The organism is Pseudoalteromonas sp. SG43-5, from assembly GCF_014164345.1.
Taxonomy (GTDB): domain Bacteria; phylum Pseudomonadota; class Gammaproteobacteria; order Enterobacterales; family Alteromonadaceae; genus Pseudoalteromonas; species Pseudoalteromonas distincta.
Genome location: NZ_JACJFA010000003.1, coordinates 57,672 through 115,342, shown reverse-complemented (window position 1 = coordinate 115,342; position 57,671 = coordinate 57,672). Strand labels below are relative to the sequence as shown.

The window sequence follows — 57,671 nt, the reverse complement described above, 5'->3', positions numbered from 1 at the left end:
TGAAGCAGGTAAAATCGAGCTTGAAGAAATTAACTTTAATGGACGTGATTTAATTGGTGAAGTTGCTGCCGCACAAGCATTTACAGCTCAAGACAAAGGTATTGAAATTATTTTGGATCTGGTAGCGCTAGAGCCTTCGCAGTTATGTGGCGATCCTGGGCGCATTCGCCAAGTTATTACTAATTTATTAAGCAACGCCGTTAAGTTTACGAGTCAAGGCGAGGTTGTTGTAAGCGCGAAAATTAATAAAGTAGCTCAAGGTTTAGAGTTTGTTGTAAGTATAAAGGACTCAGGCATAGGAATAAGTTTAGAAAAACAAGAGCAATTATTTACCCCTTTCTCTCAAGTCGATGCATCAACAACGCGTGAATATGGAGGCAGTGGCTTAGGGCTGGCTATTTGTAAGCAGCTTTGTGAACTAATGGGGGGGGCTATCTCTCTCACTAGCGAAGCCGGTAAAGGGAGTACTTTTACTGCCACTATAATGCTGACTCCGGGAGATCAAAAAGAACGTTATATTCCTAATATTAATATGGAAGAGCTAACCGTTTTGGTTGTTGATGATAACGAGACAAATCGAATTGTAATTTCACAGCAGCTTGAGCACTGGGGAGCTAAGGTTGCGCTTGCATGTGACGCACGCGAAGCTCTTGATATGTGCGCGCAGCAGTATAAAAGTAACAATTGCATGTATGACATTGCAGTGCTTGATATGCAAATGCCAGGAATGGATGGTATAGAGCTGTGTAAAGCACTAAAAGCACATGAACATTATAAATCAATGCCACTTGTAATGATGACCAGTATTGCTGGTATGGAAGGTGCGCAGCGCTATTCTAATGCAGGCTTTCAGGCATATTTCCCCAAACCTGTAACCACTGCCGATTTAATTTCTGCACTGTCAGTCATAACAAGTAATGATTCAGATGAGACACTCCCACTTGTTACTTCAGGCTATATTTCCTCTCTTAAAAAAGAAAAGGTGCAGGAACCTACCCAAATATTACTTGTAGAAGATAATCCAATTAATCGACAAGTGGCTACATTAATGCTCAAAAAGCTTAATTGTGACGTTACAATTGCCGAAAATGGTCAATTAGCGATAGATATATTAGAGTCTCACGATTCTGGTTTCTTTAAGCTCGTTCTTATGGATTGCCAGATGCCTGTTATGGATGGCTTTGCTACAACTGCAGCTATCCGTAAAGGTATGGCGGGTATACAACACAAAAACATTAGGATCATTGCTATTACGGCTAACGCAATGGACTCTGATAAAGAGCGTTGTATAACCGCTGGAATGGATGACTACTTGAGCAAACCGATTCAATTAGATATTTTAAAAGATAAATTAGAGCAGTATATTTAAGGTAAAAATACAATGAGCCAACCCGTTATAATACGTGATGCAAAACCAAGTGATGCGAAAACAATTTTGCACTTTATTACCGAACTTGCCATATATGAAAAAGAACCGGATGCAGTTAAAACAGACGAACAGGCTATTTTAGATACGCTGTTTAGCGACGGTGCTACTGCGCACAGCATAATTTGTTTAGAAGGTGATGAGCCAATTGGTTTTGCGGTCTATTTTTATAATTACTCTACATGGTTAGGTAAAAATGGCCTATACCTTGAAGATTTATACGTAAGCCCAGATAGCCGTGGCAATGGTGCAGGTAAAGCCATTATGAAGCACTTAGCTAATAAGGCGATTAGTAATGACTGTGGTCGTTTTGAATGGGTAGTGCTTGATTGGAATAAACCCGCTATCGATTTTTACAATAGCATTGGTGCAAAGCCGCAAAACGAATGGATTATATATCGCTTAACAGGGCAGGAATTACTAGACTTTGCTAAATAGTTAATGAAAATCATTTGCATTTAGGTTTATGGGTGTGTAAGTTAACTACACGCCCATAAATAAACGTGCAGATGATTATATGATCTCAAATCAAAAACAATCCCACTCAGATTTACTTTGTCTTGATCAAGCATTAAGCCCTTGGCAGTCGAATATAATGCAAGGTAATTATGCATTTGAACAAGGTGCACTTCTCGAAGCCCGCGATAAATACTTATTAGCTAAAACACTTGCAGATCATCTTCTTCAGCAGTTTTTATATGCTCAGATTAATAACAATGTCATCCATGCTATTGAGCATTGCATACCTGCACTTGTTGTTGCGTCGCATAATTTAGCTGATACCTATATAGCTATGCAACAGCCTGAAAATGCATGCAAATGGCTATGCGAAGTACACTTAACACTCTGTTCGCTAATTAAGCATACTCATTACGATATACAAAAAGTGAGTAAGCATCATTACACTAAAACGTCCTCTGAACTTGTATTATTTGCAAGACGCTATCATTTTTTACCTGAGCTAATAGAGCAAGTGAATTTTTGCTTATGCTCAGAGAGCACTACAAACAATCAACTGCACTAATTTAAAAGAAAAAGGAGTATTTATGGCTTTTACTTTGCCTGCACTTAACTATGAGTACGATGCGCTTGAGCCTCATATTGATGGTAAAACAATGCATATTCACCACACATTGCATCATCAAACGTATATCAATAAAGCCAATGCTGCTTTAGCAGATACTGTTTATGCAACCGCAAATGCTGAAAAATTACTTAAGGGAATAAACAGCCTGCCTAGTAATTTACAAAAAGCAGTACAAGAGCATGTAGGAGGGCATTTTAATCACAGCTTATTTTGGCAAGTAATGAGCCCTCAAGGAGGAGGTGAACCTGAAGGTAGTGTAGCTCAGGCAATAAATGAACAGTTTGGCAGTTTTGATAAGTTTAAAGACCAATTTACTGCTGCTGCAATTAGTCAATTTGGCAGTGGTTGGGCGTGGCTATGTGTGACCCCAGATAAAAAGTTGATTGTAGAAAATAGTGCTAATCAAGATTGCCCTTTAATGCAGGGAAATACCCCTATTTTGGGACTTGATGTATGGGAGCATGCCTATTATTTGAAGTATCAAAATAAGCGTCCTGACTATATTGCTGCTTTTTATAATGTAATTAATTGGACTGAAGTTGAAAAACGCTACCTAGCCGCAGTAAGTTGAGTGCCGAATATGGCTAGTAATGTGAGTTTTTTTGTATAAGCTAGGCTCTATCAGGTTAATTTATAGAGCCGTTTATGGACACTTCACATTGGCAAAAAGCACGTCAGAGTCGCGATCCTCGTTTTGACGGGCTTTTTTACGTAGCGGTAAAAAGTACCGGTATTTATTGCAGACCAATTTGCCCTGCACCAACGGCTCACGAAAAAAACGTTGCTTATTATCAGTTTGCCCATAACGCGGCGCAAGATGGTTTTAGGCCCTGTATTCGTTGCAGGCCCGATAGTGCCCCAGGCAGCGCAGCATGGCAGGGTACAAAAACGACGGCACTTAGAGCAAAACAGTTAATAGATCAAAATGACGAGCACGACTGCGAAAAATTAGCAGCTCGTTTAGGCGTAAGTAGTCGTTATTTAAGGCAGTTGTTTAAGCAGTATTTTGGCGTGTCGATTACGCAATATCGATTATTTAACCAATGCCACTTTGCTAAAAAACTGATTCAAGAAACACATTTACCCCTTACCGAAATAGCGTTTTCCGCAGGCTTTAAAAGCATTAGGCGCTTTAATGATGCATTTTTACAGCAGTTAAATATAGCTCCCTCGAAGCTGCGCAGTGGCGATAAAAAGCCAACGTCAACACTCATTTTAACCCTGCCATTTAGGCCGCCTTATAATTGGCCTGCTTTGCAGGGCTTTTTACAAAGGCGCTTGATAAAACCAATGGAGTGGATAACACAAACGAGCTACGGGCGTACTTTTGCAAGTGAGAAATATAAAGGAAGCTTTACTGCAGAATTTATAGCGAGTAAAAACCACTTTAGTGTATCTATCAATATAGACAATACGGCGTACTTACAACCTGTTATAAATAATATACGCCGTGTGCTTGATTTAGATGCCGATATTAATTTAATTGGAACGCATCTAAGCGCCAATATAAACAATGCGTTTACAGTGTGTGAAGGGCTCAGACTTCCGGGGATTTGGTCAAGTTTTGAAGCCGGTATAAGAGCGGTACTTGGGCAACAAGTGAGTGTTACTGCAGCGCATAATTTAGTAACAAAGTTAGTTGATGAATTAGGCGAAAAAGAGGGCGATGCCGTTTATTTTCCTACGGCTAAAATTGTTGCTAATAGTGATTTTGCATTTTTTAAAATGCCACAAGCACGCAAAAATGCGCTACACAACTTAGCCCAGTTTTGTGCACTAAATCCTGAAAATGACGATTTAGACGAATGGCTTAGCTTAAAGGGAATTGGTCCTTGGACAGTAAATTATGCAAAGCTGCGAGGACAAAGCCAACCCGATATATTACTTGATGGCGACTTAGGTGTTAAAAAAGCTCAAGCGGCGGCAAACCCTTTTGAGCCTGCTAATTGCGCTCCTTTTCGCTCTTACTTAACGTTTCAACTTTGGCAGCAATTATAATGATCATTCAAACATCAATTTCGAGCCCTATAGACGACATAATTATTCAAGCGACTGATAAAGGTGTGAGTTACGTTGGGTTTTATCCACCAGTTGAATACTCTTATACGCCATTTGAGCAACTTACTAACAAGGCGGTGCTTATTTGCGCTGCGCAGTTAAATGAGTACTTTGCAAAAAAACGCACTATGTTTGATGTACCACTTGATACAACCGGTACAGTATTTCAGCAAAGTGTATGGCAAGCACTATTAACGGTGCCTTTTGGACAATCGCAAACATACGGCTATATTGCTAACCAACTCAATAACCCAAAAGCAGTGAGGGCAGTAGGCGCTGCTAATGGTAAAAATCCGATTAGTATTATTGTACCGTGCCATCGAATTATTGGCGCAAATGCAAAGTTAACGGGCTATGCTGGTGGGCTTGATAGGAAACTGTGGTTGCTGAAGCACGAAGGATTAATGTAAATTAATTGATAAAATATAGCCAGTCTGCTTAACTCAACCTATAATTTAAATAATCAACTAATAAAAATTATTATGCGTATTAATAGCTTAGTTTACTTTTTTATTGCCAGTTTAATGTTTACCGCTACTGCGTTTAGCAAGCCGCAAAGTCTCGTGTTTTGTTACGAAGACAAAAATATAGCACCCATGTTTTTAGGTGATGGCCAAAATATACCAACAGATAAACCTGGTGCATCAATCGAAATACTTCAACAACTTGATTTAGCATTGCCCAATGTAGCAATATCATTTGTTAGAAAGCCATGGCGTAGATGCTTAAACGATTTAGAATTTAATCGGGTTAATGCTGTTATTGCAAGTTACCGCAAAGGGCGAGAAAACGTTGCTGTTTACCCTGTTGATGAGCAAGGTAAGTTACAAGATAACTACGCAGTAAGTGAATTTGGCAGCTGCCTTATAGGGCGTTATAAATTTCATAAGGAATGGGAGACTCGTGAAGTATTTCAAAATAAAGCATTTACGATAGCTATTCCTAATGGTTATGGGCTAAATAGCGCGTTAAAAGAAGAACCATTTTTTATTCATAATACGTTTTCTAATAGCAAAGCTTTTGAGTTGCTAGATAAGGGGGTAGTGCAGGCGAGCGTTGATCTATGCCAAGTAGACGGCTTAAAAGTGTCGAGTTATCCGTATGAGGGTAATAATGTTAAACCTATTTATCCCCCTTACGAAACCAGCCATGGTTACCTTGTTTTTTCAAAAAAATTCTATGAAGAAAATAATGCTCTAAGCTTGCAAATGTGGCAGTGGTTATCAAAATTTGAAAGTGAACCTGTGTATATTAAATACTTACAAACACTCAAATAAACAGGCCCGACAAAATAAAATTCGCGTTTGTAAATTGGTATTAATTTAATATTAAGGTAGCATAAGCGCACTTTTTATAAAATGGCACCGCAATGGCTCAATTATACTTTTACTACTCTGCAATGAATGCAGGTAAATCAACCACGTTATTACAATCTGCATTTAATTATAAAGAACGTGGCATGGAACCTGTGATCCTAACTGCTGCCATTGATGATAGACAAGGCGTGGGTAAAGTATCGTCTCGTATTGGTTTGCAAGCTGATGCGCATGTATTTGATGCTAGTAAAGATGTTTTTGATCTTATTCAATCACTCAATAATGATAAAAAGCGCCATTGTGTGTTAGTTGACGAGTGCCAATTTTTATCAAAAGAACAAGTAATGCAATTAACAGATGTGGTTGATGAACTCGGTATACCGGTATTGTGTTATGGCCTGCGTAACGACTTTAGAGGCGAGCTATTTATAGGGTCGCAATACTTGCTTGCGTGGGCTGATAAGTTAGTTGAGCTTAAAACTGTTTGCCACTGTGGACGTAAAGCAAACCATGTACTGCGTACCGATGAAAATGGCGAAGCAATAGCCGATGGTAACCAAGTAGAAATTGGCGGCAATGACCGATATGTTTCGGTATGCCGCAAACATTATAAAGCCGCGTTAAATATGGGCCGACAAAGCATTTAAAAATGTATCAATATCTTCGCGGGTTATATCTAAATGCGTAACTAGCCTAAGCTGCTTGCTTGGGCTAAATAATATGCCTTGTTGTTTAAGCGCTTCAGCAATATCTTCAATATTTATACTGCTACTGTATGTTGCGTAAACCATATTAGTGGTGTTAGTCATATCGACAGTAAAGCCACTGATTTCACTTAATTGTTGAGCCAAATAACGTGCATTTGCATGATCGTCTTTTAAGCGCTCTACATTGTGCTCAAGTGCAAACTGCCCGGCAGCTGCAAGCATTCCGGCTTGGCGCATACCGCCACCAAGTACTTTTCTCCATCGTCTTGCTTTATTAATAAGTGCTGGTGGGCCTAATAATAAAGAGCCTACGGGCGCCCCCAAACCTTTGGATAAACAAATAGAAACTGAATCAAAGTGTTTTGTAATTTCAGTGATATCAACATTTAGCTCAACAGCGGCATTAAAAGCACGTGCGCCGTCTAAGTGCAGCGCTAAATTATGCGTGTTAACAAAGTCACGAGCTTGGGCTAAGTACTCAAGCGGGAGTACTTTTCCGCCTATAGTATTTTCTAAGCTAAGTAATCGCGTTTTTGCAAAATGACAATCGTCTGGTTTTATTGCTGCAGCTATTTTACTAAAAGGTATACTGCCATCAGCATCGTTTTCAATAGGCTGTGGTTGCACAGACCCTAAAACAGCTGCTCCGCCGCCCTCAAACTTATAGTTGTGAGCATTTTGGCCACAAATGTATTCGTCACCTCGTTCACAATGCGCCATTATTGCAAGTAAATTGGCTTGTGTACCTGAGCTACAATAAAGAGCAGCTTCAAAGTTAAAACGCTTACACGCATAAGCTTCTAGCTGGTTAACGCTTTCATCATCGCCATATACATCGTCACCAACCGGTGCGTTGTACATAATATCGCGCATTTCTTTTGTTGGTTTTGTAACTGTATCAGAGCGAAAATCTATCATGATTGCCTTATCCTTTTTATTATTTTTAATAAAATTGGTATTAATCAAGCTCGCTACAAATTTGCTCACGAGTGTCTTTATCAAAGTAGGTCCAAGCAATAAAGCGGCTAATTTTTTGACCTTGTGCCATATCAACAATTTTATACTGTGCTATTGGGTGAGCTTTTAATACTTCTTCAAGGGCTGCAATATTATCCTTTTTAGAGACTAACGATGTAAACCAGAGTACTTGCTCTGCAAAGTCTTCGCTTTCTTTAATCATATTAGAGATAAACTGTACTTCACCGCCTTCACACCACAATTCATTATTATGACCACCAAAATTAAGCGTGCTACTGGGTGTTTTTCCTAAATTTTTCCATTTACGTTCACTGCCTTTACTTGCCTCTTCTTCACTTGCATGAAACGGAGGGTTACAGAGCGTTAAATGGTATAGATCTTTTTGATTTATAACGCCTTTAAAAATATGTGATGCGTTTTTTTGATGTTTTAGGGTGATTTTTAAACGATTAAACTGAGCAATTTGCTTTGCTATTTTCACCGAGGCTGTATCAATATCAGTCCCAGTAAAATGCCATTTATATTCACTTGTACCAGTAAGCGGATAAACTAAGTTAGCGCCAGTGCCAATATCAAGCACTTTAATTTGCTTACCTAAAGGTATTTGTTGTTGATTATCATCACTTAATAGGTCGGCCAAGTAGTGAATGTAGTCAACACGCCCAGGTATAGGTGGGCATAAGTTGTGCTCGGGAATATCCCAAAAATCAATATTATAATGTGCTTTTAAAAGAGCTTGATTGAGTGTTTTAACAGCCTTGTTGTCACTAAAATCAATGCTTTTAGTCCCTGCAGGTGTGGTTATAACAAAGGGCAGTAGAGCAGGATGCTCTGTTGTTAATAAATCGAAGTCGTACCCATTTTTATGTAGGTTACGAGGGTGTAATTTTGAACGTGCTTTATTTTCTTTCATGGCTTCATTTTAACAACAGATATGATGTGGTGATTGTAACAAATGCTGATGAGTAAAGTGCAGACATTTCCTTTGGTATATTTAATATTACTGGTAGGATGAGTTGAAAATAATAAAAAGGAATAACTGTGGCAATTTCTCAGCAATCAATAATTATTAATGTAGCTGATCAGCAAACACTTCATTTACGCCGTATTAGCGATGAAGATCAGCAAGGGCCTATCGTATTTTTTATGCATGGAGCAATAGAAAACGGTAAGATTTTTTACACGCACTCTAATAAAGGACTTGCCCCTTTTTTAGCTGAGCATGGGTATAGATGTTATGTGGCTGATTTACGTGGCCGAGGTGATAGCAAGCCAATCATTTCGAGCGAGTCCGAATATGGACAAACTGAGTCTATCCTAGAAGACATCCCTGCGTTTATTAAGCAAATAGAGTTGATTGAAGGCAAAAAGCCAGACTACTGGGTTGCTCACTCTTGGGGCGGGGTATTGATGAACAGCGCGTTTGCACGTTTTCCAGAATATATTAACGACGTTAAAGCATGTGTGTATTTTGGCTCTAAGCGTTCTTTATTTAATAATCATCCTCAAAAATTATTACAAGCCAATTTAATTTGGTATTTTATGGCACCTTTACTTGCTAAAAAACATGGCTATTTAAATGCTAAAGGTTATAAGTGGGGAAGCGATAACGAAACTCAAAAGTCGCATTATCAAAGTATGCAATGGGCTAAAAAGAAGCCATGGATAGATTCTGATGATAATTTTGATTATGCAAAAGCGCTAAACAACCTGCATTTACCGCCAACGCTTCATATTGCTGCGGTAAAAGATAAAGCATTAGCGCAACCAATCGATATTCAAAAATTTATGGACGAATCGGGGCTAGGCATTCAACAAATGCAAATTTACGGTCGTAAACACGGGCATAATTTTGATTACGATCATATTAATATGCTTACCCACCCAAGTGCGCGTGATGATCAATTTAAAGATTTACTTAATTGGTTTAAAGCACATCCGATTAATTAATTCTCATCAAGTAACTTTAAAAGAGGTGTTTTGTAACGCTCCCACTTAGCGATTGCGGCATTATTAATAGGTTGGCGAATAGCATGTTTACTCAAGGTCGTTACCGGTGTTTTTTGTTTATAAAATGCTAAGCAGCGCTCTTCAAAACTACAGTTTAAAAAACCAAGTAACTGCGTTAGCTGCTCTTTTGGGTTACTCACTAAATCTTCGTAACTGACATCATAAATTGGCATCTCTTTAAAAGAGTGCCAATGGCTCATCAATTTTTCATACAACTTATGATAAAGCTTAAACTCAGGTAGTGAGCAAAAGTAAGGCTCGTTTTCAGCAAAGTAATTAGTGAAGATAGAAAATGCGGTGGCATTAAAATCACGACTTAAATTTATAAATTTAGCATTTGGAAATAGAATATATATAAGTCCGAGCGACTGATAATTACTCGGCAGTTTATTTATTATAAAAGGTCTGATGGGCGATGCTGTTTTTAATGTTGTGATATACAGCTCGCGGGCTTTTTTGATTAAATCCGGCGTTAAATGTGCTAAACATTGCGGGTAAGTCACTCCCGTTTTTTGTTCGATAAAAGCAACTGCGTTATTACTAATACTCGTGCTCTCTCCTAGGCTCGAAAACTGACTATGGCTTGCCAACATTTGCTCCACAAGGGTAGAGCCACTACGAGGCATGCCAATAATAAATACAGGCGTGATATTACCCGTAAATTTTTTATCGGCAGAGGCTATAAACTCCTCGGTGTTGTATTTTATTATTTCATCGTAAAAAGGGATTAAATCTCTAGTGTTAAATTCACTTAATTTTTTTTGTAATTTATTCGCCAATATAAAATAATTAAATGCTTGCTCGGTATCCTCAAGTGCATCGTAACTGTTTGCTAATGCGTAGTAACACACCATTTTTAAACGTAAATTACTAGTTTGAGTTAATAAGTGGTGCAAATTACTTACATAATTATGTTCTTTATCAAAGCGACCTAATTGTACAAGTTCAAATAAAATATAGGCTGTTACAGGGTATACACCAATGCTGAGTGCATGAGCAAAAGTTGTATGAGCTTTATCTAACTCGCCATGTGTTAAATAGTGCTGTGCTAAGTAATAATGAGGTTCTGGATTATGACTTGCTAATTTTTTTGCGTATTCAAGCACCGTTAGCGCATCGTTTGGCGAATGAACACCGTTAAAAGCATCAGCAAGGGCATGTAATGGTTCAAGCATATGAGGCAAGCGCTCACAGGCTTTTTGGAGTAGGTATACAGCAGCGTCGTAACGTTCTAGTCGTAAGGCAATTCTGCCTAAGCCAAATAAAGCCTCACCATTTTCAGGGTTACTATTTAAAATTGCTTTAAAATGGAACTCGGCTTCTTTGAGTTTATTTTGTTGCAGTAGTTGGTTGGCTTTTTCAAGTAGCATAGTTATACCAATTTTATTAAAAAATAATCATTCTATCGCATTAAATAGCGTACTCACTGCGTTAAAAATTATTCATATAGAGCAACTATATATCATAGTTTTCGCCTTGTTATTACGCTATTTTCTGAGCGCTATAATAGAACACTTATTCAATGCAATTGGTATTGTTCATTATTATTTTTATTAACTATAAAATTAAAAAGGCGAAATGTATTTAACATTTCGCCTTTGGTTCTTCATGAAAATAGTTTAAAAAGTATATGTTGCTTTAGCGTAGTAAAAGCCACCGTTAATACCAAACGGAGATGTTTCGTAGAACTGACCACCCCAGTTGTTATTAGGGATGCCCGTTGCATCTGCAAAATCAAGTTTTTCAGCATCTTGGTCGAATAAGTTTTGAGCACCTACAGAGAAGCTAACTGATTCATTTAAGAAGTAAGTTACTTCAGCATCAATAGTGACTGCAGCATCTGCTGTTTTAGCTGTTGCATCATAATCAACGTGAACACCTTGGTATTCGCCGTAGTAGTTTGCACGAGCAAATGCAGAAACTGATTCCCATTGTTGAGACAATGTGAACGTTGCACGATGATTAGGTAAATCTTCTTCTAAACGCTTAACTTTAAACGCACCTGTAATTTCACTAAATTTAGTTACTTCAGTATCATTCCAGTTATATGCAAGGCTAAATGTAGAGCTACCGCCCATTAATTCAGCTGTATAGTTTGCAACTAAATCGATACCTTGTGTTGTTGTGTCAAAGTCGTTTGTAAAAAAGCTTACTTGAGCAAGACCTTGTACATTAGGTACTCCTGCTGCTGCAAGGGTATCTTTGTCTGCTTGGCTTAAGTTGATTTTATCTGATTGGCTAATACGGTCATCTACTTGGATGTTGTAGTAATCAAGCGTTAAAAATAATTCGCCAATTGTGTATACAGCACCAAGCGTATAACTTTGCGATTCTTCCGGCTCAAGCTCTGTACCACCTAATTGCACTGCAATTGGGTTTGTTGGTGGAAGAAGCGCTGAATCTTGTAATACACCGCCATCTAAACTTGTTTGTACATTACTTACGTTAGCTTGACCAACCGTTGGTGCACGGAAACCACTGCTTACAGAACCACGCACGTTTAAGTCTTCAGTTAAATGGTATTGAGCCATTACTTTGTAGTTAGTGGTAGTGCCAAAGCTGTCGTAGTCTTCAAATCGAAGTGCTACGCCCATTAAGAAGTCTTCAGTAAACGGTGCTTCAACATCAACATATGCTGCATAGTTACGGCGAGAAAATTCACCTGCTTGTGATGGTTTAAAACCAGGGAAACCATTAGAGCCAATACCAAAGCCTTGTTCTGTTAAAGGGCCTGCTGTGTAAGATGCTTCATCACCAGAGACGATAGTAAATGTTTCTTCATGCCACTCAAAACCACCGGCAATGTTTACATCATAAGCTAAACCAAAGTCGATACCTTTTGATAAATCAAAGTTAAAGTTCTTCTCTAGCTGTTCGTATTTACCCGGGCTGAAGTCTCGTGGTGTATCTGCACCTAAAGAGGCATTAACCGTGTCGTAAATAAAGTAACGTGATTCATTTAAGCCAACAGTACCGCTTAAGTCATAGTAAGTATCTTTTAAGAAGCCACCAGTGAATCGACCTTTAGTACCAATAGTTAAAGAAGTATCAGTAATGTTGCCGCCAAAGTTAGGTGTAAAGCCACCTGGAAGCATCTCATTAAAGGCAAAACAATCTGGGTTGTTTGCTACACCATTTATGTAAGCAGGATCATCTAGTACATTGCCGTCTGTTATTGTGATAGTTGGACAGTTAGCACTCATATCAGGTGTTGTGTCGGCAACAAGTAATGTTTCGCCACCATCATTTGAGTAAACACCAGAACGAGTTTGCGGATTACGGTAATAAAAACCGCCACGTACATCACGTTCAGAGTAGTTACCAAACATGTAAAATTCAGAGTCGTTTGTTAGCTCTAAACCCACATTACCAAAAATAGTAATATCGTCATCTACTTCTGGTGCACCCCATACTTGTGCAAGAGAAGATACATCAGGCACACCGGCAGCTGAAAGTGCTGCAGCATCGGCACGTTGAACTGAACGGCTTGTTGCATCAGCTGTTTTATATTGAAAGCTTAAATTAGCAAAACCATTGTCGGTAAACGGTAAACCTACGTTACCCGACACTTGTGTTGTATCGCCATCACCTTCATAAAATTGACCATGGCGGATTTCTAATTTACCACCTTCTGAAGCGTCTTTTAGTTGGAAATTCATTACACCGGCGATTGCATCAGAACCATACTGCGCAGCCGCACCATCGCGAAGTACTTCTACTTGTTTAATCGCAATGCTTGGAATAACTGAAATATCTGCGCCTTGCGCGCCATCGTTAATACCACCGCCTAAAAATGCGATTACAGAAGCACGGTGACGACGTTTGCCGTTTAAAAGAACCAATGTGCTGTCTGACGGTAAACCACGTAAGTTAGCTGGACGAACAAGAGAAGCCGCATCACTGATAGGGTTTTGGTGTACGTTAAACGATGGTACTGCACCTTTTAAAAGTTCAAGCATGTCAGTGTTACCTGACTTTTCAAGCTCTTCGCCGCCAATAATGTCGATTGGAACCGGTGAGTCACCTATTGAACGAGGAGCTGAACGCGTACCTACTACGGCAATTTTCTCAACGTTTTTATTTACTTTAGTTTGTTCCTGCTCGTCTGCCGCAATAGCAGATCCAGAAATAAATAACCCTGCAGTGGTTGTAGCTAAAGCAAATTTGATTGCTTGGTTTAGCGCATTACTTTTTAATTTCATTCTAATTTTCCCCAGTTAGAATAATTCTTATTTTTGATGTGAATTTCACATCATTTGTTTTTAACTTAATTTTTTGTTTCACATAAGTTTGAGGTTTTAGCTCAAAAGCCTAATCAATTAAGCTTACTTTTTGTGAAGTCCTATCTACAGACTATAGATAAAAAACAGGAAGGGCAATTACTAATTAACCGTTTGATAACAAAAAGATTCAATTTAAGAAAAAATGCAACAGTGGTGCAAAGTAAAACTAAAATGAACTAAATAAGTGCAAATAAGGCTATTGAGGGGAATATTAATGCGCTAACTGCATTTAAATGTTATTTATTTGTATCTTTTTTTGTGGGGTTTTCAATGTTTTGTGCGTACCGCCAAGCTGCTAATTTTTCTTTGTATTCATCCCATACGCAGGGACAGCAACTGCCACCACCGCAACATTCATCCGATTTTGGTTTTTCAGGTTTTTGCGGTAATTGATTTGTTATATTCTGCATTGTTGTATGTATTTAATACTAATTTGGTGCAAAGGGTAAGTTAAAGGGTGTTGAAAGTAAATTATTCTTTGTGAACCTGTGCTGCTGTGTGAAAATAAAAGTTATGCGATTATATAAAGTTATTCACCGTGCACCTTGGCGGGTAGTTAAAATTAGTAAAAAACGCCAACAGCTGCGCTTTCGCCGTGCTATGGTGGCGCTTAAAATCGCACTCGCCCAAGAAAAACAAGAAACTAAAGAAATGCTCTCTATTTATAGGCGTTACACTCAAGGCCATACAAGTAAAGAAGAGTTAAAACGCGCAAATGAGCAATTTGTTGATATTTTAAAAGGGTTAGGGCTCGGTGTATTTGCTGTATTACCTTTTGCTCCGCTTACAATTCCTTTAGTTGTTAAATTAGGGAGTTTGGTGGGAGTTGATGTACTGCCAAGTTCGTTTAATATGAACAAATCTATTAAAGAACTAGATGCTAAAATAGATCAAGAAAATCAAAAGCAAGAATCTAAAAATAGCTTAAAAAAGTAGCTAAAATCCCTTCAAATTAGCGATACCTTTTAGGTGCGCTTATTGATATGCTCTTAAGTACCATTTTTATATTATATGAGCTTTTTAATGAGTGCATTACTACGTCATACATCTTCTGGTATTCCTTTATCTTTTATTCTTAAAAACGAATTATCTGACTGGCAAGCACAGCAGCCTGCATTTATACAAAATTGGTTAACTAATACAGGTTTTGAAAAGCAAGGTGTTGCTTTAATTCCTGATGCTAAAACGGGCGAGTTAAGCCAGGTATTTTGTTTAATGCAAAGCAGCGATGATTTTTGGGCTGCGGGTAATTTAGCAAATACACTTCCTACAGGTACTTATCAAATTCAAGGCGACAGCGCTTTTGTAGAGCAGGTTGCTTTAGGGTTTGTACTTGGTGGTTACGAATTTAGTGAATATAAAGAAAAGCCAACGGCAAAGGCGCAATTAGCCATTAGCGATAAAGCGTTATATGAGCGCATTAGCCAACAAGCTGATGCCATTACACTTGCACGTGATTTAGTTAATACTCCAGCGGTAGATATGATGCCGCAACATTTATCGCAAGTTATGGAAGATTTAGCTGCAACTTACAATGGCGAATTTTCACAGTGGGTTGGCGATGAGTTACTAGAGCAAAACTACCCGACTATTCATATGGTGGGTCGTGCAAGCGAAAATAAACCGCGTTTACTTGATTTAAAATGGGGCGCGACAGATGCTCCATTAATTACGCTAGTCGGTAAGGGCGTATGTTTTGACTCAGGCGGACTTGATTTAAAACCAAGCTCTGGCATGCGTAACATGAAAAAAGATATGGGCGGCGCGGCGCACGTAATTGCACTAGCGCAGCTTATTATGGCAGCTAACTTACCAATTAGATTACGTGTACTTGTACCAGCGGTTGAAAATGCAGTATCGCGCAATGCATTTCGCCCAGGCGATGTTATTAAAACGCGCAAAGGTATTATGGTCGAAATTGATAATACCGACGCTGAAGGTCGCTTAGTATTATGTGATGCATTAAGCGAAGCGCAAAACGATAATCCTGAGCTAATTATTGATTTTGCTACTCTCACGGGTGCATGCCGTGTTGCACTGGGCACGGAGCTTCCGGGCTTTTTCTCAACAGAGTGCGATGTAGCAAATGGCATTATTGACGCCGGTTTAAGTGTACATGACCCTGTTTGGCAACTTCCGTTGTTTGAGCAATACAAAAGCTTACTAAAAAGTGATGTAGCCGATATGGCAAATTGCGCAAGCACACCGTTTGGTGGTGCTATTACCGCAGCGCTTTACTTAAAAGAATTTGTTGAACCAACAACACCGTGGGTACACTTTGATGTAATGGCATGGAACTTACGTGCATTACCAGGTCGTCCAACGGGTGGTGAAGCATTAGGTATTCGTGCGGTGTTTAATTACCTACAAAATCGTTTTAATAAGTAAGTTTTTGATTCAATAGTAAAAACTTGAGCTTTATGAGCTTTAAACCTCATAAAGCTCAAGTGGCAAGTTATCTGGATCGGCAAAAAAGGTAAACTTTTTGCCGGTTATTTCATCCACTCTAATATCCTCAACTTTTACGTCGCACGATTCTAAATACGTTTTTGCAATCTGTACATCCGCTACCTTAAAAGCTAAATGTCTTAAGCCTTGTGCTTCGGGATAGCTGGGTCTTTCGGGCGAACCATCAAACGAAAATAGCTCTATTTGGCTACCATCGGGCATGGCTAAATCTAATTTATATGAATTACGATCAGTTCTAAAGTGCTCATTAATAACGTTAAGTTTAAGTACATTGCTATAAAAGTGTTTAGAACGTGCATAGTCACTACAAATTATAGCAGCGTGATGAATACCTAAAAGTTTCAAATTTAATTCCTTAAAAAGCAAAAACGCACTTAAATAAGTGCATTTTATATGTGGCTTACTACATGTTGTGTTAGCTAGGCTCGGCTTCTTTACATGCTTTAACGGCCGGTGCTACAAGCTCTAAACCAGTTTTATCACATGGTGGTAAAGCAGCATCGCTTTCACTAATAGGCGTTACACGTTCGCCCCATTTTATGTAACTTGCAGCCCACGTAAGGCCTGCACCAAATGCTGCAGACATAATGTTTGAATGCGGTTTAATTAACCCTTGCTCAACCGCTTCACATAACGCAATAGCAATAGTCGCAGCAGAGGTATTACCATAGTCACCAATGTTAACCATTACTTTTTCGTCAGGTACTTTTAAGCGATGCTGAATAGCCTGAATAATACGTAAGTTAGCTTGGTGTGGAACGAGTACATTAATGTCGTCAAGGCTTAAGTTGGCCTGTTGCAGTACGTCGTCGCAGGCTTCACTCATACCTTTTACAGCACGTTTAAAAATTTCACGACCTTCAAATAATAAATCAGAAGGACCAATTGGCTCATACTTATTTAAATCGCTACCAAAGTTGGTGATGTGTAAAATATCGCGGTCTTCGCTGTCACAACCGGTTTTGGTACCAAGTAAACCCGCTGGCGTATCGGCAGCTTCAAGTATTACTGCACCTGCGCCATCGCCAAATAAAACAGCGCTGTCGCGACGTGCCCAGTTTACGTACCAGGTCATACGTTCAGAGGCAATAACGACTGCTTTTTTAATCATACCCGCTTGAATTTGTGCTGTAGCAGCTTGCAACGCATATAAAAAGCCCGAACATGCCGCGTTTGTATCCATTGCGGCAGCGCCTGTTGCACCAATATTTTTTTGCACTTGTGAGGCGGTATTTGCCACAACAGTAGAAGGTGTACAGGTTGCTAATATCACTAAATCAATATCTTTAGGATCAATGCCTGCGCACGCAATAGCATGCTTAGCTGCAACGGTTGCCAGCTCAGCGGTACTTACATGACTCACTCGGCGAGATTTAATGCCAGTACGCGTGGTTATCCACTCGTCGGTGGTATCAACTATTTCACTAATTTCATCGTTGCTAATGCTTGCTGGTGGAATGCATTTACCCCAACCAGTGATATGTGCGTAAGGCATAGTATGTTCTCTTAAGGTGGTCTGACATGTGTTACTAATGGGGGAGTTATACCAAAAAACGGCTTTCAAGACTAGTTTATAGCATGTTTTGTATCGTAAATATTCGCAATTACAGGTTATTTAAGGTAATGCTAGTATAAAAAAGGAGCAAGTATGAAAACAACACTAATAACAACATTCACTTCAATAACGCTGGCATTAATAACAAATGGGGCTTTTGCTCAGCAGCATAAAATTATTTATGCGGGCAGTTTACTTGCATCCGAAGATCAAAAAGTAAAAACAGAGCAAACGTTAGTCATAACAGATAATACAATAACAGCCATTAAAAACGGCTACCTCACAAAAGCAGAACTTAACCTACCTGATGCCGATATTATCAATCTTAAAAATCAATTTGTAATGCCTGGTCTTATTGATATGCATGTTCACGTTACGTTTGAGCGAGATTCAAAAGCAAACCCTCACCGCTGGGCTACAGAATATGATGCCGATTATGCTTTGCGCTCAATTAAATATTTACAACGTACGCTCGATGCGGGTTTTACATCAGTGCGTGATTTAGGTAGCGATCACAAAGTAATATTTCCGCTAAAGCGCGCTATTGAGCGAAATGATATTAACGGCCCTCGCATTTTTGCAGCGGGTAATACAATATCGCCTACCGGCGGACACGCAGATATGCACGGATATCGAAAAGATATTACAGATGCGGTTACAGGCGGGATTGGTATATGTAATGGCGCGGATGATTGTAGCCGTGCGGTACGCGAGGTAATTAAAAGTGGCGCTGATGTAATTAAAGTTACTGCCACGGGTGGAGTACTAAGTAATACCGCTGCTGGTGTTAACCAACAACTTACAGATGCAGAGCTGATTGCAATTGTTGATACGGCCCACCACTTAGGGCGTAAAGTTGCAGCCCATGCACACGGTACACAAGGTATAAAAGCGGCCTTAAAAGCCGGTGTAGATTCTATTGAGCATGGCTCTTATTTAGATAAAGAGGCAATAAAGTTATTTAAAAAAACGGGGGCTTATTTAGTACCGACGCTTTTAGCGGGGGCAACGGTAAGTGAAGAGGTGCTTACAAACCCAAATATGCCACCGGCAATAGCCGACAAAGTGCGTGAAGTGACTCCAAAAATGCAGGCTTCGTTTAAACTTGCATTGAAAAACAAGGTTAATATAGCTTTTGGAGCAGACTCTGGAGTGTCGCGTCATGGGCTTAATGCTAACGAATTTAGTTTAATGGTAAACAATGGTATGAGCGAAGCCCAAGCTATTAAATCAGCAACCATACATGCAGCTAAACTGCTGGGGCAAAGCGCACTCATTGGCGACTTGAGTGTTGGTAAACAAGCAGATATTATCAGTGTGAATGGCTCACCGCTTAAAAATATCGACGTACTTAAAAACGTGCAATTTGTTATGAAAGCTTGGCAAGTTTATAAACAATAGGGAAGGTTATGAGCAGCAAAATAAAAGTGTCGTTGTTTAATCATTTGATTGACGCTGAGCGCCAGTTACTAGACCCAGAAGTTCGCCAATCTGAGCGCGCATTAGATGCTTTACTCGATGATGAATTTATCGAAATTGCTGCCAATGGCACTACATTTAATAAATACCAAGTACTTACCCGCTTACCTACCGAGGTTGTGCCACAGTTTTATAATCAGCATTTTAAGGGCCGAATGCTGAGCGATGATGTAGTGCAACTTAGTTACCAAGCTGCTTTTAGGCGCTCTGCTCGCGCTGAGTTTAATTATTCATTGCGTATGTCGCTTTGGCGTAAAAGTAATGAACAATGGAAAATGGTGTTTCACCAAGGAACGCCTTGTGCGCCGTTTTCAATTTCGATGGATGATGATTAAAAATCATATAACCGTTAAAATAACCTTATTAAACATTTGATTGGGCAATAACCTGTTGTTAATGCGTACCGACCCCACCATTAGTCGATTATTAATGCTGCGAAGCGGCGCTATTGCCGTGCAATTAATTGCGGTACTTAGCGTTTATTTTTTACTAGAACATCAAATTGCATTACTGCCTTTACTTATTGTTATTGCCGTTGAGGCTGTGTTTCAGCTTATTAGCCTATTTGCTTATCGAAATGTAAGCCGTGCTAAACCTTTGGGTATGTTGATGCAGCTAACTGCAGACGTATTATTTTTAACGGTTTTACTATCGCTAAGCGGCGGTGCAACTAATGCATTTGTTTCGCTGTTATTGCTCCCGATAATGATAGCTGCTGTTACGCTGCGAGAAAAAGGATTAGCTTATATTGCGGTATTAGCCATTGCCGCATACAGTTTGCTACTTATAAAGATGCCCGATCACAGTATGCATCAAATGAATATGAGTGGTCATTTTATTGGCATGTGGGTTAATTTTGTTTTAAGTGCCAGCGTAATTGCACTTGTTATTGGCGCAATGAGCAGGGCATTTAAAGAGCGAGAGCGAATTATTGCAAACGTGCGTGAAAAACAATTGCGTAATGAACAGCTAGTTACCCTTGATGGGGCTGCTGCACAAATCACCCATCAACTAGCGACCCCAATTGCAAACTTACAGTTACTGTTTGAAGAGTTATTAGAAGAGCAACCAAACAACCCAATTGTTAAGCACATGCAAGCGCCGCTTACTCAGTGTAGTACGCAGCTTAACGACTTTAGAAAACTCTCAGAGCAATTACGCCTTAAAAATTCACAAGAGCATACCACCGTAAAGCAACTGCAAACGCAAATTACAGATACGCTTTTACTGCAATACCCTGATCAGTACATTAAATGGATTACGCCACCTATTGCGGCAACGCTATTGAGTGATGCGATGTTATTGCCTGCTATTTTAAATTTATTGCAAAACGCCGCGCTTGCTAATCAAAAACAAGGTAAAACTCAATTAGAGCTGAGTTGGCAGCAAGATAACTTACATAGCGAATGCGTTTATTTGTTAATTCGTGATTTTGGCCGTGGCTTTTCATCATCGCAATTAGTAGAGCTTGGCGGGCAACTTATGCCAAGCGATCAGGGAATGGGGCTTGCTGTGCTTTTATCAAATGTTACTTTTGAGCGTTTAAATGGCTCACTTATCTTGTTTAACCATGCAGATGGCGGCGCTGTCGCCAAAGTTAAACTCGCTATTGTAAACATTGAGAATAACGCCTCATGAAGTTACTTATAATTGAAGACGACATTAATTTAGCCAGCACACTGGCAAGGCGCTTAACTAAACAAAGCTTTGCCTGCGAGGTGGCGCATAACCAAAGTGATGCGTTACTTGCTGCGCGTAAATTATTGCCCGACTTTGTTTTATTAGACATGAAACTAGGCGACGATAACGGACTTACACTCATAAAGCCGCTGCGTAGTTTGCTCCCCCAAGCTCATATTGTTTTACTAACCGGGTTTGCAAGTATAGCAACCGCAGTAGAGGCAATGCGTTTAGGCGCAAACGATTACCTTACTAAGCCGGTTGATATGGCAACATTATTAAAAGCGCTTAACACCGATCCTGTGTCATCGGCATCGAATGTTATTGATGATGCGGTTATGTCGCCGGAGCGCTTAGAGTGGGAACATATTCAACAAGTATTACACAGTAATAATGGCAATGTGTCGGTTACCGCGCGGCAACTTAATATGCATAGACGTACTTTGCAGCGCAAGTTACAAAAAAAGCCGGTGCAGCAGTAATTTATTACTTAATTTAAGGAAAGTGTTATGAGCGATGATGCAGCTATATTAATGCAAAACCAAAAAATTATTTTATTTGATGCGCAATGTAAGCTTTGCAGCGCGTGGTGTAACTTTATTATTGCTCACGATAAAACTACTATTTTTAAATTATGCAGCGTGCAATCTCCAAAAGGAGAACTGTTGTTAACACACTTTGGTTTTTCAACCAGTGAATACGCTTCAATGGTGCTTGTTGAAAATGGTAAAGCATTTACACAAAGCCATGCTTTTTTTAATGTTGTTAAGCAGCTAGGTTACCCATACAAACTAGCAAACGTATTTAGTATTTTGCCAAATAGGTTTAATAATTGGTTATACGATAGGGTTGCTTTAAATAGGTATTCGTTATTTGGAAAATATCAGTATTGCAGAGTACCCAACCCAGAGGATGCTAAACATTATTTATAAATTAGGCGTTAATACACTGCAGTATAAGTAGATGATAGGTTTATGAGGTTGTGCTAAAATCGCCGCGTTTAATTTTAGCTAACGGTATAAAAGGCTTTTTTCATGGCAAACACAGCACATGCACTTCACATTTTGGTTAAGCACAAAGAAATTGCAGAAGATATTATTAAGCAATTAGGTAAAGGTGCAAAGTTTCAGACCTTAGCTAAAAAGTATTCGTCATGCCCATCGGGTAAAAAAGGCGGTGACTTAGGTGAATTTAGACGCGGACAAATGGTTCCACAGTTTGACAAAATTGCATTTAAAGGCGCAATTTTAGAGCCACATTTAGTTAAAACCAAATTTGGCTGGCATGTAATTAAAGTGCTTTATCGTACTTAATAAGCTCGCTGACAAATACTAAAAAGGCTGCACACTGCAGCCTTTAAGATATAATCTTACCCGATTATTAATTATCCAAATTAAACTCAATTGTCATTTCTAAGTTTTTATCAGGTACAGCAACACCATTAACAACTTTAGGTGAGTATTGCCATTTAGATAGGGCACGTTTGGCTTCGCTATTAAACACTTGTTCAGGTTTAGCGTTAATAACTTTAATATTATTTGGGCGCCCATAACTATCTACATCATAAGACATGGTAACAAAACCTTCTGTTTTGTTACGTACCTCTGCAACAGGGTATTTAGGGGGAACTGTTGATTTTACTGTTGCGGTAGGACTGTCTTGAAGTGGAGTTGTAGTACAGCCAGTAATGATTAGAGCGGCAATTATAGACAGTAAGTATTTCATTATAATTCCTTTTATTATTTAGTTAGTACCCTTTTTTACACTAAAAGACCAGTCATGTAAAATAATCCGCTTAGTTATCAAGCCCATTATTTAACCTGAATTAAGGTTATTTAATAAACATCCAGATACCCGCCGCAATCATAAACAGGTTTTCGGTTAGAGAGACAAACCCCAGCGGTACATTACTATCTCCGCCAACACAGGCACATTTAAGCTCTCGTTTGTCTATGTAAACAGCCTTAATCACCGACACGGCGCCAACCCCCCCAATAAATAAAGAAATTGGTGCAACAATATAAGCTGAAAGCCCTGCAATCATGCCAATACTTACAAATGCTTCTAAAAATGGATACACATAAGCATATCTCACTACTTTCATCGCAAATAAATCATATGTTATAAAAGAATTACTAAAGCTGTATAAGTCGCGTAATTTTTGAATTGCCAGTACGCCCATTGTTAACGCGACAAACAGCATAACTGTATGCATTGAAAAAAGTGCAAAGCCAGTCGAGTAGCTAAATGCAAAGGCAAGCAATAAGGTAACAGCAAAAATGGCCGTTACGGGAGTGTAAGTAGTGCCCTGTTGGCCAGGCTCCGATTTATTAAAGTAAGTGCGCAGGTCGTCATACCCGCCAATGCGTTCGTTATCGATAAATGTTTGTGGTGTGGTATCAACATTGTGCTTTTGTTGAAATGCATCGGTTTCTTCGCGCGAAGTCAGCGGCTTATCATCTACCTTATAGCCCTTTCGCTTAAGTAAATCTTTTGATTTGAGTCCAAACGGACATATATGTTCATCGGTTGCCATTCTATATAATGTTGCTGACTTAGCCATGTGTACTCCTTACTTTAAATAGTTAATTTATTTGTGCAGACAGTACAAATGTAGGTTTCAACATTGTTGGTCGCTTTGAAAAAAGGGTCTAAATAAATGTAATTTTTACCTATCATTCGCACAAAATTATCTCACAGAGCATGTAATAATTTTCTTTGCTAATAATGCACTTATAATGCCAGTGTAAAAATCTATTCGTGTAATGTTAATTGTGGCAAAGGAACAAATAGTAGATATGTTCCTATATTAGAAATTAACCATAAGCAATATCAACTACCTATTATTATGAAAAATACAGTCACGTTAATAAAATCTAAAGGTGTAGGGATAGGAGCTATCGCTATATTATCAGGGTTCGTTTTAGCGTTAGGGGAGCTTACTAGTCTATTCACTCATTTACCAACATACGAAGGTGGCTTTAACAAAGTAGCAGGGGAGATGATACTGCCATTTAGCTGCTTAGCCAGTTTGTATATAGTTTATAAATATTTTCGATTGGCTAGGGTTATTAAAATAAACTTAATAACAGAGCAGGTAACAATAAATAATAAATCCCTCATAGGCTTTTTAGAAATATCGATTAAGACTTTCGAAAATACGCATCGCTGCGCGTTAATAATTAAAAATACTGAGGAGGAAATACTCAAGTCAGGGGCGCTCTATTACTGCGCTAGTAAGGATTGCTTAATCAACTACAGCGGCGAATATGTGCATATTACAGTTGAGAACCAATAGGGCTAAAATGTGCAGTCTTATTTAGTTTTAAACTTGTCTTGTCCTGAAATGTGTAAACAGATTTCAGGACAAGACACTTTGAAAGAGATTGGTGACTATTTTCAATTGCACTATTCTCGTGTAAGTAAAATAGTGTCAAAAAAATGCAGAGAAAGGGCTTGAGGGCGTGCCTATTATGCGCTTTGGCCTAGATTTATTACATGCGCACTATAATTTAGTGTCAAACCCCGGGCAGCGCCATATTTTTACCTTAAAAGAGCACGTGTTTCGCTTAGAGGGTCGTGCTGAGCATCGCTCTATAATGGTTGATAATTGGTTATTGCAATTGAGTTTAGCGCTTTGCTTAAGAGATGCTGATGCGGTTGAGTTAATCTGCCGGTGCGAAGAAGATTGGCTTGAGTACCCTGATGCCTTTGACTTCGCACTCCTCAAGTTTATGCGAAATATATTTGTACAAGACGCAGACCAAACAGTGTTATTACGCGAGGTAATGGAAAAATCAGGCCCTGAGCATGTTGATGAATTTAGAGCGCCTTACGTGAACCAGCTATTCTTACCTTATTTGGATGTGTGGGTAGCGGTGTTATCAAACGATGCCGCTCATTACCAACAGGCAATCCATAAAGCTATTGAATTACATTATACATTCTACAATGACCCACCTGAGGGCGCAGTTACGTGGACAGGCGATGTAGCTCTGCTAATAAGCGCAGTGGCTAGCCTTGCCTATGATAAACATGGTTGGCAAGTGCCCGACACCCCTTACCTGCCAAAGTGGCTAATTTATAAAGAGTTTGAAAATGCTTAAATTAGCATTGTTTGGCTACGAGGCTGCATATTGCAGCCTTTAATTTTGCTAGCTAACTAAGCGTCTTGCTTAGCCTCTTCTTCACTAATTTGTTTTAGTGCCTGAATAAACGAGTCGCTTGGTTGTCCGCCACTGATTGCATATTTATCGTTGATAATAAATGTAGGGACTGAGGTAATACCGAGTTGCTTAAAGCGGTCTTGCTCTTGTCGTACTGTTTGAACGTATTTATCTGAGTGTAAAATACTGCGGGCCTGTTCTTTATCAAGGCCAACACTTTCTACTACATCAAGCAGTGCCTCTTCTTGATTTAAGTATTTTAAATCGGTGAAGTGTGCTTCAAACATGGCAAGCTTTAATTCGGTTTGCTTATCTTCTTCACGCGCCCAAGTAAGTAGGCGGTGTAAATCAAAGCTGTTGATCATGATGCGCTCACCATCAAAATTAAAGGTAAACCCGGCACGCTGACCTGCTTCGAACATGTTTTTACGATTTTCATCGCCTTGCTCTTCGCTTAGGTTGTACTTTTGCATTAAGTGTTCGTTTAAGTCTTGACCTTCAATTGGCATATCTGGGTTTAGTTCAAAAGGATGCCACGTAATATCTGCGCTCATTTCGTCTTTGAGTTGCTCTAGTGCAGTTTCTAGATTTTTATAACCCACTACACACCAAGGGCACATTACGTCTGAAACGATATCAATTTTAAAGTTTTTCATATTTATCCTTTTGAGGATTGCTTTGGTATAACAGGGGATATTGGGATGAACTGCACTTTATCAATACCAAACTAAAAAGAGCAGCTAAGCAGCTGCTCTTGAAGGTATTCAGTTTTAAGCGTTAAGGCCAAATGGGTCGTCAATACTATAACTTGGTTGTGTAAACCAATGAGGGCCGTTGTCGGTCATGTAAAAATGATCCTCTAAACGCACGCCAAATTCATCGGGTATAACTAACATTGGCTCGTTACTAAAGCACATGCCTGGGGCAAGTGGGGTTTTATCACCGCCAACTAAGTATGGCCATTCGTGAATATCTAGCCCAATGCCGTGGCCCGTTCGATGCGGGCAACCCGGTGTTTGGTACTGCGGACCTAGGCCTTGCGCCGATAAATAGTTACGGGCGCCCGCGTCTACGTCTTCGCAGCTGGCACCGATTTTAGCTGCATTAAATGCCGCCATTTGCGCTGCTTTTTCATGATCCCAAAACATCCGTTGGCGCATTGTAGGTTCGCCAAATACATAGGTACGGGTTATATCTGATAAGTAATCGTGTACTTTACAGCCAGTATCAATTAGTACCATATCGCCTTTTTTAAGTATTTGGGCATCTTTAACACCGTGCGGGAAAGACGTTGCAACACCAAATAAAACAATACAAAAATAGTTACCTGGTGCACCTACTTTTTGGTGTGCTTGCTTAATAAAAGCTTCTACTTCGGTGGTGGTTATTCCCTCATAAAGCATGCTTGCTGTGGCTTGATGTACGGCTAAGGTCATGTCCATCGCGCGTTGCATTAAGCTAAGCTCATGAACTGACTTATGCATACGGCAATGCGCCGTTACAGGTTGGGCGTTTATGAGGTTTAAACCCGTTTGTGCTTTATTAATGCCGTCGAATATAAAAAATTGTGCGCTTTCATCAATGCCAATAGTTGCGTTTTCATTAATGTTTAACTTTTTTAATACTTCGACAAAAAGTGTATAAGGATTTTCGTGCTCTTGCCACCCATGAATAGGTCCCTCTATTACTTTAAACCCGTTTAGTGAACCAATTTCGAAATAAGGCGCAATGTATTGTACTTCACCAAGGGCGGGTAATATCGCGCCAACCATACGTTCGCTCGCGTACCATTTCATGCCTGTAAAGTAGGTAAGGTTGGTGCCAGCGTTTAAATAAATTGCATCTATGTTGTTTGCTAGCATATACGCTTGAGCCTTGGCTATGCGCTCTAAATGTTCGTCAGCTGCGATAGGGGTCAGCGTTTGCGTCATGTTACTTAGGCTTGCCAGCGCTTGCTCGCTTGATTGTGTACCAATACCGATGGTGGTCATATTTTTCTCCTTGGATTTTTAGCTAGTGTGATTAATACCAAGGTAAAATTCAATGTTATGCGATAAGAGGCTATTAGTTTATAGCCTCTTAAAATGGCATATTATTTTTTAGCGTAAGGTAAACGCGTGAGTTTATTACTTGTGTGGTAGCTATCAAGCCCGGTTACTGCCACCGTTTCAACAGCCTGTAAATCTAAAAAGCCATCACTTTGAAGTGCTACTTCATCTAAATACACATCAGTGATTTCACCTATTACAAGCTCTGTGCCATTGATGGCTAAATGTTGGTTTTCTACAAATTTAACCGAGTACTTTAAGCGGCTTTCTTTAACAAAAGGCGCTGCAAAGTCATTTAAATATTCGGGCGTTAAACCTGTCGCCGCAAATTCCGACTCGCCTTTGTCGTAGCGGGCTGATGTTTGATGAGCTTGCTTATAAATAGCTTTATTAACCTGGTTAATGGTGTAACTACCGGTTTCGATTATGTTTTCGAACGTATGTCGAGGCACGCTATTTGGGCGCATTATCATGCCAACTAGCGGCGGGTGAGCCCCTAAATGAATAACAGAGCTAACAATGGCGAGATTAGTATTGCCTTGTGGGTCTTGCGTGCCAATTAAGTTGGCGCTTTTAAAACCCGAAAGCGAATTAATTAAATGAGTACGAGTGTGTTTTTCAAGTGCGTTTATGCGCTCTTTAGTAAAATGCATTAAAGGTCCTTACCACGGTATGGTTTCGCCTTGCCAATCTAAGTAGGCAGGCTCACCATTGAGTTCTAAATGAGGGTTATTAAAAGTAAGTGTAAAAAGCTGCTTAGCTACAAATTCAGCTGTAAAGAGTTTTCCAGTGGGTACGTTTTTTTGAAATGGCTTTGAAAGCGCAGTATCAGTAGTCCCTGGGTGAAATAAAACGAGCTTGGTATTTTTAGCTCGGCGTGAAAGCTCAATCGCTGCGGTTTTAAATAGCATGTTAAGAGCAGCCTTAGAGGCGCGATACGTATACCAACCGCCTAATTTATTGTCGTTAATGCTGCCCACACGCGCACTGAGTGCTGTAATAGTACAGTGCGTTTTATGTGTTAAGAGCGGCAAAATACTCTGCAAGCAAAGTAGGGGAGTTAGGGTGTTTGAATTGAGAAGTTGGCTAAAATACTCAGCGTCTAAATCCTCCAGCTTTTTTTCGGGCATATGGGTTTCGTTGTGCAGTGTACCATTGAATATAATAACTTGTTGTATATCGGCACTTTGCTCTTTTAGGTAATTAGTAACGCGCGCTAAACTTTGTTTTGTGTAGTCAGTATGCAGGTGGACAACACTTGAGTCAGATTCAATACTTTTTGAACTAATACAAACTATCTGATGAGTAGGCGTGTTTATTTGTAGATGTTCTATATATGCATTTGCTATGGCACTGCTTGCGCCGAATAAAACAATGGTTTTCATTTATCACCTTTTGCTTTTAGTCCACATTCGCCGTTACTGCACTGAGTATTTGGCATTAAAAAGCGACTGATGGGGTGCCTATACTTAGCAAATAACAGGTATCCGCAGTCAGCGAAAAAGCGGATTATTGGCAAGCGAAAAATTTTCAACCAGCTATGTTTACCCACTATTTTCCATGCTTCGTACGTTACATCAAGCCCGTAAATCATTTCACCTGATTGCTTTTGGGCTTGCAGGTAGTTCATTGCTTTGTCTTTATCAATATACGGGTAGCGTTCACTAAAGTCGCTCGCGTTAAGATCTTCAAGCGTAATTAGATTTTTAGAGTCTGCGTGTTTTAGTTGCTGCATTTCGGTGCTGCAAAGAGGGCAGTTTCCATCGTAAAAAATGATCATGTAATCGCTTTGTGATTATTTTATATATACTTTTTTACGACAAGACATTGCAAATGGATCTATTAAATTTCTCTTCATGATGATATTAATAGTGTCCTACGAAACAAAGGAGAATGAGAAATGAGTGAACAATATGCCGCCTTGCGAGGTAATGTAAATTTACTTGGGCAATTACTAGGACAAACTATTAAGGATGCTCAAGGCCAAGCTATTTTAGATAAAGTAGAAGAAATTCGGGCTTTATCTAAATCATCTCGCAGTGGTAATGAAGACGACAGACAAGCGCTAATAGATGTTTTACATGCGCTTAGTGATGAAGAGCTTTTGCCGGTTGCCCGTTCATTTAATCATTTTTTAAACCTTGCTAATGTAGCAGAACAATTTCATACCGTTTCGCGTTTTAATGACGTTGGCCTTGGTCAACAAAACCCTCTCACTCAAACATTAAAAACGTTAGTTACAAAAGCAGAACAAGGCCAGCTAGATAGTAATCATTTGGCCGAAACACTCTCAAAACTCCACATAAACTTAGTATTAACCGCCCACCCAACCGAGGTGACGCGCCGTACTATTATTAACAAACATGTTGAACTAAGTGATTGCTTAGCGTCATTAGAGCGAAAAGATAACTTACCACTAGAACGAGACGCTATTTTAAATCGTATTGAACAGCTTATTAGCCAGGCTTGGCATACCGACGACATTCGTCGCTCTCGCCCAACGCCAGTTGATGAAGCTAAATGGGGTTATGCGGTAATCGAAAACAGTCTTTGGCACGCTGTTCCGCGCTTTTTACGTGAATTTTCAGCCAATGTTAAAGAGCAATTAAGTTTAGAGCTACCAAAAGATTACAGCCCGATTGAGTTCACATCTTGGATGGGTGGAGACCGTGATGGAAATCCATTTGTAACATCGCAGGTTACAGCAGAGGTGCTTGACCACGGTCGTTGGATGGCGCTTAACTTATATATTCAAGATTTAAAAACGTTATGCGCTGAACTCTCTATGTCAGATGCCAGTGATGAGCTTATTGAGTTGGCAGGTCAAGACTTTGAACCATACAGAGCGGTGATCAAAAAGCTTAAAAACCAAGTTGCAGAGACCGTGGCTCACCTGGGCGCTAAAATTAAAAATAAGCGTAGCGATTCACAAGATTTAATTACCGATATTAATCAGCTTAAGCACCCTGTAGAGGTCTGCTACCGCTCGTTATTAAAGTGTAATATGAAAGTAGTTGCTGATGGATTATTGCTTGATTTACTGTACCGTATTAATAGCTTTGGCTTGCGTTTAGCTAAACTCGATGTGCGCCAAGACTCGTCTCGTCACAGCGATGTTTTTTCTGAGCTGACTCGTTATTTAGGTTTAGGCGACTACAACCAATGGCAAGAGCAAGATAAACAAGCTTTTTTACTTACTGAACTTAACTCTCGCAGACCGCTTATTCCAAAACATTGGCAACCAAGCCCTGATGTTCAAGAAGTGCTAGACACCTTTGACGTTATTGCTAAGCAAGACGAACAAACATTTGGCTTGTATATTATTTCGATGGCGCGAACAGCATCAGACATTTTAGCAGTACAATTATTGCTAAAAGAAAGCGGCTGTAGCTTTGATTTACCAGTAGCACCCTTGTTTGAAACACTCGACGATTTAAACGCAGGCAGTGATGTAATTACTACATTACTTGATAATGTTTGGTATCGCGGGCACATTAAAAACACCCAAAATGTAATGATTGGTTACTCTGATTCTGCTAAAGATGCCGGCATGATGGCAGCAGGTTGGGCGCAGTACGAAGCTATGGATAAACTAGTACAACTTGCTGATGAGCGTGGTATTGAACTTATTTTATTCCATGGACGTGGTGGCACAGTAGGGCGTGGTGGGGCACCTGCTGCACAAGCTCTGCATTCACAACCGCCAGGTTCGTTAAAAGGTGGTTTGCGTGTAACCGAGCAAGGCGAGATGATCCGCTTTAAATTTGGTTTACCCGATGTAGCACTGCAAAGCTTAAATATTTACGCAGGTGCAGTACTACAAAGTAACTTATTACCGCCGCCGGAACCAAAACCGCAGTGGCGCGAAGTAATGAAGCTAATAAGTGAGGAGTCGTGTGAACACTACCGTAATGTAGTTCGCCACGATGAAAACTTTGTACCTTACTTTAGAATGGCAACGCCTGAGCTTGAGTTGTCTAAGTTGCCGCTTGGCTCGCGTCCTGCAAAACGTAATCCTAATGGTGGCGTTGAAAGCCTGCGTGCTATTCCATGGATTTTTGCGTGGAGCCAAAACCGTTTAATGCTTCCTGCATGGTTAGGTGCGTTAACTGGCTTAAAAGCTGCGCTTAATAAGTACGGCGCAGAAACACTCAACGAAATGAGCTTACAGTGGCCGTTCTTTAGATCGCGCCTAGAAATGCTAGAAATGGTATTTAGTAAAGCCGATTGCTGGTTGAGTGAGCATTACGATAATGCGCTGGTGGAAGATATGTACAAACCATTGGGTGTAACACTTCGTAAAGAGCTTCAAGAAGCCATTAGCTTGGTGCAATCACTTAGCCCACAAAAAAGCCTACTCGCCGAACAACCTTGGATTAAGGAGTCGATTAGTTTACGTAATCCGTACACCGATCCACTTAACCTATTACAGGTTGAGCTTTTACGCCGTGCTCGCTCAGAGGAAAAACGAAACGAAGGTGACATTGATAATGCGTTAATGATCACGATGACAGGTATAGCTGCAGGTATGCGTAATACCGGCTAACACTTTATTTTGTTAGGTATACCTATTGGTATTAAAAGGGAGCACGCGATGTGCTCCCTTTTTTTGCGTTAAATAGGCTGGTATTTAACATCCTAACCTTTTAAACTACTTAGCCATTGAATAATTAAAAAATATTATGGCTTCAGCAACTTTTACTGTACAGCAAGATACAGCACTTACAAATTCGCACTTCACATTAAGCGTAGCGCAAACAGCGTCATTACGTAGTCAATTAAAATCACAACGTGGCATATTAAATTCTAATAATATTAAAACGTTATGCGCGCAACTCAATGTGTCTGATGATGTATTACTACAAGGTTTAGTGCCTTTAGCTTCTGAGTATGCCGTTGCGCCAGTGTCAGATTTTCATGTAGGCGCAATTGTTAAAGCGCTTGATAAAAAGGGTGAGGTAAACTTTTACTTTGGTGCGAATGTAGAGTTTGATCATCAAGCATTGAGTTTAGTGGTTCATGCAGAGCAATCGGCTATAAATAACGCATGGTTAAACGGCGCTAAAAAAATAGTTAAAATTGCGATTAGCGATGCGCCTTGTGGGTATTGTCGCCAGTTTATGAACGAACTAGCTGATGCGAAAGAGTTTGATATTTTACTTCCTGATCAGCAATTTAAACTTGCTGAATTACTGCCGCATTCATTTGGACCTACCGATTTAGGTAACGAATTTAGCTTGTTTAACCCAAAACCACAGCAAGGTAATTTTAGCTTTGATGGCCTTGATGAAACCCTTGCGCGTTTTGCACTTAATGCGTACGTGCCTTACAGCCAAAACTTTAGCGCCGTAAAAATAAGTACATTTAGTGATGGTGATTTTTACGGAAGTTACGCCGAAAATGCAGCTTACAGTCCAAGTTTATCGCCACTACAAAGTGCACTAAGTCAGTTCTTTTTAGCTGGGCTTAGCTTTAACGAAAGTACGGTGAAGGGAATAACATTGCTCGAAACAGCGAGTCGTGAAAACCAGTCGCAAGTGGCAAAAGCTGTACTTGCCAGTTTTACGCATTTACCAGCACTTAAAGTAATTAGCGCACCACTTAAATAGTGGCTTGCATACAATAAAGCACAGCCGGAGCTGTGCTTTATTAAAGCGAGCCATTCTATCGAATTAACTCACTCACTGACTGACTGCTATAACCTGTATTAATCAAGTAATACTTTAGCTGCTTCTAATACTACTGCTACAGATTTACGCTCAATTTCACCGTGGTCTACATTTGGTATTTCTTGGCGAGTACGGTTAACAAGTACGCCTGCTACACATGCTGCTTGTAATCCAAGGGCTGCACACATAGTAAATAATGTTGCCGATTCCATTTCGTAGTTCATCACGCCCAATTTTTGCCACTCTTCGCAGCTACCTTGTAGTGATTTAGGAACGTAACCAGAGTGCGTATCGTAACGCTCTTGCCCTGGGTAGAATGTATCGCTTGATGCAGTAATACCAATATGAAAATCGATATTTAGGTTTTTACATGCTTGTACCATAGCTTGTGTTGCATAAAAGTCAGATACAGCAGGGTAGCTAAGAGGAGCAAAATGCTGACTTGCACCGTCTAAACGTACAGACGCTTGGCTAATTAAAATTTCGCCTTCGTTAATGTGTGGCTGAATTGCACCGGTTGTACCAATACGTAAAAATTTACGCACGCCAAGTTGTGCTAATTCTTCTACTGCAATCGACGTAGATGGACCACCAATACCTGTAGAACATATAACCACAGAGTGGCCGTTTAATTGACCTAAATAAACATGAAACTCGCGAGTTTGAGCAAGGCAGGTTGGGTTGTCTAGGAATTGTGAAATACGTGCTGCACGATCTGGATCGCCCGGTACAATCGCAAGTTTTGCACCTTTAAGATCGTCAATACATAGTCCTAAGTGAAATACCTTTTCCATAGCTAAGCCTTTTATAATAATTTGTTGTCAATCTAGCATGATTGCTAGAAACGTTTATCAAGTACAGGACGATTGTCCGTTTTATCTTAACTCTTCCAATAAAGCCTTAATAATTTTAAGGGCTAATTTGATTTATTCACCAACTATGAATATTCACTCAAGTACTTATATACGTAGCCTTGTTGCGCTGTTGACATGTTCAAGCAGACATAATAAGTATCACTCAAGCGCGTAACTACGATTAAATGAATGATTACAAATTTTCATTAATATCAAATAAATTCAATGACTTAAATTTGTAGTGAACACGTAAAAACTAACGTGTTTACTTATATTAAGCACTGACTTATTTAGCAAAGTGGCATTTATTTGAAGTTTAGGCATTTTTAGTGATTTTGCATAACTACTCAAAAGTAATTAGCTACGTACAGAATAAAAACCGAAGGAGTTTATTATGAGCACACAATTTGAAGCATTTAAAAACAAAGTTGAGCACTGTTTGTGCGCACCGGGCGATGGCGTATACACAGTAAATACTGCAAAAGAGCGCAAAGCCGCACTGCGTAATAAACTTTACGGACAAACTGAAAACGTTGATAACTTGTGGCGCGAGTCTTTAAACGAATTACCAAACTCACCACATAAAGCCGTTATGTTAGGTATTAGTTCAGACTGTGGCGGTGGGATATTACGCGGAGCAAACTGGGGGCCACTGTTTGTGCGCTCAGCTTTAATTGATCAGCAACCTCAGTGTCATTCGTTTGATTTAGGTGATGTACGTGTAATCCCACATTTACTTCATGACAAATACCTAAATGATGCAACCATTTCTAATTGCCAAAAAGCCTTATATGGTGATGAAGATAACGATTATTACGTAAGCCCGTTATCAATCACTGAAGATGTGTGCGACAGTTTTTACGCAACGTTTAAAGATAAAGGATTATTTGGTATTGGTGGCGATCACTCAATTAGTTACCCACTTACTAAAGCGTACTTAAAAGCAAAACGTGAGCAAGGTAAGCGCACGGCTATTATTCACTTTGACGCGCATACCGATTTACTTGTGGAGCGCTTAGGTATTGATTTATGTTTTGGCTCGTGGTGTACACATATACTAGAGTTTTTACCGGCGCCGCATCATTTAATACAATTTGGTATTCGCTCAAGTGGCAAGCCTAAAGCGCATTGGGAAAATACTTTTGGTGTTAAACAGCACTGGGCACATGAAATCATTGAACGCGGCGCAGCAGCGGTTGCTGCCGACGCTATTGCACAGTTAAAAGCCGATAACGTTGATGAAATATACGTAAGCTTTGATATTGATGCACTTGATGCTGAATTTGCATCCGCCACAGGTACGCCAGAGCATCACGGTTTAACGCCTCAGCATGCGCTTGATATTTTATCAGCCATTGCGGATGAGTTTCCTATTACGGGTGCAGATATGATGGAGATAGCGCCATTTACCGACAGCTCTTTAGTTGGTCAATCAAGCTCAGAAACTACACTTAGAGAAGGCGCTAAAATTTCAGCCTTTTTAATTAGTGCAATGAACAAGTAAGCTGTAGAAGCTATAAATACTAGCACTATCAGCGTATAAGTGTGCATTACATGACTAAAAACTAGCAGTTCATAAAGCCTCAGCTATATTTATTAAATACATATAATGAGTTAGTTGAGACCTCGCTAGATGAAATTGTTGATCTTTTTATTGTTCATTAGCTGTATTAAAGTTGATGCAGCTGAAATTACAATAGTAACGGAAGTATTTCCGGACTTTCAGTATATTAATGAAGATAACAAACTCGTTGGCCGCTCTGTCGATAAAGTTCATAAAGCGCTAGAAGGTACAGGTATAAACTACACTATGTTGGCGCATAGTTGGGCCATATCCTACAATGCAGCGCTACGCGATAAAAACACCTGTATATTTTCGATTGTTCGATTACCTAATAGAGAAAGTAAGTTTAACTGGGTAGGTGAACTGGAAAGCTTTGACTCTGCCATTTATGGTCTAAAGTCCAGAGGTATAAAGTTAAACACTCTCAATGATGCTAAAAAATACAAAATAGCAGTACTGCGTGATAACTTTAGTCATCATTATTTGCTTGAAAGGGGCTTTAGTGAAAGTAAGCATTTATTACTCATCGATAGCCTAGATAAAATAGATAAACTCATAAGCACTCGTCACCATATACTTGATTTTGTTATCCTCAACAAAAAGCAATTTAACTATCGAGTTAAAACAGAGCCTAAGCTTGAGTTACTAGAACCATTACTTGATTTAAATACAACTCAGTCTCCGTTATTTTTTGCCTGTAATATAAATATGGATCCGGCTTTAGTTTCTCAATTAAAAGTCGCCTTTAATAAAATTTAAGTACTTTAAACTCACTGTTTTACCTCTTAAATAATTGAAAATTAATAGTTTAAATATATTTCGTAAATATAAATTGCTGCGTTTAAAAAACCGATTATAATCCAGCTGCTTTTTGTTTAAAAAAGCGCTAACTTATTGGAGCGTTAAATGGGTGATTTAATCGGGATTAGCTTATTGATCTTGATCAGTGCGTTGTTTGCTATGTCAGAAATAGCAATTGCAGCGTCGCGTAAAATAAAACTGCGGGTGATGGCAGATGAAGGAAATATAAAAGCAGCAGCGGTATTAAAGCTACAAGAAAATCCAGGGGCTTTTTTTGCCATGATCCAAATAGCACTCAATGCAATAGCAATATTGGGTGGTATTGTGGGCGAGCAGGCTTTATCGCCTTATGTTGAAAGTGTTTTAGTGCTTTTTTATCAAGGTGCACACTTAGAAAAAATTAGCTTTTTATTCTCATTTTTTACTATTACATCTCTGTTTATATTGTTCGCCGATTTAATGCCAAAACGTTTAGCGATGATCATGCCAGAAGCTGTCGCTGTTAGAGTCGTTACAATAATGCGCTGGGTAACCTTTGCCTTAACTCCGCTAGTGATGTTTTTTAATGGGGTAACGAACTTTGTGCTGCGCTTATTTAAAGTGCCTGCTGAGCGAGAAGACAACGTTACAACTGAGGACATTGTTGCCATGATGGAAGCGGGTGCTGCATATGGTAGTTTGCAAAAGCAAGAGTATGAACTCATTGGTAATGTGTTTGACTTAGAAGCGCGGTTTTTATCAAGCGTAATGACGCCACGCGATCAAATTGTCTATTTTGATTTAAACGAATCTAGCCATGATATTGCGACCAAAATTATTGATCACCCTCATAATCACTTTTTAGTAGTGTCAGGAAATTTAGATAAATTGCATGGCTCTGTTGAATCTAAAGATATTTTACGACAAGTACTAAAAGGCGAAGCCGCCAATATAAACGATGAGCTGATTGATAAAGATGTTTTTTACTTACCGGAAACATTAAGCCTATCAGAAGCCTTAAATGCGTTTAAAAGCGCAGCAAAGCCATTTGCTGTTGTCGTAAACGAATACGCGCTTTCGGTAGGTATTGTAACGGTTAAAGACTTAATGAAAGGGTTTATGGGGGATTTAATTACTCATCAAGGTGATGAATTAATTATAGAGCGCGATAAAAATTCATGGCTTGTAGATGGGTTAACTCCAATTACCGATTTAGCAAAGGTACTTGATATAGAAGAATTTCCTGATCAGATGCACTATGAAACTGTCGCTGGATTTTTAATTTACAGTATGAAGCGAATCCCTAAACGTGCAGAGCATTTAACTTTTTCAGGCTTTAAGTTTGAAGTTGTTGATGTAGAGGGAATTAGGGTAGAGCAGTTGTTAGTTTCAAGAGTTATTAATCCACAGAACGACAACCCCCTTTAAAAAAGTAAGATAGTCGTTTATATAAATAGCCAAGCTGTTTTTGCTTGGCTTTTTTGTGCCTATTTAAAAGTTTTGTGCTTAAAAGGAGTGGTTATTTCAATCTGTTTAATTGCTTTATTTTCAAACAGCTTTGATTCTATTTTCATCAAATTAACATTAAATGCTACCTAAGGCGTATATTGTATTCAATAGTGTAAGTTTGTGTAAATTTCTCCTTATTAAGATTCATTATCAGCGCATTTTAATTTAGAATGATCGTTCACTCTAAACTAAAAGGTATTTAACATGCAGCGTTCCCGCATCGCTTTATTTGTATTGTCAGCCCTCGTCGGTTCTGTTGCTTTAACTGGTTGTGATCAGGCTGCTGAGCAGTCACAAGCTTCAGCTCCTAAAGCTGTCCCAGTGGGTGTAATTACAGTAAAAAGCCAAGCGCTTACTCTCAAAAAAGAACTTCCTGGTCGTATTAGTGCATTTCAAATTGCTGAAATTCGTCCACAAGTAAGTGGTATTGTGCAATCTCGTTTATTTGTTGAAGGTAATGAGGTTAAACAAGGCCAAGCACTGTATCAAATAGACCCTGCTACATTTGAAGCAGACTTAGCAGCAAGTGAAGCAAGCGTAGCGCGCGCAGAGGCAAGCATTGCCAGCTCTAAATCAAAAGCATCGCGTTATAAAGAGCTTTTAAAAATTAAAGCCGTGAGCCAACAAGATTTTGATGAAGCAGATGCTGCATATAAGCAAGCTAATGCTGAATTATTAACAGCTAAAGCGCAGTTAAAATCAGCGCAAATTAATCTCGATTACAGCCACGTCTCTTCTCCTATTAGTGGTCAAATTAGTAAATCAAGCGTAACAGTGGGTGCACTTGTAAGTGCCAATCAAAGTACAGCACTTGCTACAGTAACTCAGTTAGATCCAATTTATATCGATTTAACACAATCAAGTAATGAGCTTACCCAGCTTAAAAAAGCATTATCATCAGGTACTCTAACTGTCGATTCGGCTAGTCAAACTGACGTTGAACTTATTATGGAAGATGGCTCTATTTATCCTCATAAAGGCACATTACAGTTTTCTGAAGTGACCGTTGATCCAAGTACTGGCTCAGTAACACTGCGTGCTAAATTTTCAAACCCAGAAAAATTATTACTGCCTGGCATGTATGCCCGAGCTTCTATTGTGGAAGGTGTTAAGGCGGGTGCTATTTTAGCTCCGCAACGTGGCGTTAGCCGTAATTCAAAAGGCGAACCAACAGCAATGGTTGTCAGTAAAGACAACACAGTAGAAAACCGCGTATTAAAAGTAGATAGAACTATTGGTTCTGATTGGCTTGTTACTGATGGCCTAAGTGATGGCGATAAGTTAATAGTTGAAGGTTTACAAAAAATCCGCCCTGGTGCACCTGTGAACCCATCTGAAATTCAATCGTCTGCTAAAGCCGATCAAGCTCAATAACGGAGAGTTTTAATGTCACGATTTTTTATCGATAGACCGATATTTGCTTGGGTACTCGCTATTGTAGTGATGCTTGCAGGTATTTTGGCGATTAGGAGTTTACCTATTTCGCAGTATCCTTCAATTGCACCACCTGCAGTGAGTATTACTGCAACGTACCCTGGTGCATCTGCACGAACACTTGAAGATACGGTAACGCAAGTTATTGAGCAAAAAATGAAAGGGCTTGATGGCTTGCTTTATATGTCATCTACGTCTGAGTCGAGTGGTTCTGCTACGCTTACACTTTCGTTTAGCGCTGAAACTGACCCTGATATTGCACAAGTTCAAGTGCAAAATAAACTAGCTACAGCAACTCCACTATTACCAGAAGCTGTACAAAGGCAAGGTGTGGTAGTTGCAAAATCAGCGCGTAACTTTTTAATGGTTTATGCTTTTGTGTCTAAAGATGGCAGCATGACTAATATTGATATTGGCGATTATGTTTCATCAAACGTGCAAGACATTGTCTCGCGTGTTGAAGGCGTAGGTGAAGTACAGCTGTTTGGTTCTCAGTACGCGATGCGTATTTGGTTAGACCCTGCAAAGTTACAAAATTATAAGCTTACACCTGCTGATATTAGTGCATCAATTAGTGCGCAAAATGCACAAGTATCTGCCGGTCAACTTGGCGGTATGCCTGCCGTTGATGGTCAGCAACTTAATGCAACAGTAACGGCGCAAAGCCGATTACAAACGCCAGAACAATTTAAACAAATATTAGTTAAAACCAATCCAGATGGCTCTTTTGTACGTCTAGAGGACGTAGCTAAAGTAGAGCTTGGCGGTGAAAGCTACCGCGTTGTTGCTCGTTACGATGGGCAACCTGCATCAGGTTTAGGTATTAAATTAGCCAGTGGCGCTAACGCACTTGATACCGCAGAGGGCGTTAAAAAAGCAATTGAAGAGCTAAAACCGTTTTTCCCTGAAGGGTTAGATGCAGTAATACCTTACGATACAACGCCGTTCGTATCGTTATCTATCGAAAAAGTTATTCATACATTAATTGAAGCTGTTGTTCTTGTTTTTGTAGTGATGTATTTGTTCCTACAAAACTTTAGGGCAACGCTTATTCCAACTATTGCCGTACCTGTAGTTTTACTAGGTACATTTGGTATTTTATACACCTTTGGTTATTCAATAAATACGCTAACGATGTTTGCGATGGTACTTGCCATAGGCTTATTGGTAGATGATGCAATTGTTGTTGTAGAAAATGTTGAGCGTTTAATGACCGAGGAAAAACTCTCGGCACTTGAAGCTACACGTAAATCTATGGATGAAATTAAAGGCGCGCTGGTAGGTATTGCCATGGTGCTTTCTGCGGTATTTATTCCAATGGCATTCTTTAGTGGCTCTACCGGTATAATTTATCGTCAGTTTTCTATAACACTCGTATCGGCGATGGGGTTATCTGTTTTAGTGGCTCTTATTTTAACGCCAGCATTGTGTGCAACGCTTTTAAAACCAAGCCATGTACATAACAATGACACGTTATTTGGTCGATTTTTTACAGGCTTTAACCGTGGTTTTGATAAAACAAATTCAGGTGCACAAAGCTTTGTAGGGCGCATGCTTACTCACTCTAAACGCTACTTACTTATTTATGGCGTGATTGTGGGCGGTATGGTTTATGTATTCTCAAGCTTGCCAACGGCATTTTTGCCTGACGAAGACCAAGGTATTTTGTTTAACCAAGTGTCATTACCAGCGGGTTCTACAACACAACAAACGCTTGAGGTTGTTAAAAAGGTAGAAAACCACTTTTTAAACGATCAATCCGAAGCAGTAAACGGTATCTTTACCGTGACTGGTTTTAGTTTTGCAGGTTCTGGCCAAAACTCAGCAATTGCCTTTGTAAATCTTAAACATTGGGATGAGCGTCAGCGTGACGAGTTATCTGTTCAAGGTGTTGCAGGTAAAGCGATGGGCTACTTTTCAACGATAAAAGAAGCATTTGTTTTTGCCTTTCCGCCACCTGCAATTGTTGAGCTGGGAACTGCTAATGGCTTTAATATTTTCTTACAAGACCGTGTAGGCCTTGGCCATGAGGCACTTTTAGCTGCACGAAATCAGTTATTAGGTTTAGCAAGCCAAAGTCCAATTTTAGCGGGCGTGCGTCCAAATGGACAAGAAGATATGCCAGAGCTACAACTTGATACAGATTTGGCAAAAGCCGAAGCGCTTGGCGTGTCGCAAAATGATATTAACAGTACACTTTCGACAGCATGGGGTAGTAGTTATGTGAATGACTTTATTGACCGTGGTCGAGTGAAAAAAGTGTATATGCAAGGTGATGCACAATCTCGCATGGTGCCTGAGGATCTAAATAAGTGGTATGTGCGCAATGATAATGGCGATATGGTGCCGTTTTCAGCGTTTGCTAGTGCCTACTGGACGTATGGTTCGCCACGTTTAGAGCGTTACAATGGTTTTTCAGCAATGGAAATTCAAGGTAGTGCAGCGCCAGGTTACAGTACAGGCCAAGCAATGGATGAAATGGAGCGCTTAGTTAAACAATTACCAAATGGTATTTCGTCTGAGTGGACCGGTATTTCATTCCAAGAGCGCTCTAGTAGCGGTCAAGCACCTCTACTATATGGCTTATCGCTGTTGTTTGTATTTTTATGTTTAGCCGCGCTTTATGAAAGTTGGTCGGTACCGTTTGCGGTAATGATGATTGTGCCACTGGGTATATTTGGTGCGATTATGGCAGCGCTTGGCGGTGGCTTATCTAACGATATTTACTTGCAGGTAGGCTTGTTGACAACCATTGGTTTGGCATCTAAAAATGCGATACTGATTGTAGAGTTTGCGATTCATAAAATGGAAGAAGGGCTTGGCTTAGTTGATGCGGCTATTGCAGCTGTTCGCCTACGTTTGCGTCCAATACTTATGACTTCGATGGCCTTTATTTGTGGTGTTATACCGCTTGCTATTGCCTCAAGCGCGGGTTCTGGTGCGCAAAATGCGTTAGGTATTTCGATTATTGGCGGCACACTTGCATCATCAATATTAGTTGTTGTTTTTGTACCGTTATTCTTTGTGTTAGTGCGCCGTGTATTTCCTGGCAAAGCTAACGAGACAACGAAGGAGAGCGCAGAATGAGCATTAAAACATTCAGCCTAAGTGCAATTGCTTTATTGGTGCTAAGTGGTTGCCAATTAGCGCCTGAGCAAAAAGACCTTGCTCTACCAGTATCTGATGCTTATGCATCAGATACTGGGAAAACCGCTGCGCAGCAATTAAATTGGCAGCAGTTTTTTAATGACGAAAAACTACAAACGTTAATTAGTCAAAGCCTTGAGCATAACAAAGACATGCAAATTGCAGTGCTTAATGTGCAGCGTGTGCGTGGTTTATATCAAATTGAAGACTCTGTTTTGTATCCATCCCTTGATTTAAATGCATCTGGTACGCGCCAGCGTTTACCGGCTGACTTATCAGGTACTGGCGATGCAGCTATTAGCTCGCAATACAGTGCAACAGTGGGTATTACCTCTTACGAGTTAGATATTTGGGGCAAAGTACGCAATCAATCAGCGCAAGCACTGCAAAACTTATACTCTACAGAGCTTAGCCAATACAGCACGCAGGTGTCTTTAATTTCTGAGCTTGCAAATGCGTGGCTTAGTTACGCGACGGACTTACAACTGCTAGAGCTGGCAAAAGAAACGCTCACCTCTCAGCAAGAGTCATTATCGCTTACGCAAAAAAGCTTTGATTTGGGGGCTACGTCTTCAATTACCCTTGAGCAGCTTAAAAGCACAGTAGCTACAGCAAAAGTAGATATAGCAACATATAAGCGTTTGTTAAAGCGTGATAAAAGTGCCCTAGATTTATTAGTAGGGAAATCTGTTTCAGCCGATTTGCTGCCTAACAAAGACCTAACTAACTTGATCAGTATGCCAGAAGTGCCAGTTGGTTTACCGTCTGATTTGCTATCGCAGCGCCCTGATATTAAAGCCGCTGAGCATTTAATGCTTGCTGCAAATGCCAATATTGGTATTGCTCGAGCGGCGTTTTATCCAAGCATAAGCTTAACAGCCAACGCGGGGTCTGCTTCAAGTGACTTAAGTGGCTTGTTTGATTCAGGCTCTGGGACATGGAGTTTTGTGCCGACAATTAGCTTACCTATTTTTAATATGGGACGTAACCAAGCAAATCTTGATGTAGCAAAAGCAGATCAAGAAATTGCAGTGGCAACGTATCAGCAAAAAATTCAAAATGCGTTTCGCGAAGTTGCCGATGCACTTGCTGATAGAGAAGGTTACCAAGAGCAATTAAGTGCCCTTGATATGCTTATAAGTAGTCGACAAATCACGTTTGATTTATCAAAAATGCGTTACGAAAAAGGCGCAGATAGCTACTTGCAAGTACTTGATGCTCAGCGTACGTGGTACGGCGCGCAGCAGCAGTTAATTGCGGGTCAGCAAGCGTATCTTGCGAGTCAAATTAACTTGTACAAAGCGCTTGGTGGCGGATGGAATGTAGCCAGTGAAACAACTCAGGAAGAGAAATAATATTTGCGGCTTTTAAAGCCGCATTACATATTTATATGGCGAGACTATTTATAGCTCTTGCTTTACTGAGTTTATGACTTGGTAGTGGAGTTGAACATGAAGCCTAAAGCAAAAAGGCAAACAGATCCCGCGATAGCACTTGCTAGGCGTGAGCAAATTTTAACAGCTGCTGCAGAGTGTTTTCGCCGTAAAGGTTACCACGGTGCAGGTATGGCAGAAATATCTAAAACGGCAGGGATGAGTGCAGGGCATATTTATAATTACTTTGAAAGCAAAGAAGCGATTATAGAAAGCATTATTGAAAAAGACATGGAAGAAATGTTCTCTATCTTTCAAAAGTTTGAAGATCACCCTGGTGATGTTTTGGCGGCTCTTTTAGATGGCTTAAATATTGGCGTGCAAAGACACATGGACACAGGGGCATGTGTAGTTGACTTAGATATGATGGCTGAAGCAGGTCGAAATGTTAAAGTAGCTTCATTGCTACGTGATATGGATACTCAAGCACGCGGGCGCATGAGACAGCTTTTAACAAGTGAGCGAAGTGCGCTCAAAGACATTGATGAGCTTGAACTTGAAAGTCGAATTAATGTTATTTTTTCGATGATGGCAGGGTTATTACTTAGAAAGTTACTCTACCCTGAGCTAACCGAAAAAACAGTGTTAATAGCGCTTCGCCCTGCGATGAAAACATTACTAATGCCATTTGATAAAGCATAGTAAAGCGCAAAATAGATAAACTAAAAAGTAAGCTAGCCAATATTTTGGCTAGCTTTTTTATTTATACTATTTAAAAACGCTCGATTGACCACTGAAGTGCAACAATTGCGATAGCAACGGAGCCCATTGGCATTAACCATTTTTTATACCAAGTGTAGTGTCGTACATAAATGAGTATTGGTAAGGCTATCAGTAATATACTAAGTTGACCGATTTCGACGCCTAAATTAAACGCCAATATACTGAGCAGTTGATAGTCGCTCGACAGGCCAAGCTCGCCAAGTACGCTCGCAAATCCCATACCATGTAGTAAACCAAAAGCAAAAGTAAGCCAACCTAAACGAAGTACCAACGGCCACACATTATTTAATGCTGCAAATAAAACCGATATAGCAATTCCAAGCTCTACCCAGCGACTATTTGGTGATACAAGGTTCATAGCGGTGGCGGTAAGCGTAATAGAGTGCGCAAGCGTAAACGCGGTTACTATCCATGCTGTGTGTTTAATAATGTGTTTTTTAGAGCTAATACCTTGCCATGCTTTATTGCTGCGTTTTAAAACACAGGTAAGTAACAAAGCGATTAAAAATAAAATATGATCAATACCAATCCAAATATGTAAAACACCTTGGTAAACGTATTGATTAAAGGTACTTAAATAACTTGTTTGTTCAAAGCTGAACGTTTGTTGTGCCTCATTGATATTAAATACACGAGATACACCGTTAATATTTACGATGGATTTATGGTTAGCATCAGTTTTGAAAAAAGCGGAATAGGAAAGGGTGATTGCTTCATTGTCATCACAGCTAAACTGCAGCGGAATAACCAAATAAGGTTGGTTAAAATGGTTATCTAGCTGATAGATACCTTCACTTTTTAAAGGGCATATTTGCGCGCTTTGCGTGATATTTAAACTTTCTGTAATGAAGTTATTAATTGAGCTGCGTTTTGCTTTTATTTCTGCCCACGAAATTTGACCGTTTTTATCTAAATCCAGAGGCACTGTGTGCTCTAAGTCGGCGATATTAACTTGCCAGGTACCCGTGTATTGGCTTTTGTTGGTGTCGTTATCGTTCTTGCTATTTAGGGTTATATAACTTGTACTTAGTTGATGGGAAAAGCTGTAAGTTGAGAAAATACACAGCATTAAAGTGAGTATAAATAGATAAGGCGTTTTCATAGTGTATCTCGTTGCATCGCTTTTGCTTTAATAAGTAATTGCTCATCGGTACTCATTTTAGCCTGTTGCCAATTAATATGAGCCCAGTAAAGTGCTTTTTCACGATTTGGTTGTACATCAAGGTAATATTTAGCTAAGTCACTCGCATGAAAAGAATCTTTACGAAGCTCTCTAAGTGTAACTCTTTTCGCCATTGTATTTTGCCATTTTTTATCGCGTTTATTTAGTTTTTTTTCTGCGATTGAAAGCCTTAGTAAAATAGCATCTTCTAAATTACTTTTATCTGGAAGCAGTACGCTTAATGTATTTAATACTTGTTGAGGTTGATTTAGCGCAATTTGAATATCGGCCCATAACACAATGAGGCTCACAGGAGCTTGAACTAAATCTACGCTTTGTAAGTGAGACAAAGCTTGCTTGTAGTTACTTAGACGGTAGCTCATTTCACTTAAAACATGGTTTGTAGCTAAACTAGTTTGGTTATTGTTTATAATTTTAACTAATGTTTGGTAGCTGTCTAAAACGCTTTCATGCTGGCTTTGTACGTCTAGTACACAAGTGCTAGCAGTAATGGTACTTACTTGACCAATCAAGGCAACACAGTGTTGTTTTGCCTTTGTAAATTCACCTTGGGTCATCAATATATTGGCCAGTAACAAATGGCTATTACTGTGCTTTGGCTCGGTAATCAAAACGTTGTTGGCAACGTTAATTGCTTCGTCAAAAAGGTGCTCTTTTTGTAAAACACGAGCATATAAGTAACCAATTTGAGATGAGGGTGTTTGTTTATATAGCTGGGCTAAACGGGTCTTAAGTAGCCCCTGTAAACGCTCTGTTTGGCCTACATATTGGCTGTTAGTGACTAATGTATTTATTTCCTCAACAGACAGAGAAGCACTAAGCGTTGAATTACTGTTAGCAATAACTGCGTCATCTTTTGGAGTATAAGGAGCCGCACTCACCGCGAAAGAGGTTAAGCAAATAGCAATAATAGTGAGGGGTTTAAGTACTGATAAATGCATTATAAATATCCTTTGAAAAAAAGCCATCCATGGCCTGTCAGCTTAATGACTTGGTTAGTTACCGCTTGAAGAAATTAATCCATCAACATCGGTATCAGTGTTTGTAAACACCCGACCATTAACAGTTAACGGCTCTGCATTTGGCGCTTGGCTAAATGCATCGGTTGCAAATTGAGCAAAGTCAACTTGCAGCGCCTCAATCGTAATACTTACTGTTGCAGTAACTTGCGAATTAACGCCATCACTTACACCAAACATAAAGCTATCTGAACCTGTTGCTTCTTTATTAGGTGTATAAGTAAAGTTACCATCACTGTCAACATTAACAGTACCGAGCATTGGCTCGCTTGTTAACGAGTAAGTAAGTGAGTCGCCATCATTATCGCTTGCGTTAAGCATATCGGTAATGCTTACTTCAGTTTGTGTTGTTAGCATTGCATCGCTTGCTGTAGGTGCGGTGTTTACAACCGGTGTAGGTTGTTTTTTATCATCATCGCTACTACATGCTCCCAATGTTAATGCACTGAGGAGAACACAAATATGGGTAGTTTTTAAATTACGCATTATTTTACTCCTTATTTAGAGCCAGCAAGTGGTGTTGCAAGGTATGGGAATGTTGAGTCCATCATTGTTGCATCAATAGGTGCGCCGTCTGTAAATGGCACTGTGCCTGTATTAGCATCCTCTGGTGCACAAAGTCCTAAATCAGTGTCTTCACCATTTACAGGAATCGGATGACATAAACGACCCATCACAACACGAAGTGCAATATCAACCACATCATCACCCGGGCGACGACCATTTGGGAAGCCGGCTAAATCATTACCCGCTACACCAAATGCAGATTGATCAGCTTGCGCTGTTGCTGCAATGCCTGTATTTAAACGCAGCATTTCTGAAGGTGTTACAGTTGCTTGCTGATTAACGCCAGCAAAACCCGTTAAAAATGCAGTGATTAAATCAGTACGCGGGAAGTTAGTGGGTGCCAGTGTTTCTAAGTTTGCGCCAAGGGTCGTATTAACAGCATCTTTAAACAAAATGTTTAATAACTCAGGTAGTGCTGGGTGAGATACATAATCTAAAAATTGTGCATCGTCTTTAGGGTGCGCAGTAGAAAATGTGTCTTTGTCTTTAATGCCAATTACAAGCTCATTTACAAGCGGGCTACCTAGGCGTGAAACCTGAGTTAATGCACCACCGTTTACCGCATTATTAGCAAATTTAGCATTGGGGTTTAATACACGTGCTTGAGGTAAGCTTGCTGTTGTCCACGAACCTATTACGCCGTTACCTTCACCGACAATACAGCTTTTAGGTATTTCGATAGCGATTGATGTTACGTTTTTATCTGCAAGGTCGTCATTATCAGCTGATTGCGTTATACCACCTGGAAAACCACCGCCGTCACCAGCACCAGGGGCGCTATCACCTTCTACAGGTACATAGTTTACTAAATCAAATGTTTTACCTAGGTTAACTACAAACGGGTCTTTACGCTGTCCTACAAAAACTTGTGCCATGCTCTCACAGTTAGGAATTGAAACCTGATACACAAATTGGTCAGCATAAGTTTGATAATCGCTCATTGAACCAAATGTTTTATTACCCACATAATCAAGCGGTTTAGAAAATTTGCTGGAGTTTGATGCAGTGTTATTTAATAGCGTTGTTTCGCCAGTACGCTGCGCGCCGCTTATCATGCTTACTGTGTATGATTCGCTAAAATTTGCAGCGCTGTTATCTCCGGCAGATACACCGCCTACATTTTTAAGCGGTACAGACACGGTGCGTTGATTACCTTCAGGTCCAACAGTTAATTGCACACCTTGGTTATCATTAGGAAGCATGCTTTTAAAGTTAAACGCAAATGTAATATCTTCAACAGCATCGCCGTCGTTATCTATATGAATGCTGTAAGTAGCATCTGGGTCCATTGCAAAGTAATTAGGACCGCCGTATGCATCTTGCAGCGGGATGTAATTAGCAATTAATGTGACGTAATCATCACGACCTTGCTCGTAACTATTAAATACATAAAAATCGGTAGAATCTAAAGTCGGGAAACGGCTTATATTTGGCGCTTCTCTGTGGCTAGACGCTTCACTTGGTGCACTTATAAACGTACTGCATACTACTACTGCGAGTATTGATGGAGTTAAAGCTTTCATGACTTTGTCCTTTAGTTTTGATTGAAGTCGTAGTTAATAACGGGTGAGAGTTCAGTATGGATGCAAAAAAGTTAAAATGTTTTTATTTTTTGTTAAAAACTTTAAGGAAAGGTTAGCTGCTTAATGTAAGCAGCTAATAAAAGGCTATAAAAGTAGAGCTACAGGAGTATAAGTTCTGTAGTGTATAACACCTCGGTTGGTGATCCATTTGGTGAACCACCAATAGGTTCTAAACTCACTGCTAGTAATGCAATATCACTTGCGTTAAAACGGTTATCTTTTAATAATATCTTGCTACCTTGCTTGGGCAGTAAACCCAATGAAATAGGTGCATCTTGCCCTTTTAAAATCATCCACAGCTCGTAATCTTTATTGGTTTGGGCAACCAATTGGCTACTGGCTTTAATTGAAAGCCCTTGCTCGCTTACATCAATAAACCACAATGATTGCTTGTCTTGATTTTGAACCAAGGCAATTTGTTGTGTTTGAACAACATTAGTAGAAGGTTGAATAATCAAAAAGGCTAAAACAATACATGCAGCTGTTGCAACAAAAGACCATGTACGCCAAATAGAAGGCTTAGTATGTATCACCGTTTTGGTGGGTTGTATTTGGTTTTCAATACGCTGTAGTATATTTATCCATACATCGTCACGTGGCGTTTGTGGTGTAATAGCACTGGCCAAGTTATTTAGGTTTTGCTCCCACATAATTGTTGCTTCACGTGCTTGATTTGAGTTAAGTAACAGACGCTGAAAACGCTTACGGGCAAGCCCTCTAAGTGTGCCAAGCACATACTGCCCAGCAAGTGCGTCTAATAGTTCGGGTTTATTATAATTCATAATGTTAAACACCTTTGTAGCTGCATGAGCCCACGCCTGATCCAGCTTTTAACCGTACCTAATGGCGTTTCGATATGATCCACTAACTCGCTATGGCTCAGCCCTTTGTAATAAGCTAAGTGAATAGCTTGTTTTTGTTGCGGCTCAAGTTGTTCGATACAATTAACCAGTTTTGTTTCTTCATCGTAAGTAACGTCGATGCTTTCATTCTCATATTCGTCATCGCCTAACGACTGCTCTTTTCGTACTTTGTGATAGCGCAGCGAGTCGAGGCTTCTATACCTTACTATACTTATCATCCAGCTTATAACAGTGCCTTTTGAAGCATTATACTCAGATGCGTTATGCCAAATTTTTATAAAAGCATCTTGTAGTGCTTCCTCAGCATGGGCTCTATTTGTGAGCATGTTTAAACTAATAGCAAAAAGTTTGCCGCTAGTTTGTTGATATAAACTTGAGAAAGCATTTTTGTCTCCTTGTGCTGTTGCGCACAAAAGAGGGAGTAAATCATCATTATCCATAGGGGTCCTGTTTTTCTTATTATCATTGAGTAAACGGTTGAGGGTGTGATTTGGATGCAAAAAAATTTAATTGCCTTTTAGATTAGCTGCTTTATACGTAAGTACAAGCAATAATCGATCAGTGTTTGAAATTTAGACGTGTAAGTATAATTTATTCACATGTTTGTAAAAAATGCACAAAGAGCGGTCTGTAGTAGATTTTAGTTTATTAATTACTATATATATCAATGGCCTATTGTTCGCGTTTGAATTTTAAATGGCATTTATATGGCGTGATATTTGCAAAAGACTACTTAAAGCCGTTTAAATTAAGATTATAAATCGGCATTATTTTCACAAAGGAGAGACTATGTGGGCTGCAATTAGTTATTTACTATTAGCACTACTGCTTATTTTTATTGGTTGGGAAGTGAACTCTGTCTATTTTGCTATTGTTTTTTATTGGACTGCGCTGTCACTTTTATTAGTGAGTACCGCGTATATTTTTAATACAGCAAAAATATTTAGAAAGCGTGAAAATGGGGTGATCCCATTTTATATACGGTGGGCGTTTGTGCCATTTTTATTCGGTGTGCAAATTTATAATGCCTGGTCACGTAAGCGCGATAAAGTGCCGCCCATTCAACAAATAAACGAAAACCTATTTTTAGCTTGCCGATTATTTCCCTCAGATATAGACACATTAAAAGATAACGGGATTACGGCGATTTTAGATGTTACGTGTGAATTCGACGGACTCGAGTGGAGTTCAACACAAGAGAATATTAATTATTTAAACATTCCGGTGCTCGATCATAGTATTCCTACCCATTCTCAGTTAAATCAGGCTATTAATTGGATTCATCACCATATTAAAGAAGACCATCGCGTAGTCGTTCACTGTGCTTTAGGGCGTGGGCGCTCTGTTTTTGTCATGGCGGCTTATTTATTGAGCCAAAACAAAAATGCAGATGTGCATGAAGTACTTGCACAAATAAAAGAAACCCGCGAAACCGCAAATTTAAATAAGCATCAACTTCGCCATTTAGCTAAGCGACATAAAAAAGGCGAATTACTGATTAAAAACAAAGCCGTTTTAATTGCAAACCCTGTATCTGGTACACGATTATGGGAAGAAAAAGAGCACTTAATTGTTGCGCGGCTATCGGATTATTACGATCTGAAAGTACTCACTACTACAAAAGAAGTTAACGGTATTGAGCTGGCTAAACAGGAAATTGCGCAAAATCCGGATATTATTATCGCATGCGGGGGAGATGGTACGGTGGCCGAAGTTGCAAGCGTACTTGTAAATACACAATGTAAACTAGGCATCATCCCTATGGGGACTGCAAACGCCCTTGCGCATGTATTGATGGGTATTACCTCTAAATTTATTCCTGTTGAACAGGCTTGTGACTTAATTATAGATGGTCAAACAAGCATAATAGATACTGCTTATTGTAATAATGAATTAGTACTACTGCTCGCGGGTATTGGTTTTGAGCAATCAATGATAGAAAAAGCAGATAGAGAGTCGAAAAATAAGTCGGGGCAACTTGCCTATTTAAATGGTTTTTTTGAAGCGTTTGGCGAGCAAAAATCGCAGTTACTTAAAGTAAAACTCGATGATAATGAGCCAAAAGAAATATGTACTAATAGTTTTATTGTGGCCAATGCTGCGCCTTTTACAACGTTATTGGCTCAAGGTGGCGGGCAACCTGATCATAGTGACGGGCTACTCGATATAAATTGGTTAACACCAAATAATGAAGATTCAACCACAGTACTAAGTATTGCAGAGCTGATGTTTAGTAGCTTAACGCAAACACATTTAGCTATAAACTCGCACCATACAAATGCCAAAAGAGTAGAGGTTACTGGCGAAGGAGAGCTTAAGTACGTACTAGATGGTGAAGTTAAAACCGCTCAAAAACTAGTTATTACTATTGAGCCGGCTTCATTAAATGTGATTTGCAAAGAGCAATAAATCGCGTTTGTTATAATCAAAAAAGGAGCTAAATTAGCTCCTTTTTTACATCATTTTTTAATTGATGGCCAAACAAACCCTGTTGTATCCGGCGCTTGAGAAGATGTTTCTCTTGGTGCACTTTTTGGTCTACGAATAGGTTTGTTATTTATAGTGTGAATATAAAGTGCTTCCACTTTATCGCGAGCCCAAGGCGTTTTACGCAAAAACTTTAAACTCGATTTAATGCTGGGTTGATCAGTAAAACATTTAATTTTTACTTGTTCGCCAAGTGTTCTCCAGCCAAGTCGTTGCTCTAACTCAACAAGTATTTGTTCTAATGTTACCCCATGTAAAGGGTTTTTAGGTTGATTATTCATAGCCATACTACTTATTTAAACTGCATGCATTGTAGCTTAAATCAGCTTTTAGCGCTAATTCACAGTGATTGTTTTAGGAGCTGTTGGGTAAATAGCATTACCTTGCTTATCTATTTTAAGCCAAATGAGTTGGCTGTTACTGTGTTGGGGTGTTTTAGCACCACACAAGAGTGTAAAAGAGTGAACTTGTATTAATGCCCCTTCGCTATAGCGTTTGTTGTCGTACCAACAGTTAGCTTCTTCATTTACAAACTGGTTTACATCAATAATTGAATGGGTTTTTAGCGTTGTTGCTTCACTAAGTATTGAATACGATAAGCTGCTAAAACAAAAGCATAGAATTAAAAAATTACGCATTAGAGGCCTTTAAATAGGGAGGGTTAAAAATAATACATTAAGCTAAAAAACGTGCTAGTGTAAAGTACACAAAGTGATTTTAAGTATAAATTTAGTTATTCACAGAACAATAAAAAGGTGCACACAATGCAATTTAATCAAACAATGATCGAAGAATTCACACTATTAGCAAAGTTTCCTCGCGACAGTAAAATGCAGGGTATTAAATTACATTCAGACGCAGAGCCAAGCTTACTTAGCGCAGCGCAACGTTTATTTGAAAAAGGGATTATAGATAGCCCAGATGGCGGATATTTAACTGATCTGGGCTTAGATTTAATTGAGCACGTTACGGTTATTCATAGCGCGCTACAAAGTTAATCTAAATTAGCTTAATTTGCATCGGGTTGATTTTGCGGTGCAGCGTCATTAAATGCAGCTAATTTATTACAATGCTCGTAAATGGCTGCAATTTTTGGATAAGCGCTCATATCTACGTTAAAACGAATTGCATTAAATACTTGCGGCACTAAACAAATGTCAGCAAGTGTTGGTTGGTTACCAAAGCAGTAGCCATTATTTTTGTTTAGCATCAGTTCTATTTTTTCAAAACCCACTTCTATCCAATGTCGATACCACTTATTTTTAGCCTCGTCATCAACACCTAATTCGTTTGATAAGTACTTCAGCACGCGTAAATTATTAACAGGATGAATATCGCAAGCAATGGCAAAGCTTAAGTTTCTTATTTGCGACTTTTGCCACGCAGTCCCTGTAATTAATGGCGATTGCGGATAAGTTTCATCAAGCCATTCCAGTATTGCAAGCGATTGCGCTAAAACACCATCATCGGTTTCAAGTGCAGGTAGTAACCCTTGGGGATTAGTTGCTAAGTATTCCTCCCCAAGCTGCTCCGATTTTAAAAGGTTAACAATAGCAAGTTCATGATCGATTGCTTTTAAGTTAAGCGCTATACGCACTCTATAAGCCGCTGATGAGCGAAAGTAGCTGTATAATTTCATAACTAATCCTCTGCACCTGTAAATTGTTTTTTAATAGTACGCCAGCAATCGGTGTAATTTGGTTGGCGCTCTTTACCTTCTAATGCATATTTTGTCGGTGAAATTATATAGCGCGACTCAAACATAAAGGCCAATGTGTTTTCATATTTTTGTGGTGTAAGCTCAGTGTTTGAGGCTTTTTCAAATACGTCGGCTTCAGGTCCATGTGGCGACATACAATTGTGTAAACTTGCGCCACCAGGTACAAAACCATGCTCTTTTGCATCATACACACCTTCAATTAAGCCCATAAATTCACTCATAATATTGCGGTGATAATACGGCGGGCGAAATGTATTTTCGGCTACCATCCAACGCGGTGGAAATATCACAAAATCGACATTTGCCATACCCTCAGTAGCAGAAGGAGAGGTTAGTACAGTGAATATAGAAGGATCGGGGTGATCAAAGCTCACTGTATTCATTACATTGAAACGCGATAAGTCGTATTTATAGGGCGCACTATTACCCGTCCATGCAACCACATCAAAAGGAGAGTGCTTAATTTCACAGCTAAATAAATTACCGTTAAATTTAGAAACAAGCTCAAAGTCACCCTCTTTATCTTCAAAGGCCGCTACAGGGTATTGAAAGTCTCTGTCGTTGGCATAACCGTTTGCACCAACAGGTCCTCGCTCTGCAAGCTCTAACGCATGGCCATAATTTTCACAAATATAACCACGGGCTGTATTATCAATTAAGTCAACTGAGAACTTAATTCCTCTGGGAATTACAGCAATTTCACCTGGTTTAATGCTTAACTTACCGCACTCGGTGTGAATTAATAACTCACCATGCTGAGGGACAAACAACATTTCGCCATCGGCATTGCAAAAGTAACGCCCTTGCATTGACTGATTAGCGACATATACATGAATGCCAATACCAGATTGCCCATTAGCACTGCCATTAGCAGCCATCGTTACTAACCCATCAATAAAATCAGTAGGCTGTGAAGGCATATCAATAGGATTCCAACGTAGCATTGTTGGTGGTGTTACGGCTTCAGTGATTGGGGCTGTTCTTATTAGGCCATTATCAATTGCTTGGTAATCACCTTGCACTACAGACGGACGAAGGCGGTAAAACCAAGTGCGACGATTTGAAGCGCGAGGAGCCGTAAATGCAGTCGAACTAAATTGCTCTGTGTATAAATCGTATTTAACTTTTTGTGGGCTAAATTGTCCTATTGGCAGTGCACCGGGTAGCGCTTGTGTTTCAAATTCATTACCAAAACCGGTCATATAACTTAATTGTGTTGCCATTACTGACTCCTGTGAGAGGGGGGTTGGTTTAATATTATTTTTATTTCAGTTAAGATACTCTCAAGTGAGACTAATATCAAATGTGCAACTACGCATCCGTGTAAATATTAATGAACACTAAAGTAAGCCTTATAAAGCTGGGATAACTAAAAATGAAAATTGATTTAGCAACGTTTTTACCTTATCAATTAACGAATGTAGCAACACGTATAAGTAATGACTTTGCCGAGGTTTATCAAACTAAATATGGTTTAAATATTCCGCAGTGGCGAATACTTGCTAATTTAGCGCAGTATGGTCAGAGCAACGCAAAGGATTTATGCACGCAAGCAAATATGGACAAGTCGACAGTGTCGCGTGCGGTAAAAGTTTTAATAGATAAAGGTTTAGTGAAAAGTGAGTTAAATGCACAAGATAAACGCGCGGCCTTACTTGTACTGAGCAAAGCAGGGCAAAACTTATATGAGCAAATAGCACCCGATGCACTGAATTGGGAAAAACAATTACTGAATACTTTAACCAACGAAGAATACGAAGTGTTAGTGGGTATTTTTGAGAAGTTAAATAACAAATTAAAGGCATAAAAAAGCCCACCAAAGTGGGCTTTTAAAAGATGTTTTAGGTTACATTTCTAAATTAGAAATCGTATTTAATACCTACACGAAGTTCCCAAAGTGAAGGATTAACTTCTATGCTATCTCCAGCAGGTTTATTAAAGTTATTGTAGACATATTTCCCATCAACAATATCTGCTGTCACAGCACTTTGAAGTGAAGAACCACTTTCAAGAACGCCCCAATCATCATTGAGCATGTTTCCAATGTTAGCAATAGTGAAGTAAGCTGCGCCCTTGTGGCCATCTTTAAAACCAGCAAACTCTTGTTCTACTTTTAAGTCAAAAGTAACCCACCATGCGCCATCAATGCTATTTCGGTCAAGTATCTCACCACGGCTAAGGCCTTCATTACCGATCCATTCATTAAATCCAGCTAGGTCAAAATCTGGTCCGTAAGTTACTAGGCTATCATCAACGTTTGGAATGTACAGTAACTGACGAGCATTATCATTATATCCAAAAGTGAAATTATTTTCATTTTCGAATGAGTAAGAATACGGCGATGTTTTCGATGCTTGGCCAAATAAGTTAAATTTAGTGTCATAACCGTCAAATAGCTCATAGCTATAAGCTAATGACATCGTGAAGCGATGTGGAATCTCATAATTTGATGTAGCAACACCTGGGTTTTCTGAGTCAGAAACAGCAATCCCATGGTAATTAGAGAATGCCACAGAGCTAGTCATTGGATGTACGTCTTTAGACTCTGTATAAGCATATGAAAGAGATAGATCAATTCCATTATCAAACGATTTACTCATACCAAATGATAATATATGAGAGTATGCATCGTCACCATCAACGTTTGTTAACAGGAAGTCTGAACCACCATTATAAATAGGGCGTCCATCAGGTGCCGTTCCAGTTTGTTCATATGCTAAATTTTGAACAATCGCTGAGTTTCTCTTATCAGTGTATAAATAATCTACGTTAAATACATAGTTATCTTCAGTGATATAGGTACCACCTAATGAAAACTTCCACTCTGATGGAATTTCAAAATCAGGGTCAGTAACGTTTACATCAGCATCTGCACCACCTAGTCCAACTGTGTCATATAAACTTTGAGGAATATCATAACCAGGTAAACCACTACCATTGAATGGTACAGCATCAGCTCCAAGAATTTGCATGTTTCTTTGATTTACTTGTACGTTGCGCACGCCATCATTAGAATAGCTGTTAGAAATCCATACATTTGGATTTCCACCTGAGTACAGGCCAATACCACCACGCAGCTCTAACTGGTCATTGTAAATCCAGTTAACGCCTAAACGAGGTTGCAATAAATCAACTCCATCGAGATTTTGACTATTTGAATAACCATAGCGGTCTTCAAAATTTTGGTTGAATGTTGGAGTATCATCACTTGTATACCAGTCATAACGAAGACCAACAGTAAATGTTACATCGTAGTCAACTAAATCAAACTTATCTTGAGCATATAATGTATTTAAAGCGTATTTAAACTCACCAGCAGCATCATCTGGATTTTGGCTTGCAGCATTACCATAGTAAACGCGTGCGACACCATTTTCAAAATCATCGATCGAACTGAAACGGTATTCACCTTGGCTATGCTGAACAAATAAGTTGAAAACATCTAATTCTTCACGTTCGTAACCAAACGAAAGTTCATGTTCTTCTAGGTAATAAGTACCGGCAAGTTTAAGCGATAAGTTATCGTAATTAAGTTTGTTTGATTGACGTGAATCATCCGGGCCAAGGTAAACAGTTACATCACCTGTGTTGATTTGAAATTCACCAAAGCCTGATGCTGCATCAATAGAGTTTTGACGATTATCAAGCTTTGAGTATCCTACACGGATTTCAGTAGAAAAATTATCAGTCCAATCAGAGTAGAATGAAGTTACATAAGACTCTAACTTTGCACCACGTTCATAGAAATGGTTAGACAGAGCTAAACTCTCTGAACCAGTGTCTGATTGTGAAATTGCAAAGCCATCATTGTAATTGTATATAAAGCTTGCTCGATGGGAATCATTAATATTCCAATCTAACTTCACTAAGATTT

The 57,671-nt window shown here is 39.4% G+C and carries 57 protein-coding genes (2 of these 57 cut by a window edge); 31 read left to right on the top strand and 26 right to left on the bottom strand.

The window, feature by feature from the left end:
* The 8 genes from H5161_RS04635 to H5161_RS04600 all read left to right on the top strand — a co-directional run.
* Positions 1-1,369: the 3' portion of a PAS domain-containing protein gene (locus H5161_RS04635; protein WP_182695203.1), read on the top strand. Its footprint begins 3,395 nt before the window's first position; only the last 1,369 of its 4,764 coding nucleotides appear in the window; its start codon lies off the left edge, out of view; its stop codon occupies positions 1,367-1,369.
* 12 nt (positions 1,370-1,381) lie between these two features.
* Entirely contained in the window at positions 1,382-1,864 is a 483-nt protein-coding gene (locus H5161_RS04630; RefSeq protein ID WP_002958990.1) for a GNAT family N-acetyltransferase, read from the top strand.
* Between the two features lie 79 nt (positions 1,865-1,943).
* A complete protein-coding gene (locus H5161_RS04625; RefSeq protein WP_182724041.1) occupies positions 1,944-2,450 on the top strand; it encodes a hypothetical protein in 507 nt (168 codons plus the stop codon).
* Positions 2,451-2,472: 22 nt separating this feature from the next.
* Positions 2,473-3,084 carry a superoxide dismutase gene (locus H5161_RS04620; protein WP_182720144.1) on the top strand — a complete coding sequence of 204 codons (612 nt, stop codon included), beginning with the start codon at positions 2,473-2,475 and terminating at the stop codon, positions 3,082-3,084.
* A gap of 74 nt (positions 3,085-3,158) precedes the next feature.
* Positions 3,159-4,511, top strand: a complete 1,353-nt coding sequence (locus H5161_RS04615) for a DNA-3-methyladenine glycosylase 2 family protein (RefSeq protein WP_182768787.1) — start codon at positions 3,159-3,161, stop codon at positions 4,509-4,511.
* Positions 4,511-4,981 (top strand): methylated-DNA--[protein]-cysteine S-methyltransferase, encoded by a 471-nt coding sequence (locus tag H5161_RS04610; protein WP_182768786.1) that lies wholly within the window; start codon positions 4,511-4,513, stop codon positions 4,979-4,981. The genes H5161_RS04615 and H5161_RS04610 overlap by 1 nt, the downstream gene beginning before the upstream one ends.
* Before the next feature lie 72 nt (positions 4,982-5,053).
* Positions 5,054-5,848, top strand: a complete 795-nt coding sequence (locus tag H5161_RS04605) for an amino acid ABC transporter substrate-binding protein (protein ID WP_182768785.1) — start codon at positions 5,054-5,056, stop codon at positions 5,846-5,848.
* 92 nt (positions 5,849-5,940) lie between these two features.
* Positions 5,941-6,534 carry a thymidine kinase gene (locus tag H5161_RS04600; RefSeq protein WP_007582344.1) on the top strand — a complete coding sequence of 198 codons (594 nt, stop codon included), beginning with the start codon at positions 5,941-5,943 and terminating at the stop codon, positions 6,532-6,534.
* Here H5161_RS04600 and ltaE read toward each other — a convergent pair.
* Together ltaE and rlmF are read right to left on the bottom strand one after the other, a co-directional pair.
* On the bottom strand, positions 6,508-7,512 hold the full coding sequence (gene ltaE / locus H5161_RS04595; RefSeq protein ID WP_182768784.1) for a low-specificity L-threonine aldolase: 1,005 nt from the start codon (positions 7,510-7,512) through the stop codon (positions 6,508-6,510). The genes H5161_RS04600 and ltaE overlap by 27 nt on opposite strands.
* A 40-nt stretch (positions 7,513-7,552) precedes the next feature.
* Positions 7,553-8,485 carry a 23S rRNA (adenine(1618)-N(6))-methyltransferase RlmF gene (rlmF, locus tag H5161_RS04590; protein ID WP_182753716.1) on the bottom strand — a complete coding sequence of 311 codons (933 nt, stop codon included), beginning with the start codon at positions 8,483-8,485 and terminating at the stop codon, positions 7,553-7,555.
* A 128-nt stretch (positions 8,486-8,613) separates the two neighbouring features.
* Between rlmF and H5161_RS04585 the strand changes: the two genes are divergently transcribed.
* Positions 8,614-9,522, top strand: a complete 909-nt coding sequence (locus H5161_RS04585) for an alpha/beta fold hydrolase (protein WP_182768783.1) — start codon at positions 8,614-8,616, stop codon at positions 9,520-9,522.
* On the opposite strand, the gene H5161_RS04580 is transcribed toward H5161_RS04585, so the two are convergent.
* The 3 genes from H5161_RS04580 to H5161_RS04570 all read right to left on the bottom strand — a co-directional run bounded on the left by H5161_RS04580 (position 9,519) and on the right by H5161_RS04570 (position 14,275).
* The gene (locus H5161_RS04580; protein WP_182733310.1) at positions 9,519-10,952 is read right to left on the bottom strand and encodes a sulfotransferase; all 1,434 of its coding nucleotides are present in this window, start codon (positions 10,950-10,952) and stop codon (positions 9,519-9,521) included. The two genes, H5161_RS04585 and H5161_RS04580, sit on opposite strands and share 4 nt — an antisense overlap.
* A gap of 249 nt (positions 10,953-11,201) precedes the next feature.
* Positions 11,202-13,784, bottom strand: coding sequence for a TonB-dependent siderophore receptor (locus H5161_RS04575; protein ID WP_039488458.1), 2,583 nt, complete (start codon positions 13,782-13,784; stop codon positions 11,202-11,204).
* Between the two features lie 317 nt (positions 13,785-14,101).
* Entirely contained in the window at positions 14,102-14,275 is a 174-nt protein-coding gene (locus H5161_RS04570; protein ID WP_154902924.1) for an oxidoreductase-like domain-containing protein, read from the bottom strand.
* A 103-nt stretch (positions 14,276-14,378) separates the two neighbouring features.
* Here H5161_RS04570 and H5161_RS04565 point away from each other — a divergent pair, with 103 nt between their 5' ends.
* Together H5161_RS04565 and H5161_RS04560 are read left to right on the top strand one after the other, a co-directional pair.
* Positions 14,379-14,801: a hypothetical protein gene (locus H5161_RS04565; RefSeq protein ID WP_002959004.1), complete on the top strand. Its 423-nt coding sequence runs from the start codon at positions 14,379-14,381 to the stop codon at positions 14,799-14,801.
* Between the two features lie 87 nt (positions 14,802-14,888).
* A complete protein-coding gene (locus tag H5161_RS04560) occupies positions 14,889-16,253 on the top strand; it encodes a M17 family metallopeptidase (protein ID WP_182768782.1) in 1,365 nt (454 codons plus the stop codon).
* Between the two features lie 39 nt (positions 16,254-16,292).
* Here H5161_RS04560 and H5161_RS04555 read toward each other — a convergent pair whose 3' ends face one another.
* Positions 16,293-16,679, bottom strand: coding sequence for a VOC family protein (locus H5161_RS04555; RefSeq protein WP_182733309.1), 387 nt, complete (start codon positions 16,677-16,679; stop codon positions 16,293-16,295).
* A 70-nt stretch (positions 16,680-16,749) separates the two neighbouring features.
* The gene (locus H5161_RS04550; RefSeq protein WP_182768781.1) at positions 16,750-17,829 is read right to left on the bottom strand and encodes a ketoacyl-ACP synthase III; all 1,080 of its coding nucleotides are present in this window, start codon (positions 17,827-17,829) and stop codon (positions 16,750-16,752) included.
* 153 nt (positions 17,830-17,982) lie between these two features.
* Here H5161_RS04550 and H5161_RS04545 point away from each other — a divergent pair, with 153 nt between their 5' ends.
* The 6 genes from H5161_RS04545 to H5161_RS04520 all read left to right on the top strand — a co-directional run bounded on the left by H5161_RS04545 (position 17,983) and on the right by H5161_RS04520 (position 22,361).
* Positions 17,983-19,290 (top strand): amidohydrolase family protein, encoded by a 1,308-nt coding sequence (locus H5161_RS04545; protein ID WP_182768780.1) that lies wholly within the window; start codon positions 17,983-17,985, stop codon positions 19,288-19,290.
* Positions 19,291-19,298: 8 nt separating this feature from the next.
* Positions 19,299-19,703, top strand: coding sequence for a DUF4440 domain-containing protein (locus tag H5161_RS04540; RefSeq protein WP_024595765.1), 405 nt, complete (start codon positions 19,299-19,301; stop codon positions 19,701-19,703).
* A 61-nt stretch (positions 19,704-19,764) separates the two neighbouring features.
* Positions 19,765-21,006, top strand: a complete 1,242-nt coding sequence (locus tag H5161_RS04535) for a sensor histidine kinase (RefSeq protein ID WP_182768779.1) — start codon at positions 19,765-19,767, stop codon at positions 21,004-21,006.
* A complete protein-coding gene (locus tag H5161_RS04530; protein ID WP_154902919.1) occupies positions 21,003-21,530 on the top strand; it encodes a response regulator transcription factor in 528 nt (175 codons plus the stop codon). The genes H5161_RS04535 and H5161_RS04530 overlap by 4 nt, the downstream gene beginning before the upstream one ends.
* Before the next feature lie 27 nt (positions 21,531-21,557).
* Positions 21,558-21,980 carry a thiol-disulfide oxidoreductase DCC family protein gene (locus tag H5161_RS04525; RefSeq protein ID WP_182692720.1) on the top strand — a complete coding sequence of 141 codons (423 nt, stop codon included), beginning with the start codon at positions 21,558-21,560 and terminating at the stop codon, positions 21,978-21,980.
* Between the two features lie 102 nt (positions 21,981-22,082).
* Positions 22,083-22,361, top strand: coding sequence for a peptidylprolyl isomerase (locus tag H5161_RS04520; RefSeq protein WP_002959014.1), 279 nt, complete (start codon positions 22,083-22,085; stop codon positions 22,359-22,361).
* A 67-nt stretch (positions 22,362-22,428) separates the two neighbouring features.
* Here H5161_RS04520 and H5161_RS04515 read toward each other — a convergent pair whose 3' ends face one another.
* Positions 22,429-22,773: a TonB family protein gene (locus H5161_RS04515; RefSeq protein WP_029771693.1), complete on the bottom strand. Its 345-nt coding sequence runs from the start codon at positions 22,771-22,773 to the stop codon at positions 22,429-22,431.
* 106 nt (positions 22,774-22,879) lie between these two features.
* The gene (locus H5161_RS04510; protein ID WP_154902917.1) at positions 22,880-23,611 is read right to left on the bottom strand and encodes a MauE/DoxX family redox-associated membrane protein; all 732 of its coding nucleotides are present in this window, start codon (positions 23,609-23,611) and stop codon (positions 22,880-22,882) included.
* A 285-nt stretch (positions 23,612-23,896) separates the two neighbouring features.
* Between H5161_RS04510 and H5161_RS04505 the strand changes: the two genes are divergently transcribed.
* Together H5161_RS04505 and H5161_RS04500 are read left to right on the top strand one after the other, a co-directional pair.
* Complete coding sequence (locus H5161_RS04505) at positions 23,897-24,346, top strand: hypothetical protein (protein WP_182768778.1); 450 nt, start codon at positions 23,897-23,899, stop codon at positions 24,344-24,346.
* A gap of 175 nt (positions 24,347-24,521) precedes the next feature.
* On the top strand, positions 24,522-25,154 hold the full coding sequence (locus tag H5161_RS04500) for an immunity 49 family protein (RefSeq protein WP_182768777.1): 633 nt from the start codon (positions 24,522-24,524) through the stop codon (positions 25,152-25,154).
* 56 nt (positions 25,155-25,210) lie between these two features.
* Here H5161_RS04500 and H5161_RS04495 read toward each other — a convergent pair whose 3' ends face one another.
* The 5 genes from H5161_RS04495 to H5161_RS04475 all read right to left on the bottom strand — a co-directional run bounded on the left by H5161_RS04495 (position 25,211) and on the right by H5161_RS04475 (position 29,042).
* A complete protein-coding gene (locus tag H5161_RS04495) occupies positions 25,211-25,870 on the bottom strand; it encodes a DsbA family oxidoreductase (protein WP_165742552.1) in 660 nt (219 codons plus the stop codon).
* A 114-nt stretch (positions 25,871-25,984) separates the two neighbouring features.
* Entirely contained in the window at positions 25,985-27,205 is a 1,221-nt protein-coding gene (locus H5161_RS04490; protein WP_182768776.1) for a Xaa-Pro peptidase family protein, read from the bottom strand.
* Positions 27,206-27,306: 101 nt separating this feature from the next.
* Positions 27,307-27,915 carry a flavin reductase family protein gene (locus H5161_RS04485; protein WP_182768775.1) on the bottom strand — a complete coding sequence of 203 codons (609 nt, stop codon included), beginning with the start codon at positions 27,913-27,915 and terminating at the stop codon, positions 27,307-27,309.
* 9 nt (positions 27,916-27,924) lie between these two features.
* Positions 27,925-28,647 carry an SDR family NAD(P)-dependent oxidoreductase gene (locus tag H5161_RS04480; protein ID WP_182768774.1) on the bottom strand — a complete coding sequence of 241 codons (723 nt, stop codon included), beginning with the start codon at positions 28,645-28,647 and terminating at the stop codon, positions 27,925-27,927.
* Positions 28,644-29,042 (bottom strand): thiol-disulfide oxidoreductase DCC family protein, encoded by a 399-nt coding sequence (locus H5161_RS04475; RefSeq protein WP_154902912.1) that lies wholly within the window; start codon positions 29,040-29,042, stop codon positions 28,644-28,646. Before H5161_RS04475 ends, H5161_RS04480 begins: the two co-directional genes overlap by 4 nt.
* Before the next feature lie 120 nt (positions 29,043-29,162).
* Here H5161_RS04475 and ppc point away from each other — a divergent pair, with 120 nt between their 5' ends.
* Together ppc and cdd are read left to right on the top strand one after the other, a co-directional pair.
* The gene (ppc, locus tag H5161_RS04470) at positions 29,163-31,808 is read left to right on the top strand and encodes a phosphoenolpyruvate carboxylase (RefSeq protein ID WP_002959021.1); all 2,646 of its coding nucleotides are present in this window, start codon (positions 29,163-29,165) and stop codon (positions 31,806-31,808) included.
* A gap of 136 nt (positions 31,809-31,944) precedes the next feature.
* Positions 31,945-32,871, top strand: coding sequence for a cytidine deaminase (gene cdd, locus H5161_RS04465; protein WP_182768773.1), 927 nt, complete (start codon positions 31,945-31,947; stop codon positions 32,869-32,871).
* A 98-nt stretch (positions 32,872-32,969) separates the two neighbouring features.
* Here cdd and udp read toward each other — a convergent pair whose 3' ends face one another.
* Complete coding sequence (gene udp / locus H5161_RS04460; RefSeq protein WP_007375563.1) at positions 32,970-33,725, bottom strand: uridine phosphorylase; 756 nt, start codon at positions 33,723-33,725, stop codon at positions 32,970-32,972.
* A gap of 454 nt (positions 33,726-34,179) precedes the next feature.
* On the opposite strand from udp, the gene H5161_RS04455 reads away from it, so the two are divergent.
* The 7 genes from H5161_RS04455 to H5161_RS04425 all read left to right on the top strand — a co-directional run bounded on the left by H5161_RS04455 (position 34,180) and on the right by H5161_RS04425 (position 44,294).
* Positions 34,180-35,289 (top strand): arginase family protein, encoded by a 1,110-nt coding sequence (locus H5161_RS04455; protein WP_024605708.1) that lies wholly within the window; start codon positions 34,180-34,182, stop codon positions 35,287-35,289.
* 129 nt (positions 35,290-35,418) lie between these two features.
* Positions 35,419-36,108 (top strand): transporter substrate-binding domain-containing protein, encoded by a 690-nt coding sequence (locus tag H5161_RS04450; RefSeq protein WP_039488472.1) that lies wholly within the window; start codon positions 35,419-35,421, stop codon positions 36,106-36,108.
* Between the two features lie 147 nt (positions 36,109-36,255).
* Positions 36,256-37,557 carry a hemolysin family protein gene (locus tag H5161_RS04445; protein ID WP_002959027.1) on the top strand — a complete coding sequence of 434 codons (1,302 nt, stop codon included), beginning with the start codon at positions 36,256-36,258 and terminating at the stop codon, positions 37,555-37,557.
* A 285-nt stretch (positions 37,558-37,842) separates the two neighbouring features.
* Positions 37,843-39,012, top strand: a complete 1,170-nt coding sequence (locus H5161_RS04440; protein ID WP_182736871.1) for an efflux RND transporter periplasmic adaptor subunit — start codon at positions 37,843-37,845, stop codon at positions 39,010-39,012.
* Between the two features lie 12 nt (positions 39,013-39,024).
* Positions 39,025-42,159: an efflux RND transporter permease subunit gene (locus H5161_RS04435; RefSeq protein ID WP_182695188.1), complete on the top strand. Its 3,135-nt coding sequence runs from the start codon at positions 39,025-39,027 to the stop codon at positions 42,157-42,159.
* Positions 42,156-43,574 (top strand): efflux transporter outer membrane subunit, encoded by a 1,419-nt coding sequence (locus tag H5161_RS04430; protein WP_182768772.1) that lies wholly within the window; start codon positions 42,156-42,158, stop codon positions 43,572-43,574. Before H5161_RS04435 ends, H5161_RS04430 begins: the two co-directional genes overlap by 4 nt.
* 96 nt (positions 43,575-43,670) lie before the next feature.
* The gene (locus H5161_RS04425; protein WP_182768771.1) at positions 43,671-44,294 is read left to right on the top strand and encodes a TetR/AcrR family transcriptional regulator; all 624 of its coding nucleotides are present in this window, start codon (positions 43,671-43,673) and stop codon (positions 44,292-44,294) included.
* A 70-nt stretch (positions 44,295-44,364) separates the two neighbouring features.
* Here the strand turns inward: H5161_RS04425 and H5161_RS04420 are convergent, their stop codons facing one another.
* The 6 genes from H5161_RS04420 to H5161_RS04395 form a co-directional block, all read right to left on the bottom strand.
* Positions 44,365-45,477, bottom strand: a complete 1,113-nt coding sequence (locus H5161_RS04420; protein WP_182720162.1) for a HupE/UreJ family protein — start codon at positions 45,475-45,477, stop codon at positions 44,365-44,367.
* Positions 45,474-46,499, bottom strand: a complete 1,026-nt coding sequence (locus H5161_RS04415; protein ID WP_182720163.1) for a hypothetical protein — start codon at positions 46,497-46,499, stop codon at positions 45,474-45,476. Before H5161_RS04415 ends, H5161_RS04420 begins: the two co-directional genes overlap by 4 nt.
* Positions 46,500-46,553: 54 nt before the next feature.
* Positions 46,554-47,063, bottom strand: coding sequence for an Ig-like domain-containing protein (locus H5161_RS04410; protein ID WP_182768770.1), 510 nt, complete (start codon positions 47,061-47,063; stop codon positions 46,554-46,556).
* A gap of 11 nt (positions 47,064-47,074) precedes the next feature.
* Positions 47,075-48,667 carry a DUF4331 domain-containing protein gene (locus H5161_RS04405; RefSeq protein ID WP_182768769.1) on the bottom strand — a complete coding sequence of 531 codons (1,593 nt, stop codon included), beginning with the start codon at positions 48,665-48,667 and terminating at the stop codon, positions 47,075-47,077.
* 158 nt (positions 48,668-48,825) lie between these two features.
* On the bottom strand, positions 48,826-49,509 hold the full coding sequence (locus tag H5161_RS04400) for an anti-sigma factor domain-containing protein (protein ID WP_182737507.1): 684 nt from the start codon (positions 49,507-49,509) through the stop codon (positions 48,826-48,828).
* The gene (locus tag H5161_RS04395; protein WP_154902902.1) at positions 49,506-50,030 is read right to left on the bottom strand and encodes a sigma-70 family RNA polymerase sigma factor; all 525 of its coding nucleotides are present in this window, start codon (positions 50,028-50,030) and stop codon (positions 49,506-49,508) included. The genes H5161_RS04400 and H5161_RS04395 overlap by 4 nt, the downstream gene beginning before the upstream one ends.
* 349 nt (positions 50,031-50,379) lie before the next feature.
* Between H5161_RS04395 and H5161_RS04390 the strand changes: the two genes are divergently transcribed.
* Entirely contained in the window at positions 50,380-51,999 is a 1,620-nt protein-coding gene (locus tag H5161_RS04390; protein ID WP_024591821.1) for a diacylglycerol kinase family protein, read from the top strand.
* A 50-nt stretch (positions 52,000-52,049) separates the two neighbouring features.
* Here the strand turns inward: H5161_RS04390 and H5161_RS04385 are convergent, their stop codons facing one another.
* Together H5161_RS04385 and H5161_RS04380 are read right to left on the bottom strand one after the other, a co-directional pair.
* Positions 52,050-52,358 carry a VF530 family DNA-binding protein gene (locus H5161_RS04385; protein ID WP_024591820.1) on the bottom strand — a complete coding sequence of 103 codons (309 nt, stop codon included), beginning with the start codon at positions 52,356-52,358 and terminating at the stop codon, positions 52,050-52,052.
* Positions 52,359-52,412: 54 nt separating this feature from the next.
* A complete protein-coding gene (locus H5161_RS04380) occupies positions 52,413-52,715 on the bottom strand; it encodes a DUF1496 domain-containing protein (RefSeq protein WP_182768768.1) in 303 nt (100 codons plus the stop codon).
* A gap of 126 nt (positions 52,716-52,841) precedes the next feature.
* Between H5161_RS04380 and H5161_RS04375 the strand changes: the two genes are divergently transcribed.
* Positions 52,842-53,075: a TIGR02647 family protein gene (locus tag H5161_RS04375; RefSeq protein WP_007375551.1), complete on the top strand. Its 234-nt coding sequence runs from the start codon at positions 52,842-52,844 to the stop codon at positions 53,073-53,075.
* A gap of 11 nt (positions 53,076-53,086) precedes the next feature.
* Here H5161_RS04375 and maiA read toward each other — a convergent pair whose 3' ends face one another.
* Together maiA and hmgA are read right to left on the bottom strand one after the other, a co-directional pair.
* Positions 53,087-53,716 carry a maleylacetoacetate isomerase gene (gene maiA / locus H5161_RS04370; RefSeq protein ID WP_182768767.1) on the bottom strand — a complete coding sequence of 210 codons (630 nt, stop codon included), beginning with the start codon at positions 53,714-53,716 and terminating at the stop codon, positions 53,087-53,089.
* 2 nt (positions 53,717-53,718) lie between these two features.
* Positions 53,719-55,020, bottom strand: coding sequence for a homogentisate 1,2-dioxygenase (hmgA, locus tag H5161_RS04365; RefSeq protein ID WP_182768766.1), 1,302 nt, complete (start codon positions 55,018-55,020; stop codon positions 53,719-53,721).
* 152 nt (positions 55,021-55,172) lie between these two features.
* On the opposite strand from hmgA, the gene H5161_RS04360 reads away from it, so the two are divergent.
* The gene (locus H5161_RS04360; RefSeq protein ID WP_182768765.1) at positions 55,173-55,604 is read left to right on the top strand and encodes a MarR family winged helix-turn-helix transcriptional regulator; all 432 of its coding nucleotides are present in this window, start codon (positions 55,173-55,175) and stop codon (positions 55,602-55,604) included.
* 52 nt (positions 55,605-55,656) lie between these two features.
* On the opposite strand, the gene H5161_RS04355 is transcribed toward H5161_RS04360, so the two are convergent.
* Positions 55,657-57,671: the 3' portion of a TonB-dependent receptor gene (locus H5161_RS04355; protein WP_182768764.1), read on the bottom strand. It continues 1,063 nt past the right edge of the window; the window shows 2,015 of its 3,078 coding nt (coding positions 1,064-3,078); its start codon lies beyond the right edge, outside the window; it ends in the stop codon at positions 55,657-55,659.

Bases quoted from the DNA above. Each gene is read 5' to 3' on its own strand.
- H5161_RS04630 (WP_002958990.1), top strand. From the start codon at position 1,382: ATGAGCCAACCCGTTATAATACGTGATGCAAAACCAAGTGATGCGAAA.
- H5161_RS04625 (WP_182724041.1), top strand. From the start codon at position 1,944: ATGATCTCAAATCAAAAACAATCCCACTCAGATTTACTTTGTCTTGAT.
- H5161_RS04620 (WP_182720144.1), top strand. From the start codon at position 2,473: ATGGCTTTTACTTTGCCTGCACTTAACTATGAGTACGATGCGCTTGAG.
- H5161_RS04615 (WP_182768787.1), top strand. From the start codon at position 3,159: ATGGACACTTCACATTGGCAAAAAGCACGTCAGAGTCGCGATCCTCGT.
- H5161_RS04610 (WP_182768786.1), top strand. From the start codon at position 4,511: ATGATCATTCAAACATCAATTTCGAGCCCTATAGACGACATAATTATT.
- H5161_RS04605 (WP_182768785.1), top strand. From the start codon at position 5,054: ATGCGTATTAATAGCTTAGTTTACTTTTTTATTGCCAGTTTAATGTTT.
- H5161_RS04600 (WP_007582344.1), top strand. From the start codon at position 5,941: ATGGCTCAATTATACTTTTACTACTCTGCAATGAATGCAGGTAAATCA.
- ltaE (WP_182768784.1), bottom strand. From the start codon at position 7,512: ATGATAGATTTTCGCTCTGATACAGTTACAAAACCAACAAAAGAAATG.
- rlmF (WP_182753716.1), bottom strand. From the start codon at position 8,485: ATGAAAGAAAATAAAGCACGTTCAAAATTACACCCTCGTAACCTACAT.
- H5161_RS04580 (WP_182733310.1), bottom strand. From the start codon at position 10,952: ATGCTACTTGAAAAAGCCAACCAACTACTGCAACAAAATAAACTCAAA.
- H5161_RS04575 (WP_039488458.1), bottom strand. From the start codon at position 13,784: ATGAAATTAAAAAGTAATGCGCTAAACCAAGCAATCAAATTTGCTTTA.
- H5161_RS04570 (WP_154902924.1), bottom strand. From the start codon at position 14,275: ATGCAGAATATAACAAATCAATTACCGCAAAAACCTGAAAAACCAAAA.
- H5161_RS04565 (WP_002959004.1), top strand. From the start codon at position 14,379: ATGCGATTATATAAAGTTATTCACCGTGCACCTTGGCGGGTAGTTAAA.
- H5161_RS04560 (WP_182768782.1), top strand. From the start codon at position 14,889: ATGAGTGCATTACTACGTCATACATCTTCTGGTATTCCTTTATCTTTT.
- H5161_RS04550 (WP_182768781.1), bottom strand. From the start codon at position 17,829: ATGCCTTACGCACATATCACTGGTTGGGGTAAATGCATTCCACCAGCA.
- H5161_RS04545 (WP_182768780.1), top strand. From the start codon at position 17,983: ATGAAAACAACACTAATAACAACATTCACTTCAATAACGCTGGCATTA.
- H5161_RS04540 (WP_024595765.1), top strand. From the start codon at position 19,299: ATGAGCAGCAAAATAAAAGTGTCGTTGTTTAATCATTTGATTGACGCT.
- H5161_RS04535 (WP_182768779.1), top strand. From the start codon at position 19,765: ATGCGTACCGACCCCACCATTAGTCGATTATTAATGCTGCGAAGCGGC.
- H5161_RS04530 (WP_154902919.1), top strand. From the start codon at position 21,003: ATGAAGTTACTTATAATTGAAGACGACATTAATTTAGCCAGCACACTG.
- H5161_RS04525 (WP_182692720.1), top strand. From the start codon at position 21,558: ATGAGCGATGATGCAGCTATATTAATGCAAAACCAAAAAATTATTTTA.
- H5161_RS04520 (WP_002959014.1), top strand. From the start codon at position 22,083: ATGGCAAACACAGCACATGCACTTCACATTTTGGTTAAGCACAAAGAA.
- H5161_RS04515 (WP_029771693.1), bottom strand. From the start codon at position 22,773: ATGAAATACTTACTGTCTATAATTGCCGCTCTAATCATTACTGGCTGT.
- H5161_RS04510 (WP_154902917.1), bottom strand. From the start codon at position 23,611: ATGGCTAAGTCAGCAACATTATATAGAATGGCAACCGATGAACATATA.
- H5161_RS04505 (WP_182768778.1), top strand. From the start codon at position 23,897: ATGAAAAATACAGTCACGTTAATAAAATCTAAAGGTGTAGGGATAGGA.
- H5161_RS04500 (WP_182768777.1), top strand. From the start codon at position 24,522: ATGCGCTTTGGCCTAGATTTATTACATGCGCACTATAATTTAGTGTCA.
- H5161_RS04495 (WP_165742552.1), bottom strand. From the start codon at position 25,870: ATGAAAAACTTTAAAATTGATATCGTTTCAGACGTAATGTGCCCTTGG.
- H5161_RS04490 (WP_182768776.1), bottom strand. From the start codon at position 27,205: ATGACCACCATCGGTATTGGTACACAATCAAGCGAGCAAGCGCTGGCA.
- H5161_RS04485 (WP_182768775.1), bottom strand. From the start codon at position 27,915: ATGCATTTTACTAAAGAGCGCATAAACGCACTTGAAAAACACACTCGT.
- H5161_RS04480 (WP_182768774.1), bottom strand. From the start codon at position 28,647: ATGAAAACCATTGTTTTATTCGGCGCAAGCAGTGCCATAGCAAATGCA.
- H5161_RS04475 (WP_154902912.1), bottom strand. From the start codon at position 29,042: ATGATCATTTTTTACGATGGAAACTGCCCTCTTTGCAGCACCGAAATG.
- ppc (WP_002959021.1), top strand. From the start codon at position 29,163: ATGAGTGAACAATATGCCGCCTTGCGAGGTAATGTAAATTTACTTGGG.
- cdd (WP_182768773.1), top strand. From the start codon at position 31,945: ATGGCTTCAGCAACTTTTACTGTACAGCAAGATACAGCACTTACAAAT.
- udp (WP_007375563.1), bottom strand. From the start codon at position 33,725: ATGGAAAAGGTATTTCACTTAGGACTATGTATTGACGATCTTAAAGGT.
- H5161_RS04455 (WP_024605708.1), top strand. From the start codon at position 34,180: ATGAGCACACAATTTGAAGCATTTAAAAACAAAGTTGAGCACTGTTTG.
- H5161_RS04450 (WP_039488472.1), top strand. From the start codon at position 35,419: ATGAAATTGTTGATCTTTTTATTGTTCATTAGCTGTATTAAAGTTGAT.
- H5161_RS04445 (WP_002959027.1), top strand. From the start codon at position 36,256: ATGGGTGATTTAATCGGGATTAGCTTATTGATCTTGATCAGTGCGTTG.
- H5161_RS04440 (WP_182736871.1), top strand. From the start codon at position 37,843: ATGCAGCGTTCCCGCATCGCTTTATTTGTATTGTCAGCCCTCGTCGGT.
- H5161_RS04435 (WP_182695188.1), top strand. From the start codon at position 39,025: ATGTCACGATTTTTTATCGATAGACCGATATTTGCTTGGGTACTCGCT.
- H5161_RS04430 (WP_182768772.1), top strand. From the start codon at position 42,156: ATGAGCATTAAAACATTCAGCCTAAGTGCAATTGCTTTATTGGTGCTA.
- H5161_RS04425 (WP_182768771.1), top strand. From the start codon at position 43,671: ATGAAGCCTAAAGCAAAAAGGCAAACAGATCCCGCGATAGCACTTGCT.
- H5161_RS04420 (WP_182720162.1), bottom strand. From the start codon at position 45,477: ATGAAAACGCCTTATCTATTTATACTCACTTTAATGCTGTGTATTTTC.
- H5161_RS04415 (WP_182720163.1), bottom strand. From the start codon at position 46,499: ATGCATTTATCAGTACTTAAACCCCTCACTATTATTGCTATTTGCTTA.
- H5161_RS04410 (WP_182768770.1), bottom strand. From the start codon at position 47,063: ATGCGTAATTTAAAAACTACCCATATTTGTGTTCTCCTCAGTGCATTA.
- H5161_RS04405 (WP_182768769.1), bottom strand. From the start codon at position 48,667: ATGAAAGCTTTAACTCCATCAATACTCGCAGTAGTAGTATGCAGTACG.
- H5161_RS04400 (WP_182737507.1), bottom strand. From the start codon at position 49,509: ATGAATTATAATAAACCCGAACTATTAGACGCACTTGCTGGGCAGTAT.
- H5161_RS04395 (WP_154902902.1), bottom strand. From the start codon at position 50,030: ATGGATAATGATGATTTACTCCCTCTTTTGTGCGCAACAGCACAAGGA.
- H5161_RS04390 (WP_024591821.1), top strand. From the start codon at position 50,380: ATGTGGGCTGCAATTAGTTATTTACTATTAGCACTACTGCTTATTTTT.
- H5161_RS04385 (WP_024591820.1), bottom strand. From the start codon at position 52,358: ATGAATAATCAACCTAAAAACCCTTTACATGGGGTAACATTAGAACAA.
- H5161_RS04380 (WP_182768768.1), bottom strand. From the start codon at position 52,715: ATGCGTAATTTTTTAATTCTATGCTTTTGTTTTAGCAGCTTATCGTAT.
- H5161_RS04375 (WP_007375551.1), top strand. From the start codon at position 52,842: ATGCAATTTAATCAAACAATGATCGAAGAATTCACACTATTAGCAAAG.
- maiA (WP_182768767.1), bottom strand. From the start codon at position 53,716: ATGAAATTATACAGCTACTTTCGCTCATCAGCGGCTTATAGAGTGCGT.
- hmgA (WP_182768766.1), bottom strand. From the start codon at position 55,020: ATGGCAACACAATTAAGTTATATGACCGGTTTTGGTAATGAATTTGAA.
- H5161_RS04360 (WP_182768765.1), top strand. From the start codon at position 55,173: ATGAAAATTGATTTAGCAACGTTTTTACCTTATCAATTAACGAATGTA.